Origin of the sequence: Lentibacter sp. XHP0401 (assembly GCF_025751535.1) — a bacterium.
Classification (GTDB): domain Bacteria; phylum Pseudomonadota; class Alphaproteobacteria; order Rhodobacterales; family Rhodobacteraceae; genus Lentibacter.
Map to the genome: position 1 here is coordinate 332,749 of NZ_JAOWLC010000001.1, position 54,591 is coordinate 387,339.

Genomic DNA, 54,591 nt, shown 5'->3' on the forward strand with positions numbered 1-54,591 from the left:
TCGGGCGAGGCACATAGCACGCGGGGACAATCGGCAATCTTGCGAATGCGCAGGTTACTGTCCTCAGGCACACCTAAGAAAAACGCAGCATCAAGGCCCTCAGCAGCCAAATCAAGTTTTCGGTCTGACAGGCGCAACCTGATATTGATTAGCGGAAAAAGTGCATGAAACTTGGGAACAGCAGGGGCGATGAACTTCTGCCCCACCCCTAAGGGGGCTGCCACGTAAAGCGTCCCCCGCGGAGAACGGGTGATATCGTTGATGTCTGCTTCAGCCTCTTCGACGGCCTCGATGATCTTCAGGGCACCTTTGTAAAATGTGTTGCCTTGCTCTGTAGGGTTGAGCAAACGCGTCGTGCGTTGAAACAGCCTTACACCAAGATGATCTTCGAGTTGTGAGATACGGGAAGAGGCGACAGCCGCCGAAATTCTTAGATCTCGTGCCGCAGCTGACATATTGCCAAGCTCAAAAACCCTTACAAAGGTCTGAATATTGTCCAGATAGGCCATCTATTGTTCGACTTTTTTTGAAGCTGCTTGGAAGTTTTCTAGAATACACGTTAAGTGGCTTGTAAGCTAGCTTCCAGTGGAAAAGCCTAAGGAAACAAAATGCACGAATTTGCTATCATGTGGGAATGGATTTCGTTTGCGGTCCGTTGGCTACATGTCATCACGGCAATCGCTTGGATTGGTTCGTCTTTTTATTTTATCGCGCTTGATTTGGGATTGCGAAAGGGGCTGCATTTGCCCGTAGGCGCGCATGGCGAAGAGTGGCAGGTGCATGGCGGTGGCTTTTATCACATCCAGAAATACCTCGTAGCACCAGAAAATATGCCTGATCATTTGACGTGGTTCAAATGGGAAAGCTATGCGACATGGCTCTCGGGAGCTGCTCTTTTGATGATCGTCTATTGGGTCGGTGGCGAGCTTTATCTGATAGATGCATCCAAAGCAGATTTGAGCCTCTTACAAGGCATCCTGATTTCTGCTGGCTCGCTCACAATCGGTTGGGTGGTTTACGATTTCCTCTGCAAATCGAGACTTGGAGAAAAACCGACGATCCTGATGCTTCTTCTCTTCACTCTGCTTGTTGTGATGGGCTGGGGATATGATCAGATATTCACAGGTCGCGCGACGCTTTTGCATCTCGGTGCGTTCACGGCAACAATTATGACAGCCAATGTTTTCGCCATCATCATGCCTAACCAGCGCATCGTCGTGAAAGATTTGCAAGAAGGCCGAGTGCCTGATGCAAAGTACGGCAAGATCGCAAAGCTGCGTTCAACGCATAACAACTACCTGACACTACCTGTTATCTTTCTTATGCTCTCCAATCATTACCCGCTGGCCTTTGCGTCCGAGTATAATTGGATTATTGCCGCTTTGGTCTTTTTGATGGGAGTGACTATCCGTCACTATTTCAACAGCTTACATGCCCGTGCAGGCAATCCGATCTGGACATGGCTTGTCACGGCGCTCCTCTTTCTGGCAATTATCTGGCTCTCAACAGCACCGCTGAAATACAACACCGTTGAAGATGCCGAAGTGCGTGGGTTGACCAAAACGGAACAGGTATTCGCAAGTGCCGAGGGTTTTGATGAAATTCAGGATATCGTTTTGGGGCGATGCTCTATGTGCCATGCGCGTGAAACCTTTTATGAAGGCGTGCGCATCGCTCCCAAAGGCATTCACCTTGAAACCACGGCGGATATTGTTAGTCATGCCCGCGAGATCTATTTACAAGCAGGCATGACACGGGCAATGCCGCCCGCAAATGTCACCTTCATTGAGCCCGAGGAACGTGCTCTGATCGTGAAATGGTATCGCAACGCCGCAAGGAACGTTCCATTTTTCCTCGCTTCAAACTAAAGTTCCACAGCCGAGTTCATAACCCCATCAAAGCCTGATCAAAGGGATAGGTTGTGAGGTTTTCATAACCATCTTCAGTGATTAAGACCTGATCTTCAAGTTTGATCGAGAAATCTCCGCCAACCGCGCCAACAGCTGCTTCGACACATAACACCATACCCGGCTCCAGAGCGTAATCAAAAGCGCCCGGAACAGCTTTATCCGGGTAAGCAACGAGCGGCCATTCATCACACAAGCCAACACCGTGCATCAGGCAGCCGTATTTTTGCGCCTGAAACTGGTCATCAAGACGATGACTGTTGGCCGAAAGCTCAGGGATCGTGATGCCCGGTTTCAGCATCTCCATATTGGTCATGATGTGCTCATGTGCGTGCTGCATTGCATAGATCATATCTGGCCGGGGTTTTTTATCACCGATCCACCATGTCCTGCTGATATCAATGCAAATTCCGTAAGAGCCGATAAGGTCAGTATCAAAAGCCACAATCTCGTTGTTCTGTACAATACGCGGTCCGCACTCCTGAAACCAGGGGTTGGTGCGCGGCCCCGAGGCTAATAGGCGGGTTTCGATCCATTCGCCACCGCGTTTAATGTTTTCGGCATGTAGTACGGCCCAGATATCATCTTCCGATACAGTTCCACTGGCAACATTATCGCGCGCAAAGTCTTCCATCGCTTTTACAGCTGTCTCGCAAGCATGGTTGGCACAGCGCATCGCCAGTATCTCGTCTGGCCCCTTTACAGAGCGCGTTTTCTCGGTGACTTCTTCACCTTCCATAATTTCAAAGCCCTGTGCCTCAAGCGCGCGATAGCCATGCAGCATGGCCTTATCAACCGCGAGTCGCTTGTTCGTGCCCGCATGCTCCTCCATCAATATGCGCACCTCATTGGCAAAAATATCTGCTGCTACATCCAGTTTGTCGCCACGGTCGAAATAAAACAAATCGGCGCCCGAGCGTTGCTCGCGTACCAGCGGATTGAACTCCGACAGAAAGGGGGAGTTCTTATAATCCCAAATCACCATATAGCCATCGGCACAGAGCAAAACGGCTCGAAACGGATTGTGCGTGTTCCAAAGCTGCATGTTGGTGCTGTCCGTGGCGTAGCGGATATTGAGCGGATCAAACATCAGAAGCCCGCCATATCCTCTCTGAACGATGGCTTGTGTGAGCCGCTTCCAACGAAAATCCCGCATCACTTCAAGGTTGGGTGGTGTTAGGCCGGCGGCCTCCCATTCCCGAAATGCCAATTGTGTTGGCCCGATCTCGACACGGTTGTTGTCGTTTGGTGTGCCGTCAGCCAGAACCACGCCTTTTGTCGGATCGATTTTACGAGTGTCCCGATAGTTTTTGTTCATCGTAGAGCCTCCATTTAGACAACTCTGCGAAGTATACGTTTTTCAAGCCAGCTTGTTTGCGCCCCGCATGCGTCGTTTTTGTATAGTAGGGGCGCGCTGATTAGCACCGGACTCTGCCTTTATGCGCAAGTGCCAACGATGAAGAAGCGTCAGCCAAGGACAAACACCAAGGCTCTGGAAAGTCGTCATATAAACCGACAGTCGCGGGTCTCAACCGTCGATTCTTGCCCCCATGATCGCAAGCGATTGCTGGTAAACAGTCGCCGCGTTCCATTCCTTTAACACGGCGTAGTTTGGCTGTCCTTGTTGGTAGCCTTGTCCAGGTTTCCAGCCTTTTTGGCGTAAAAAATTAGCTGTCGAGGCGAGCGCATCTGATTGATTGTAGAAGTCGACGACTCCATCACCGTTACCATCAATACCATATCTCAAAGCATTCCCTGGTAAAAACTGGGTATGACCGAGCTCTCCGTGCTTTGCGCCCTTTGTGCTTGAACTGATCGAGCCTTGATCAACCAACCTCAGTGCTCCAATCGCATGGGGTTCAAAAAAAGCCGAGCGGCGGCAATCATAGGTCAACGTAACGATCGCGGAAACGACCTCGGTATCCCCCATAAAACCGCCAAAGGCAGTTTCCATTCCGTGAATGGCAATAATTACGCCCGCAGGCACGCCGAAGTGTTTCTCAAGGCTGGCATAGAAACTGGCATTTTGCGCCTTACGCTTGCGGCCTTGTGCGATAATTGTGTCGGTCCCGCGCACTTGCATGAACTTTTCCAAGCTATACTTAAAGCTCTTCTGATTGCGGTCAGCTGCTATCGTTCTGTTGGCATATGTTGAATTAGCAAGCGCTTGCAGCCCTCGCGCCTGGACTCCCGCGTTCTGTGCCGTTTTAGAGAAATCAGCTTTCCAGGCATCGAAGCCCGAAGATGTGTTTCCACAGGGAGCAGCGAAGGAGGGAGAAGCAAAAAAAACACTGATAATGAGAGATTTGACAGAAGCACGCATATGACAATCCAGTTTGTGAATATTCTTATAGATAACGTAGCGCATTGCCCCGTTATTTCCAGAAATTTAACGCGCGGAAGCCAGTGCAAGGCCGCTAGCAACGGCTGTGAGAGCGTTTTGAGCGTCAAGCCGCGCATTGGGGCAGAGCGTGGATAGCTCGGATTGAAGCAGGTTCATGAGCGAACTGCCGCCAACCAACACGACACGGGTGATGTCGTATGTTGGAACATCGGCGAGCTTCAGTGCCGCATGTGCACTTTGCCTTATGTCTGAGACGAGTGGTGTGAGCGCAGAATTCAGAACGCCCAAGGGGATGGTTACATTCAGGCCGGTTTCAACCATCGACAGGTTGATCTTGGCGTTCGCAATCTCGTCATTGCCAGCTATTTTTCCGCGTTCGACTGCGAAGGCAACATCGTGCCCTAGTTCATACTCCAGCACGCTAACAAGACGTGCGAGCTTGTCTGGCTCTTTAGCAAACTGGGCTAAGTCAGCCGCCAACTTGCGTGTTTCGGGCGCATAGACAAAGGGGATGAGTTGCCATGTGGCCAGCTCATTAAATATTCGCCTAGGGGCAGTGTGCGTTTCGGGGCCAAAGCTGTTGCGAATCTCGCTGCCTGCGCCAAACATGGGCATGACGGTTTCAATGCTGATCTGTCGGTCGAAGTCCGTACCCCCGAGGCGTAGGCCGTGTGACACGAGTATGTTGGTTTCACCTGCGGCATCTTGATGGAAAACGGTAAAGTCAGATGTGCCGCCGCCGATATCTGCTATCAGTCCGTAACCCTCCACATTGGAGGCGGCGCGTAAAGCGGCCACGGGTTCATGCATGAAGCGGACACTTTTGAAGCCTGCCTCAAGGTAACATGTACGTAAATCGTTCTCTGCTTGCGCATCACGGGCCATATCTGCCGAGTGAAAATAAACTGGGCGGCCAGAGAGAACCTCTGAGAATGTATACCCTGTGGCTGCTTCAGCCCGTTGTTTTATCTGCGCGATAAAGCGTGTGATGACCGAGGCAAAAGTGAGCCGCTCTCCACCCAGTCTACGCGACTCGTGCAAGAGAGGTGTTCCCAGCAGACTCTTGAGCGCGCGCAAGAAACGGCCTTCCTGACCATTGATCAGTGCGCGCACGGCGCGATGTCCGATTTGCATATTTTTAGTGTAAGGATCGAAGAAAACAGCCGTAGGCAGGGTGCTCTCGCCGGGCTCCAATTCGATCAGCCACGGTGCGCCGTTGACGCTGACGCCAGCGGCTGAGTTCGATGTTCCGAAGTCGATCCCGAGGGTGTGCATTTGCGTGGCTTTCAAGTGTGGAAAGTTGCGAAACATAGCCTAGATGGCCAATGCGTCAAGCCAATAGAAAAAGGCGCCCCGAGTGGAGCGCCTTTGACTTAAGTTTCAATTGCTTAGCAGCTATAATACATGCCAAACTCTACAGGGTGAGGCGTGTGCTCATAGTGCTGCACTTCTTCCATCTTCAAATCGATATATCCTTCGATTTGATCCTTAGTGAACACGTCACCCGCAAGCAGGAAGTCATGGTCAGCTTTAAGGCAATCGAGCGCTTCGCGAAGTGAACCGCAAACTGTTGGAATGCCTTCGAGTTCTTCCGCAGGAAGATCATAGAGGTTTTTATCCATCGCTTCACCCGGGTCGATCTTGTTTTTGATCCCGTCCAGGCCAGCCATAAGCAGGGCTGCGAAGCACAGATATGGGTTGGCTGAAGGGTCAGGGAAGCGAGCCTCAACACGCTTGGCTTTGGGCGATTCAGTCCATGGAATGCGAACACAGCCCGAACGGTTGCGCGCAGAGTAGGCGCGCAGAACCGGTGCTTCAAACCCTGGGATCAAACGCTTGTAGCTGTTTGTTGATGGGTTGGTGAAGGCGTTGAGCGTTTTCGCGTGTTTCAGGATGCCGCCAATAAAATAGAGCGCTTCTTGGCTCAAGTCTGCATATTTGTCGCCCGCAAACAAGGGTTTGCCATCTTTCCATATAGACATGTTCACGTGCATGCCTGTTCCATTGTCACCGTAAATTGGCTTAGGCATAAAGGTGGCTGATTTGCCGTAAGCATGCGCCACGTTATGGATTACATACTTATATTTCTGGATTTCATCGGCTTGTTTTGTCAGCGTGCCGAAAATCAGACCAAGCTCATGCTGACAGCTGGCAACTTCGTGGTGATGCTTGTCAACTTTCATACCGAGGCTCTTCATCGTTGAGAGCATCTCCGAACGCAGGTCTTGCGCATCGTCAATCGGGTTTACAGGGAAGTAACCGCCCTTGAGCCCGGGGCGGTGGCCTGTGTTGCCCATCTCGTACTCGGTGTCAGTGTTCCACGAACCATCGATCGCATCAACTTCGTATGATACTTTGTTGATCTTGTTTTCAAAGCGCACGTCATCAAAGATGAAAAACTCGGCCTCAGGGCCCATGTAGGCAACGTCACCAATTCCAGATTCGATCAAGTATGACTCGGCTTTTTGTGCCGTTCCACGCGGGTCGCGACCATAGGACTCGCCTGTGTCTGGCTCAACAATTGAGCAGTGAAGGCAGAGCGTTTTCTCGGCATAAAATGGGTCGATATATGCGCTGTCAGTAGCCGCGATCAATTTCATGTCGGAGTTTTCAATGGACTTCCAGCCAGCGATAGAAGATCCGTCAAACATAAAGCCTTCTTCAAGGAAGTCTTCGTCAACCAGATCGACATCGACAGTTACGTGCTGAAGTTTGCCTCGGATATCTGTAAAGCGGATGTCGACGTAAGCGACTTCTTCATCTTTTAGCGTCTTGAGAACGTCTTTAATACTCATTCGCTTGGTCCTTCTCGTTTTGGAAATGTTTGGATTACAGTGCTTCTGGACCAGTCTCGCCCGTCCGGATACGGACGGCTTGCTCGACTGGGGAGACGAAGATCTTGCCATCGCCGATCTTGTCGGTTTTGGCAGCGTCAACAATGGCTTCAATGGCTTGGTCAACCAAATCATCGTCGATAACTATTTCAAGTTTTACCTTAGGGAGAAAATCGACAACATATTCTGCGCCACGGTAAAGTTCAGTATGGCCTTTTTGACGGCCAAAGCCCTTAACTTCGATCACAGAAAGCCCCTGCACGCCGACGTCTTGCAGCGCCTCTTTGACTTCATCGAGCTTGAATGGCTTGATAATCGCTTCGATCTTTTTCATCGTAAGAGCCCCTTGGATATTGGTCACAGACTTGAGACCACTTTTCAGCCAGAGGCTCAAACGAATAGGGTGTTCTTAAGGCGGGACATGCTTGCCACATTGATGTATGCCTATTTTTTAGTCGATAGGCATAAAATTATGGCAACCATGAATCGGAGGGTGCGATGCATGACAGACATACTCACAGCGGCCCTGATACGAGCGAGAGAGCCGGCCGTGATTGAGTCGGGGCAGGGCACTGGTTTGGAGTAGATGGAGTGCGCAGGTGCAGAATAGGCCGATCGGCTTTGCCTGTATGGTATAATCATGACATATCATGCCTCTCAGCCAATTCACATCGTGCCGCATCTATCGGATGCTAAGTTGGACATCGTTGATACTGGACTTTAGGGGGCAAAGATGAGCCGAGCACCAAAGCAAATCAATCAAAGCGTAGTTCGCATGGCAGGATTGCGCAAAGATAAGGATCACAAATTCGATTATGGTCATGCGCTCCTTTTGTCAGGCGGAGCGGGGAAAACCGGCGCAGCGCGTCTTGCTGCAAGAGGTGCGTTGCGGATCGGCGCGGGGATAGTGACGCTTGGCGTGCCCGGATCGGCGCAGATGGAGGTGGCGTCGCATGTGACTTCGATTATGCTGACGCGTGCTGGAACGGGTGAGGAGTTGTTGGGGGTTTTGCGAGATAAACGGATCAATGCGCTTTGCCTCGGGCCTGGGCTTGGGCTTGAACGGGCGCGCGAACTTGTGCCTTTAGCGCTTGGTTTCAAGCGGGCAACAGTGCTCGATGCAGATGCGTTGAGTGCCTTCAAGAGTGATCCGACTGAACTGTTTTGTATGCTACATGACAAGTGCGTTCTCACGCCTCACAGCGGAGAGTTTGAGCGGCTGTTTCCCGATATTGCGAAAAAATTGAGCCTCGTAACTGACGAGGGATCTACCTGCTCAAAGGCTGATGCCGCGAGGGAGGCCGCGGCTCGTGCGGGTTGTGTTGTGCTATATAAAGGGGCTGACACTATTATCGCCGCACCGGACGGAGCGTGCAGCCTTAATGAGGCCCGTTGTGAACGAGCAGTTCCGTGGATGGCCACGGCGGGAGCAGGGGATGTGTTGGCAGGCTTTATCACAGGGCTACTCGCACGCGGGTTCAGCCCGATGCAAGCCGCAGAAACGGGGGCGTGGCTGCATGTGGAATGCGCACGTAGTTTTGGTGCCGGCCTTATCGCCGAGGACCTGCCCGAAGAACTACCACAAGTTTTCAAACAGTTGGGTTTTTAAGCTGCGGCTCGCAGTGCGCCCTGTGTGAGCTCGCAAGCCAACTCAAGCCCGTCTGCATAAATGACATGTGTGGCGTCAAACACGAGTTGGAACAGTTTTGTGTTTTGAATGCCTGCGGTGCGGACAAACTCGCCATCAACTAGATCCTCGGCCGCGACAAGAGCCTGCTTTTGCCCCGTTAATGCCACTGACCGCCAGTCTCGCAGTAGCAGTTTTTGCTCTGCGGCGATCTTTGTGTCTTCGTCGGGTTTGTTATGGCCGAGCGAGCCGCCCATAATCCAGACCATTGCGCATTCAACTTCAAAAACATGAATCTCTCGCAAAACGGCCATGCCAGTATCTCGCGTGATTACACGGTCTCCCACGCTGAGAAACTCGACTGGCAATTCGCCATCCAAAGTTAGTATTTTACTGCCAATCACAAAGCCGGAGTGTCTGGATAGACTCCGAGTCTGCGCAGAGTCTTCTGCTGAAAAGGGCTTCATTTTGCACCCGTATGTTTTTACTGCCTCAGTTTTTTAGCTAGGATAAGGCAACAAACGGTAAATGTCGCGGCTTTTTTCTCTTGGTGCTTACAGTTTTCTCTCGCAAGCACCAAAGGGCTTTGTTAAAGACACTTTGATGCGGGTGTGGCGGAATTGGTAGACGCACCAGATTTAGGTTCTGGCGCCTTTGGCGTGGGGGTTCGAGTCCCTTCACCCGCACCAATTTGATTTTTGATCGTAGATGATACAAAGCAAAACGCCGCCCCGAAAGGAGCGGCGTTTGTTGTTTCAGAATGCAGCAGCTGCTCAGAAGCCGAGGCCTTCGTATTTCTTTTTGAACTTCGATACGCGTCCGCCAGCGTCGAGCAGGCGCGAGTTGCCGCCTGTCCAAGCAGGGTGCACCGTCGGGTCGATATCAAGTGAAAGCGTGTCGCCTTCTTTGCCCCATGTTGAGCGCACCTTGAATGTCGAGCCATCGGTCATTTTGACTTCGATGAAGTGGTAATCGGGGTGAATTTCTTTTTTCATGGTCTCTCTCCCGCTTACGCTTCTGCGCGTGGCTTGTAGTTGGTGACTTCTGCGATACGTGCAGATTTGCCGCGACGTGCGCGAAGATAGTAAAGTTTGGCGCGACGAACGCGACCGCGGCGCACAACTGTGATCTCGTCGATGTTTGTCGAGTGGAGCGGGAAAACCCGTTCTACACCTTCGCCGAAGCTGATTTTGCGCACGGTAAACGAGCCGTCGATGCCTTTGCCGTTTTTACGGCTGATGCAAACGCCTTCGTAGTTTTGCACACGTGTGCGCGCGCCTTCGGTTACTTTGAAGCCGACGCGGATTGTGTCGCCAGCTTTGAAGTCGGGGATGTTTTTCCCCAGCTCAGCAATCTGCTCAGCTTCAATTTCTCTCAGAAGGTCCATTGACCATCTCCTAATATTGCTCGTGGTTTTCCCACGAAGTTTTCTCGCGTCCTGTCGCTCCGTGTCTTCTCTCGGGTCCGCAATTTGCGCCCGCCGGAGTCAGTCCGACATTGCTTGTCATCGCTTTTGTGCAAAGAGATGCGCCGAAGAAAGCGCACAGCACAAATTGCCCAGAGCCACAAAAGTGATTCCGAACTTGCGCGTTCTAGGCGTGATAGAGCTTTAGATCAAGGCTTATCGGAGGCTTTTCTGTCCAAATGCGCCTGCCACATATCTGGTCGGCGGGCTTTGGTGATCTCTTCAGACATGTGTTTGCGCCATTTGGCGATTTCGCCATGATGGCCTGACATGAGCACATCGGGAATGTCGCGGCCGTTCCATTCGGCCGGTTTGGTATATTGCGGATACTCCAGCAGGCCGTTCGAGTGGCTTTCTTCCTCGGCGCTTTCAGCATTGCCGAGCACTCCGGGGATCAGGCGCACAGAGGCATCGAGCAGCGCTTGCGCGGCGATTTCACCACCTGTCAGGACATAATCGCCCATAGATACCTCAACCACGCCATACTGCTCCAGAACCCGCTCATCTACCCCTTCAAAGCGTCCGCAAAGAAGTGTAACGCCTTGGCCTGCCGCGAGGCTTTTGGCCATGGCTTGCGTGAAGGGCTTTCCTCGGGGGCTCATATAAATAAGGGGGAGAGGCGCTTGCGCGCGCTTTCGGGCCGCTTCAATCGCGGCACTCACAACATCGGCGCGAAGCACCATGCCCGCACCGCCGCCTGCGGGGGTGTCATCGACATTGCGGTGTTTGCCGATCCCGAAGGGGCGCAGATCAATCGCATCAAGCTGCCACAGCCCGTCTTTAAGCGCCTTGCCTGTGAGGCTTTGGCCCAGCACGCCCGGGAAGGCATCGGGGAACAGGGTGATCACTTGTGCAGTCCAGACATTGGCAAGTTGCTCGTCTTCCATCAATGCACGAGGCTTGAAAGAGGGGCGGATCGCCTTGCGACCGTGCGATTTATTCTGGGTTTTTTCGGGCGTATCACTCATGAGGCAGGCTTAGCGCTCAAGGCGAAGCATGTCACGGGTGATAATGATCTTCTCGTAACGCCGAAGGTAGCTCATTCCGAGAAGGGAGCCTGAAAGCTCACCTTCGTTAACATAGGCCCGCACATTCTCGTCGGTGATGCCATCGACATCAAAACTAGCGAGGACGACAGGGGCAATTCGCACCGTGCCGTTGGCCGTATTGGCTGTGTGTATATAGGCCAACCGATCGGCATCGAGTCCTGCGCGGGCAGCATCTTCCTGACTGAGCACGATGCCCGACGCTCCGGTATCGACAACAAATTGAACTTCAGTGCCATTGATCTGTGCGGTGAGGTAGTAGTGCCCGTTTGCTTCACGCGGCAGTTCAATGACGCCTTGAGATAGGTTTACGCTCTGAGTGTTACGAAAAGGTGAAACCAGCGTGTCGCCGAAGTTGAAGATGGCAAGGGCAACAGTCAGAACCATAATCCAGCGCATTATTTCCCGTCCCAAGGGGGTCATCCCCTCGCGTTGGGGCCAGAGCCGCCAGAGCGCCAGCGCGGAAACAACCAACGCCAGAACAAAGAGGCCGCCCCAAAGCCCCATGGCTTAAACGCTAACGAAGCTGAAGTCGCGCAAGCCGTCGAGCACGAACTGCACCGCAAGAGCGGCGAGCAACATCCCGAGAAGGCGCGTGGCCACGTTGATGCCGGTCTTTCCTAGGGCCCGCTCAAGCAGGGCCGAGGCCTGCAATGAAATGAAAACAACAAGGAGCACAACCGCTGTCATGCCGATTACGGTGAAAGTGCCAGTAATACCTGGCACTTGGCCGGCCAGCAGGATCACCGTGGCAATCGCTCCCGGGCCAGCCAGCAAAGGCACGGCAAGCGGAAATACCGACGGATCATGGCTTGGGTCGGGTTCGTCACCGGCCTGATCTTCGCGGCGCTTGGTGCGGCGCTCAAACAGCATTTCAAGGGCGGTGAGGAACAAGAGAATACCACCTGCCACGCGAAATGCGGGCATAGAGATACCTATGAAATGCATGAGGGCTTCGCCAAAGACAGTGAACGCCGCGAGGATGAAGAATGCTACGAGGCATGCTCTGAGCGCGATCCGGCGGCGCTGTTGCGCTGGCGTGCCTTGGGTCATGGTCGCGAAAATGGGAGTTAGGGCGATCGGGTCAATGATTACAAAAAGCGTGGCGAAGGCTGAAATAATGAAGGCTGTGGTGATCATGCTTCGGCCTCCTCAAGTTTTGCCAGGGCGCTTTCCCAGAGCGATTCTGCACGTTTAAGGGCTGTTTTCAACTCGCTGTCTTTGCGCTGAAGCTCGGGAACGGCGTGTTTGCGCTCTGAATAGAGCGTTGGATCGGCCAGCATTTCGTCCATGCGGGCGCGCATTCTTTCAAGTTTTTCAACGCGCTCTTCACATTTTCTGACCTCGGAGCGCAGTTCCAGAACAGATTGGCGCGGCGCGCGTTTGGGCTTGGCCGGCTTTTGCGCCTCAATCTTTTTTTCAGATTTTTTTTCAGGCGCTCCAAGCAGCATGCCGCGGTAGGTTTCGAGATCGCCCTGATAAGGATTGACCGCGCCGTCTTTGACCAGCCAGAGGCGGTCGGCGACAAGGCTTAGGAGGTGCATATCGTGGCTGACAAGAATGACCGCGCCTGTGTAGGCGGTGAGGGCCTCAACCAGCGCTTCGCGGCTTTCGATATCAAGGTGGTTTGTCGGCTCATCGAGGATGAGCAGATGCGGAGCATCAATTGTGGCGAGCATGAGCGAAAGCCGCGCCTTTTGGCCGCCCGAAAGCTTACCCACCAGTGTTTCGGCCTGTTCCGAGCCGATCCCGAAGCCGCCAAGGCGGGCACGCAGGCGCGGGGGTGTTTCCGTGGGGCGCAAGCGGCGGATGTGGTCAATCGGGGTTTCATCAATGTGCAGCTCGTCTACCTGATGCTGGGCGAAGAAGCCGACACGCAGCTTGGAAGAGGTCACCATCTGGCCGCGCATAAGCTCAAGCCGCCCGGAAAGCAGCTTGGAGAGCGTTGACTTGCCCTCACCGTTACGGCCCAGAAGCGCGATGCGGTCATCCTGGTCAATGCGCAGATCAAGGTTTGAGAGGATCGCCTTGCCGTCATAACCTACAGCGCCGCCTTCGATGCGGATGATCGGCGGCGAAAGCTCTTCGGGCGAGGGGAAGGTGAAGCGCTTGAGCGCAGCTTCCTGCGGGGTTGTGATTGGCTTGAGCTTGGCGATGGCCTTGATGCGGGACTGGGCCTGAACGGCCTTGGAGGCTTTCGCACGGAAGCGATCAACGAAGCTCTGGAGATGAGCCTTGCGGGCTTCGATCTTTTTGTTCTCGGAGGCCGCCACAGCGAGCCGCGCGGCACGGGTTTCTGCGAAGGTGTCGTAGGGGCCTTGGTAGAGCGTCAGTTTTTTGTCTTCCAAGTGCAGGATCGCGCCGACTGCGCGGTTCAGCAACTCGCGGTCGTGGCTGACGATCAGCACGGTATGGGGGTATTTCGCCAGATAGCTTTCAAGCCAAAGCGCACCTTCTAGGTCGAGATAGTTTGTCGGCTCATCGAGCAGCAGGAGATCGGGTTCGGAGAAGAGCACCGCCGCCAGCGCGACGCGCATCCGCCAGCCACCCGAGAAGGCCGAGCAGGGCTCGTGCATTTCATCGGCGGTAAAGCCAAGGCCGCGCAGGATGGTTGACGCGCGGGCCTCGGCGCTCCAGGCGTCGATATCGGCAAGGCGGGTCTGCACTTCGGCAATGCGGGCGGGGTCTGTGCTGGTGTCAGCCAGAAGCGCTGCGCGCTCGGTATCAGCGGCCAGAACCGTGTTGAGCAGCGAGACTTCGTTGCCGGGCACTTCCTGAGCCACGCCGCCGATGCGGGCACGCGAGGGTAGGGTGAAGGAGCCCGTATCAAGCGGCATTTCACCACGGATCACGCGGAACAGCGTGGTCTTGCCCGTGCCGTTGCGCCCGACGAGGCCAACTTTGTGACCTGTCGGTATGGTGACCGAGGCATCTTCGATGAGTGTGCGGCCTGCGACCGAGTATGATATGTTTTCAAGCTTGAGCATCCGCGCGACTTAGCAGAGCCTTGCGTGCCTTGCTAGAGGCGAAGCGCAAGGGCATGAAAGCATCCACACGAATACTTGTGAGGCGGAGGAAAGAGGCGTAACCCTCTACAAGTCAAACACAGGTTAACAAAAATGCAGCCGCGCCAGCCAAAACTGATTACGCTCATACTGCTGACAGCGATTTCTGTGCTGTCGCTCAATATGTTCTTGCCCTCGCTGGCGCAGATGGCGGGCAGTTTAGAGGTGAGCTACGCCGTGATATCGGTTGCGGTGGGCGGATATATGGTTGTCTCCTCCGTGTTGCAGCTGATTATCGGGCCGCTTTCGGATATGTACGGGCGCAGGCCTGTGATCCTTGCGGGGATGGCTATTTTTACGCTCGCCTCCCTTGGCTGCTATCTGTCGAGCAATGTCTGGCTGTTTCTGGCGTTCCGGATGACACAGGGCGCGGTAATCTCGGGGATGGTTCTCAGCCGTGCTGTGGTGCGCGATATTGCTCCGCCTCAGGAGGCTGCAAGGCTTTTGGGTGTGATCGGAACGGCGATGGCGCTGGCTCCGCTGATGGGGCCTGTTTTGGGCGGCTTTCTGGGGGAGACTTTTGGCTGGCGCTCCAACTTTATCGCCTATGCGCTTATGGGCGCCGTTATGCTGGCTCTGTCCTGGCGCGACCTGGCGGAGACAAATCTCACCCCTTCGGACAGCTTTACCGCACAGTTCCGCTCCTACCCCGAGCTTGTGAAAAACAAGGTTTTCTGGGCCTATTGCCTGTGCCTGATTGGCTCTGTGGGCGGATTTTACGCCTTTCTCGGCGGAGCGGCTCTTGTTGGAGAAGGGCTCTTTGGTCTTACGCCCTCGCAGCTTGGCATTGGTATCGGTTCGATCTCGGCGGGCTTTATGCTTGGCAACTTTCTGACAGGTGCGCTTTCAGGTAAAGTAAGTATGCTGGAGCTCATGCTTTGGGGGCGCTTGTCAGCCACCTTCGGGCCACTTGCGATTATCTGCATCATGGCGCTTGGCGCGATGAACTTCTGGGTGATGTTTGTAGGGGCGATCTTTGTCGGCCTTGGCAACGGGCTCACGCTGCCTGCGGCCAACGCGGGGGTGATGTCGGTTAACCCGAGGCTGGCGGGAAGCGCTTCGGGGCTTTCCGGCGCGATTACTATCATGGGTGGGGCAGGGGCCACGGCGCTCACAGGTGCTCTTGCGGGCGGACCTCTCGGGGCCTTTGTGCTCCTTGGGTTGATGGCGGCAAGTTCGGGCATCGGGCTGTTGGCAGTGCTCTGGATCGGACAGCTGGAGCGCGCTTAACTAGCGCTTTTCAAACGCTATGCCGCGTGATAGCAGAGCGCCAAATCAACCTTCATCAAAGCAACAGGAGCCTTAGCACATGGCCATTCAACGCACATTCTCGATCATCAAACCAGACGCAACAAAGCGTAACCTCACAGGCAAGATTGCCGCGAAATTCGAAGAAGCGGGTCTACGCATCGTCGCGTCAAAGCGCATCCAGCTGACATTGGCACAAGCCCAGCAGTTTTACGGTGTTCACAAAGACCGCCCCTTCTTTGGCGAGCTTTGCGAATTCATGATCTCCGAGCCTATCGTTGTTCAGGTTCTGGAAGGTGAAGACGCGATTGCAAAAAACCGTGAAGTTATGGGCGCAACAAATCCGGCTGACGCGGCTGACGGCACAATCCGCAAAGAGTTCGCTCTTTCAATCGGTGAAAACTCGGTTCACGGTTCGGACGCGCCTGAGACAGCGGCAGAAGAAATTGCCTTCTTCTTCTCGGGTCTTGAGCTTGTAGGCTAAGCCTTCTTTTCGACCACACCGATCGCATCAAGGGCCGCCTCAAGCTGAGAGCGGCCCTTATCATGCTTGCTGGCTTTCAAAGCATCAAAAGCCATGCGAAGTTCTTGTTTTTCCTTACCTTTACAGTCATTCCACGGGCGGCCCTGAAGGGCCATATGCAAGACGTAGTAACCGATGAAGTGGGGGCGTGTGCCTGTCGCAAGCAGCCGAGCGTAGGCCGCGTCTGCGCCAAGCGTGCGCAGTTCTTCGGCCGAGGAAATGCCTGCCTTGAGAAAAGCGGCTTCCATGGCAGGGCCGAGATTGCGGATGCTGGATATGGGCGTGCTCATGGTGCGAGTTTAAGACGCGGCACGCGGGCTGTCACCTTAAAGCGAGGCGTAGTCGGTGATGACAGGCTTTTTTGGGTTCGGGCGCGGTGTGGGGCGCTCGCGGGCCTCTTTGGGGGCAGGGGTCTGTGGCTGTGAAGTTGGCATGGTGGCCTCCTCATGGCATTTGCTAGATTGGTTAAAATTCGTGTCTAAATGTGCCGAGCAGGGGGCTGGAATGTGGCAAAATTGTGAAACGCCATGAGGCGTGACCTGTGAGGCACAATTTTTGCACAAACAACAGGTTTACGCGCTTGACGCGGGCAGGGGCTGCGCATATGACCTCCCTCACGCTTTGGAGCATCCGAAGTGTGCAGTGAGCGGTTGTAGCTCAGTTGGTTAGAGTACCGGCCTGTCACGCCGGGGGTCGCGGGTTCGAGCCCCGTCAACCGCGCCACACTGCACTTGAGGATGCCTTGAAGCCGATGCGCGGTTGTAGCTCAGCTGGTTAGAGTACCGGCCTGTCACGCCGGGGGTCGCGGGTTCGAGCCCCGTCAACCGCGCCACTTTTCTTTTCTAAGAGGTCTGAAATGCGAGACGCTTTGAAAAATATTTCATGGCTCGTCGTATTTATTTTGATGCTGACTTTGGGCCTCGCGCCGTTTGTTCCCGAACCGCATATCTGGGAAAAGTTGAAAATGTTATCTGCGGGCGAGTTGCGCGCGGGGATTGATGTTTTTGACCTCTTTATGCATGGCGCGCCGTTTCTTTTGGCGGGGGCGAAGCTGGTTGAGCAATTCACCCGCCCAACAAATTGATTCTCATTTTGCTGCTTAGGGGTTAAAGCTGTCTGAAACGCCCGAACAACAGAGCGAGCAGAGACATGGCCAATCCTTCAAAATACAAGATTGCAGCTGTCACCATGCTGCGCGACGACCTTTTTTTTCTGAAGATCTGGCTCGATTATTACGGCGAGATGCTGGGGCGGGAGAACTGCTACATCGTCAACCACGGGCATACCCCCGAGGTGGCCGAGATGGCCAAGGGGTGCAATATCATCGGTATTCCGGGCGACCATCATAAGAACTTCGATATGAAGCGCTGGCGACTTCTCAACAACATTGTCCAAGGGCTGAACGCTTACCATGACCATGTAATCGTGGGCGATGTGGACGAGCTTGTGGTGCTTGATCCCGAGCTTGGGAGCCTGCCTGACTTCCTTACAAAGCAAAAGCAGCGGCAGGTCATTACGCCTTTGGGGCTGGAAGTTATCCACAGGATAGACATTGAGGAAAAGCCGATTGAAAACAAGGTTCTCGGGCCGAGAACTCATGTAAGAATTGCGCCGCATTATTCCAAACCTTGTATCATTTCGGCGGGGGTCAAGATTGCCCGTGGGGGGCATTTTACCCAGTATGAGAAGATCAACGCGCCTGAGGGGCTTTATCTCTTTCACCTCAAGTTCTGCGACTTTGGCGAATACAGCCGCGCGATGGACCGTCGCAATGCGATTACCGAGGAAATCGGTGCAACCAAAAAGGAGGCGGCGATTGGCGGTCACTGGTTTGCCGATGCGCGCGGGGAAGATCGTGAAGTCTTTGAAACCATAGGAAAATTCCAGATGGAAGCGGGGTTTGACGTGAGCCCTTACCGTCAGGCCATGATCGACAGTTTCGAGCCGCGCGGGGACACGGGGTTTTATCACTTCGAGCGGCCTGATTATGAGGTGCAGTTCCAGCTTCCAGAGCGGTTTTCCGGGGTTTTCTGAACTGCGTTAACGAATGACCTGTAGGCGCTGATTCCAGGGGGGTGATATGCGTGCACAGGGCGTGCACCATGCGTGCACCGCCAAAACAGGGCTTTTCGACACCCCCCAAACGTAAACGCCGCGCACGGGCGGTTAGCTTCATGCGCGACGTTTGGTAAGGTTTGAGCCGTGTAAGCTTAAGCGAGCATCGCCATCGGGTTTTCGAGGTTGTCGACGATGTGCTTGAGCAACTCGGCCCCAAGCGCGCCGTCAATGACGCGGTGATCGACCGACATCGTGACCGACATGACGGTGGCCACGACCACTTCGCCCTCAGCATTTACCACCGGCTTTTTGATGCCTGCGCCCACGGCGAGGATGCCTGCGTGGGGCGGATTGACGATGGCATCGAAGTTGTCGATTCCCATCATACCGAGATTTGAAATGGCGAAGCTGCCGCCCTGATACTCGTGCGGCGCAAGTTTGCGGTCGCGCGCGCGGGCGGCGAGGTCTTTCATCTCGGTTGAAAGCGCGGAGAGTGATTTCATCTCGGCGTTCTGCAAGACGGGAGTGAAGAGGCCACCCTCGATCGCCACGGCCACGGCCACGTCGGAGGCTTTCATTTGGAGCACGCGATCACCTGCCCAGACGGCATTGGCCGAAGGCACGGCCTGAAGCGCGAGGGCTGTGGCCTTGATGATGAAGTCGTTGACCGACAGCTTCACGCCACGGCCCTCAAGCTGCTTGTTGAGCTGGGCGCGGAAAGCCATGAGCTCGTCAAGCTTGATATCGCGGCGCAGGTAGAAGTGCGGCACGGTCTGCTTGGCCTCGGTAAGGCGTGCGGCGATGGTTTTGCGCATTCCGTCGAGTTTGACTTCTTCGTAGTCGCGGCCCTCGTAGGCGCGGGCGACCTGATTGGCGCTCGGGCTTGTGGGCATGGCGGGTTTGTCTGCGGCAGGGGCTGTTGCGGCCTTTGGCGCTTCTGCGGCACCTGGCTTGGCGTCTTGCACGTCGGCTTTGACAATCCGGCCTTTGGGGCCCGAGCCTGTGACATTGGCCAGATCAAGGCCTTTGTCGGCGGCGATGCGGCGTGCGAGGGGCGAGGCGAAGATGCGCTCGCCGTCTTTTCTGGGCGCGGCGGGAGCAGCGGATGCAGTCCCGGATTTTGGCGCGGGGGCGGCCTCCGCTTTTTCTTCGTTGGCTGTTGGTGCGGCGTCTTTCTTGGGGGCTGCGCTTTTGCCGATGTCATCGGCGCTTTCGCCTTCTTCAAGCAGAACGGCGATGGCGGTGTTTACCTTCACGCCTTCGGTGCCTTCAGAAATAAGGATTTTGCCGATGACGCCTTCATCAACAGCTTCAAACTCCATTGTCGCTTTGTCGGTTTCGATCTCGCACATGATATCTCCGGAGGAGACGGTATCGCCTTCCTTGACGAGCCATTTTGCGAGTGTGCCTTCTTCCATCGTGGGCGAAAGGGCGGGCATGAGGATTTCTGTTGGCATGACGCGCTCCCTTAGCGGTAGGTGACTTGTTTGACGGCTTCGACAACTTCGTCGGTTGTGACCAGCGCGTGTTTTTCAAGGTTGGCCGCGTAGGGCATGGGCACATCCTTGCCTGCGCAGTTGATCACGGGGGCGTCGAGATAGTCAAACGCGCGTTGCATGATCGTGGCGGAGATATGGTTGCCTATGGAGCCGACGGGGAAGCCTTCTTCCACGGTGACGCAGCGGTTGGTTTTCATGACCGAAGCCAGCACCGTGTCGTAATCAATCGGGCGCAGGGTGCGCAGATCAATCACCTCGGCTTCTATTCCATCTTCTGCAAGCTTTTCAGCGGCTTCGAGCGCATAGCTCATGCCGATGCCGAAGCTGACGATGGTGACATCAGAGCCTTCGCGCCAGATGCGGGCCTTGCCGAAGGGAACGGTGTAATCATCCATGACAGGCACATCGAAGCTCTTGCCATAGAGGATCTCGTTTTCGAGGAAAATCACGGGGTTGGGATCGCGGATCGCGGTTTTCATGAGGCCTTTATAATCAGAGGCCGAGTAGGGCATGACAACCTTGAGGCCCGGGATTTGGGCATACCATGCGGCGTAGTCTTGCGAGTGCTGCGCACCGACGCGGGCGGCGGCACCGTTGGGGCCACGGAAGACCATGGGAGCGCCCATCTGGCCGCCGGACATGTAGAGCGTCTTGGCGGCAGAGTTGATAATATGATCAATGGCTTGCATGGCGAAGTTGAAAGTCATGAACTCCACGATCGGCTTGAGGCCACCGAAGGCCGCGCCTGTGGCGATGCCTGCAAAGCCATGCTCGGTGATGGGCGTGTCGATGACGCGCTTTGAACCAAACTCGTCGAGCATCCCTTGGGAGATTTTGTAAGCGCCTTGGTATTCGGCGACTTCCTCACCCATGAGAAACACGCTGTCGTCGCGGCGCATTTCTTCGGACATGGCATCGCGCAGGGCTTCGCGCACGGTTTGTTGCTTAAGCTCTGTGCCTTCGGGCCAGTCCGGTGTCTGGTCGCCCTTGGGAGCCTCGGCGGCGGGCTGGGCGGCCACGGGGGCATCGGCCTTCTGGGCTTTGGGCGCGTCCTGTTTTTCCTCTTTGGGGGCTTCGCTTGCGCTCATGTCTTCGCCTTCTTCGCCGATGATGGCGATGGCGGTGTTGACTTTCACACCCTCGGTGCCTTCGGCAATGAGGATTTTGCCGATGACGCCTTCATCGACGGCTTCAAACTCCATCGTGGCTTTGTCGGTTTCGATCTCGGCGAGGATATCGCCGGATTTTACAGTATCGCCTTCTTTGACCATCCATTTGGCCAGCGTGCCTTCTTCCATGGTGGGCGAGAGGGCGGGCATGAGAATTTCGGTTGCCATTGTGTGTGTCTCCCTCAGGCTTCTTGCGGAATTTCGTCGGCGTAAATGTCTGTCCAGAGTTCGCTCAGGTCAGGCTCGGGGCTGTCTTTGGCGAATTCGGCGGAGGCGTTGACGATCTCTTTGATGTCTTTGTCGATGGCTTTGAGTTCGTCCTCTGTGGCGTGTTTGCCTTGCAGAAGCATCGCGCGGATGTTTTCGATCGGGTCACGCTCCTCGCGCATTTTCTGGACTTCTTCGCGGGTGCGGTATTTGGCCGGATCGGACATGGAGTGCCCACGGTAGCGGTAGGTTTTGACTTCGAGGATATAGGGGCCATCGCCAGCGCGGCAGTGGGCTGTGGCTTTTTCCGAGGCGGCCTTGACGGCCAGAACATCCATACCATCAACAATCTCGCCGGGGATTCCGAAGGCCTCGCCGCGGGTGTGCAGATCCGGGGTGGAAGTGGAGCGGGCCTGAGCTGTGCCCATGGCGTATTGGTTGTTCTCGATTACGAAAATGACCGGCAGCTTCCAGAGTGCGGCCATGTTGAAGGTTTCGTAAATCTGGCCCTGATTGGCCGCGCCATCACCGAAATAAGTAAAGGTGACGTTGTCATTGCCTTTATACTTGTCGGAAAACGCGAGGCCCGCGCCAAGCGGCACTTGCGCGCCGACGATGCCATGGCCGCCGTAAAAATGCTTCTCTTTGGAGAACATGTGCATAGAGCCGCCCTTGCCTTTGGAATAGCCGCCTTCACGGCCTGTCAGCTCGGCCATCACGCCGTTCGGGTCCATTCCGCAGGCGAGCATGTGACCATGATCGCGGTAGGAGGTGATGCGCTTGTCACCTTCTTTGGCCGCGGCCTCAAGGCCGACAACGACAGCTTCCTGACCGATGTAGAGGTGACAGAAACCACCGATGAGCCCCATGCCGTAGAGCTGTCCGGCCTTCTCCTCGAATCGCCGGATGAGCAGCATATCGTGGTAGTAGGTTTTAAGCTCTTCAGCAGAAGTATTTGATTTTGCTTTTGTTTTACGGGCGGCCATGCGCTGCGTCCCCCTTCGGTCACAATTAGTTTAGCGTTAAACCAATAATAACACGAAATTATCTTGCGTGGCGAGGGTTTATTTGAGGGAGGCAGGAGGGCGCTTGCGCTATAACGGGCTGCGGACGCGGCAAGTACGGCCCGTGCGCTTTGCGAGAAAGGGATTGCCCGCCGGTCGCCCCGGATGCGCGCAGGGTGGTTTCTCTTGAAAATGCTTGCGACAAGTGTCATGTATTTGGCGACATATGACGAAAGGAGAGCCGAGATGGTTATGACAGCTGCGGTCAGCGGGGCCGTTGCGCCGCGCGCTTCGGGTCAACCCGAGAATGACACGATCCGCGCCTATCGTTTGCTCGGCGGGGGCAAAACCATGAAGCAGCCTGTGCGCACGGCACTTGAGGCGCATGATTTGATTGTGAAGGGCATTCCCTCGAAATCCTTGTTGCACCTTGTCGAGGGGGTGCATGTTCTGGCGACGGGAGATGTGCTGAACAAGGCGATCGGTATCAGCATTCGCACGTTGCAACGCCACAAGGCGAGTGCGAAGCAAAAGCCGCTATCGACAGAGCAGAGCAGCCGCGCGTGGCGCTTTGCAGAGATTATTGCGCAGGCCACGGATGTTATGGGCACACAGGAGGCGGCGGAGGCGTGGCTTCTGGAGCCTGCGATGGGCCTCGGGAATCGCAGGCCGATTGATCTTCTGTCCTCAACTGCGGGAACAGAAGCTGTTGAAAACCACCTGACGCGCCTGGAATACGGGGTTTATGTGTGACGCCGCTTCCACCGCCTCTTGGCACGGGCGAACTGCGGCTCTGGCGGCTGGATGCCGAGCGCCATGCGAGCGGGTGGAGCACAGGCGAGGGGGCTTACCGCGTGGGCGGGCGCTGGAACTCAAAGGGGGTTCGGGCTGTCTATGCGGCGGTTGATCCTGCCTGTGCGATTTTGGAAGTGGCTGTGCATAAGGGCTTCAAGGCGCTCGACACGGCGCCGCATGTGCTGACCTCGGCAATGGTATGTGACTTGAGCGAGGTTCATGTGCTGGGATTTGAGGATATTCCAAACCCCAACTGGTGCGTGCCCGGCGCACACGGCCCCGGACAGCAGGCCTTTGGCGACGCGCTTTTGGCGACACATCTGTTTACGCTCGTGCCTTCGACAGTTTCGCGGCACAGTTGGAACCTGATTTTCGATGCGAACCGTGTTGAGGGGCAGTTTGACGATGTGCAGCAGGAGCGCTTTGCGCTTGATCCGCGGCTGCACCGGTAAATCGGTAAGCACCGGTAAATCGGTAAAAGGTGTCGGGTTTTAACGAATAACGATTTCGTCGGCGCGCACGTAGCCGAGCATGTCGCGGGCGCGCTCGGAGAGCAGGTCAAGATCAAGGAAATCATCGGAGAGGCGCGTGGTAAGATTTTCCATGCGCGCGACACGAGCTTCAAGGGCTGCCAGTTCGACGGCAAGTTTCTTTTGCTCGGCTTCGATCTCGGCGCGGCGGAAGAGGCCGTAATCGCCCTGAATGGCGGCGAAGGTAAAGTAGAGCGTAAGGCTGAACGCCACGGCAAAGAACACAAGAGATCCAACGGCGGGTGGATTGCGTGTGCTGGAAATGCTCATCTTGCTGCTTGCCTCATGCGCGCTTTTAGCGGGCTTTGTTTTGTCTGCCTCTGACGGGCTTTGAACACTTTGCCAAAAGTGGCGAGGATTTGGAAGCTGTGACGCAAGGTTGGGGTTGGCTTTGATTGCGTGGCGAGTCCTAAATGCCACAATAGCGCAAGGGAGAGGGACGCATGAAAACTTATGGGGATTATGAGGCGCGGGTGCGCGAGAGCTTTGCGCGCCAGAAGATGATGGGGCAGCTGAAGGTTGTGCTTTTGGAGGTGCGCGCCGGCGAAGTTGTGTTCGAGATGCCGTTTCAGGATGCGTTCACCCAGCAGCACGGGTTTATGCACGCGGGCGCGATGACAACGGCGCTCGATACGGCGGCGGGGTTTGCGGCCTATTCGGTGATGCCTGCAGATGCGGGGGTGTTGACGATCGAACTTAAAGTCTCGCTGATGCGCCCTGCACGAGCGCCGCGCTTTCGCATTGTCGGGCGGGTTTTGAAGCCCGGGCGGAGCGTGACGTTTACCGAGGCGGTGGCCTACGGGCTGGACAATGACGCGGAAGTTGAAGTGGCGCGGCTGACGGCGAGTATGATGGTTGTGAGCGGGCGTGACGAGGTGACGGGGTGAGCTGATTTCGAATTTTCGCTGCGCGAAAATCCGACCGGCCGGGGGCTCTGCCCCCTAGATTCAAAAGCTGTAGGGCTTTTGAATCCTGCCCCCGAGGTATTTTTGAACAGAAGAAGATTAAGTGCGGTTCGGCGGGTTTGACGAGCCGCCCGGTTCAGCCGCCGAGGGCTGCCACGCCGGGGAGGGTTTTGCCTTCCATCCATTCAAGGAAGGCTCCGCCGGCTGTCGAGATATAGCTGAAATCATCGGCGGCGTCTGCGGCGTTGAGCGCGGCCACGGTATCGCCTCCGCCTGCAACGGTGACGAGCGCGCCCTGTCGGGTGAGGGCTGCGGCTTTGCGGGCGGCGGCCATTGTGGCTCTGTCAAAAGGTTCGATTTCGAATGCGCCGAGCGGGCCGTTCCAGATCAGCGTTTTCAAACCTTCGAAAGCGGTGAGGATGGCTGCAGTGCTGGCTGTGCCTGCGTCGAGGACCATTTGATCACCCTCAAGCGCGGTGTCGGCGGCGAGGGGGAGGTTTTCGTAATCTGCGCCAGCCTTGAAGGCGCGGGCCACGGCACCGTCTGAGGGCAACAGAATTTGACAGCCTGTGGATTTGGCTTTTTCCATGATCTCGCGGGCGGTGGGCAGCATTTCATTCTCGACCAGCGATGCGCCGAGGTCGGCGCCTTCGGCCATGAGGAAGGTGTTGGCCATGCCGCCGCCGATGATGAGCACATCAAGTTTTTCAACGAGGTTTGAGAGCAGGTCGAGCTTGGTGCTGACTTTTGCGCCGCCCACAACCGCGCCGACGGGGCGCTTGGGCTTGGCGAGGGCGCTTTCGAGCGCTTCAAGCTCGGCTTGCATGAGGCGGCCCGCGCAGGAGGGGAGGTGATGGGCCACACCTTCGGTGGAGGCATGGGCGCGATGCGCGGCTGAGAAAGCATCGTTGCAGTAGACATCGGCGAGGCCTGCGAGGCGCTTGGCGAATTCGGGGTCGTTGGCCTCTTCTCCGGGGTGAAAACGGATGTTCTCGATCAGGATCACCTCGGCGGCGCGGGCCTCTTCTGTGAGGTTTTCCGCGCCTTCGAGGGTTTCGATAAAGGAGACCGTGTGGCCCAGGGCTTTTTCGAGCGCGGGAAGCACGACACGCAGGCTCATATCCAGCACGACCTTGCCTTTCGGGCGGCCGAAATGGGCGATGAGCAGCGGTGTGCCACCTTTGGCGAGGATTGCTTCGACTGTGGGCACGATGCGCTCGATGCGGGTGGCATCGGAGACCACGCCGTTTTGCACAGGCACGTTGATATCGACGCGGGTGAGCACGCGCTTGCCCTTAAGGTCTAAGTCATCCAGCGTCTTCCAGCCCATCGGGGTGCTCCTCTTGATCTCGTTTGCGGTGGGGTTTGGCGGGATTGTGCGCAATCGTCAAGCACTGGAAGCACCGAGGTTGGCACTCGGGCTTGCCGAGCGGGGCTTTGGCGCTTAGGTAATCACAATCAATTTGACCAGAGCACCGAGGAGCGCCCGATGGCCGACTATAAAGACCCCGAAAACACGATCCTGATTGAACTCAAGGACGGCACAGTTGTTGTTGAACTGATGCCCGATATCGCGCCCGGGCATTGCGAGCGGATGAAAGAGCTCGCGCGTGCCGGAAAATACGACAACGTGGCCTTTCACCGTGTGATTGACGGCTTTATGGCCCAGACAGGCGATGTGCAACATGCCAACATGGAAGTGGATTATAACCCGAGCCGCGCCGGCACGGGGGGCTCTGATTTGCCCGACCTGAAAGCCGAGTTTGGCCGTATTCCACATGCGCGCGGCAGCATTGGTGCGGCGCGTTCGGCCAACCCGAACTCGGCAAACAGCCAGTTTTTCATCAATTTCAAGGACAATGATTTCCTTAACGGGCAATACACCGTTTACGGGCAGGTCACCTCCGGTATGGAGCATGTGGACAAGATCGCCAGAGGCGAGCCACCTGTGAATCCTGACCGTATGATCAGCGTGAAGGTGGCCGCCGATGCGTAAGCTTGCATATGTCGCCGCCTTGCTTGCGGCCAGTCCGGCGCTTGCCACGGGCCTCAAGATCGAGGTTGCGGGCGAAGGTGCGAACGGTGTGATCATGATTGATCTGCTGGAAGAGGTTGCGCCCAAACATGTCGAGCAGATTGCATCGCTTGCGGCAGAGGGCCAGTATGACGGCGTGGCTTTTCACCGCGTGATTGAAGGCTTTATGGCACAGACCGGTGATGTTGTGAACGGCAAGGTCGAAGGCGGCAATATGGCGATGGCCGGCACGGGCGGCTCCGACCGCGGTGATCTTGTGGCGGAGTTTTCCGAAATTCCTTACGAGCGCGGAATTGTCGGTATGGCGCGCAGTGCTGACCCGAACAGCGCCAACAGCCAGTTTTTCATCATGTTCACCGAGTATCCTTCGCTGAACGGGCAATACACTGTTGTGGGCCGCGTGACCGAGGGGCTTGATGTGCTCGATAAGATCAAGCTGGGCAAGGGGCGCAACGGCGCTGTGATTGGCGCGCCTGATTATATGAAGAGCGTGACAGTCACCGAGTGACGCGGTTTTAACCGGAATTTAAGGGGCGGTTCCGGTGGAGCCGCCCTTTTTGTTTGTGTGCGGAACGGGGCGAATAGGCAAAAGGCGCGCCTTGCGGCGCACAGGTTTTGCGGTGCGCTCCGCGAACTTCGTTCTGCGGAACGCGCCGCTTTGAGCGAGGGGGTTTCACCCCCTCGCGCTCCCCCAGGATATTTTTGCAATAAGAAAGGTTTATGTGTTGAGGTGGATGGCGAAACGCGCGCGGATGGCGGCATCGGTGGCGGGATCGAAAGCCGAGGGCGCACGGCGCGAGAGGATATCGAGTTTGCGTGCGGTGGCTTTCTCGACGAGGTCGGGTTTGTCTTTCTCGACCCATTCCTTTGGAGAGGTCCTGTCGCCCAGTGTCGGGTAGACATGATCGGTTTGCATGCGGCTCAGGGTGCACTCTGTGCCGAGGTAGTGGCCCGGGCCGCCGAGGCAGACTTCGCGCATCTGGTCGAGGGCCAATGTGGTATCATCAACCTCGATGCCGCGCACACAGCGTTGGGCCTGACCGATGATATCATCCGCAAGAATGAGGCTTTCGTGGCAGAAGCCGAGCAGGGAAGCGTGCATACCTGCGGCCTCATAGACCATGTTGCAGCCTGCGAGACCTGCCATGACATTGGAGCACATTTGCTCCCAACCTGCTTGCATATCAGGGAGTTTACTATCGCTTGCGCCACCAGCAGCTCCGCCGGGGAGGCCGTAGAACTTGTGCATTTGCGCGCAGCCTGCGGAGAGCAGAGCCTGCTCGCCCGAGCCGACTGTCATCGCGCCTGTGCGCAGATCGAGGCCGAAGGGCCATGTGCCGAAGATGGCGGGGTGGCCGGGTGCGATGGCGTTGACATAGACAATGCCTGCGAGGCACTCGGCTGTGGCTTGAACGATGGCGCCTGCGATGGTGCTGGGGGCGGTGGCACCGGCCATGCCGGCGGACAGCAGGAGCACGGGCATGCCGCCCTTGATGCAGGCTTCCATGACTTCGCAGGCTTCTGTCGCGAATTTCATAGGCGGGACGACGAAGCAGTTTGAATTGCTCACGAAGGGTCGCGCGCGCCAGTTGCTTTCACCGCCTGCGATAAGGTGAAGCATCTCGAAAGCATCAGGCACAAAGGCGGGCTCGGTGAACGAGGTTCCGACGTGTTTGCTTGTGCCCGAGCAGCAGGCGTAGATTGTGTTGAGGTCCATCTCGCGGTTGTCTGTTATATCGCGGCAGACCATGGGGCGCTGCACGAAATGCACGTTATCAAGTGCGTGCGCGATGCGGGCGGCATCGTGCAGGTCTTGCACGGTGCTGTGACGGTAACTGCGCCCGTCGGGCTCGACCATGTTGACGGCCGCGCCTGCTGTGCCGTAGTGCACGCGCGCGCCCTCAAGCTGCATGTCATATTGCGGCTCGCGGCCAAAGAGGGTGATGGTTTTCGCGGCTTTGGCGAGCATATCCTCCACCAGCGGGCGAGGGAAGCGGATGCGGCCGTCATCGCCCAGAATGGCCCCTGCGCCTGTGAGGATTTCGACGCCTGAGGCGGGCGCATCGGCGAGGCCGATGGTTTCGAGCGCTTCGAGGGCGGCCTCGTGGATTTTGAGCACATCGGCCCCGGTGAGCGGCTTGTAGCGGCCGCCTTCCATCCCGGCGCGGATCGGGCGGGTGGCGGCATCAAGCGGCGCGGCGCGGGCGGCACGGCGGGCATTGCGGCCACCTGAGCGGGCGGAGGTCTTCATTGGGGTTTGGTCGGTCATGGCGGGCGTCCTTGTGGGGGTGTTACGGGTTTGACTTTGAGTTCAAACGCGCAACGGGCCACCACGGGCCGCGCGGCCACGCTCTGCACCGATGGTGCGGATCACCAGAGTAATAGTGCAAAACGGAGCCTGCATGGCGCGCCTTTCAAGGACTGTGCCTTGATTAGGGCGCGTTAAGAGGGCCGATTCTGTCTTAAGTGCGACATTCTGTCGTTTTTGGGAGGGGTTAAGTGAGGCTTGCTGTGAAGGCGGCGATCTCTTTGATGGCGGCTTCAAAGGGCGCATCGGGGATTGTCATAGCGATACGGACATGGCCGGCGGCGGCAGGGCCGAAACTTTCACCCGGCATGACGGCGATGCCGCGCGCCATAAGGAGCTTGTCTGCAAAGTCATCGCCCGAGAGGCCTGTCGCGCGGATATCGAGCATGAGATACATGGCGCCCGAGGGGGGCGAGAGGCGGATTGCGTTCTGACCTGCGAGGGCTTTTTGGGCGAGAAGGCGGCGGCGCTGGAAGGGCGCGGCGATCTCTTCTTCAAAAGATTCGCCAAGGCCGAGCGCGAAGAGGGCGGCTTGTTGTGTGAAACCTGCGACGCCGTAGTTTGTATTGGTCAGCAAGTTCAGCACATGGGGCATGGCACTGTCTGGCCCGACGAGCCATCCGACGCGGCTGCCTGTCATTGCGTGACTTTTGGACATGGAGCCGACGACAAATGTGCGTTCTTCCATGCCTTCAAGAGAGCGGATGCTGATATGCTCGCCCTCCCAGACCTGGGTGTCGTAGACTTCATCGGAAATCACGATGAGGTCGTGCTTTTTGGCGACAGCGGCGATGGCTTCCAGCGTGTCGCGGCCATAGACCGCGCCTGTGGGGTTGTTGGGGGAGTTGATGAGCAGGGCTTTGGCGCCTGACTCTGCGGCGGCGGCATCGAGCGCTTCGAATGTGGGCAGAAAGCCGTTGTCGGCCTCGGCTGTCACGCTTTTTGGGATACCGCCGACCGAGCGGATGGTGCCGGGGTAGGTGGCATAGTAGGGGGTGATATAGAGCGCGATATCGCCCGCATCGAGGCAGGCACGGAAGGCGGCGAAGAGCGCGGCCTGGCCGCCTGCGGTGATCAGCACATTGTCTGTTGTGGTTGGCACGCCTGTGCGGGTGGCAAGGCGTTTGGCCACGGTTTCGCGCAACGTGTCGATCCCCGGGACCATGGCGTAGCCTGTGGCCCCGCCGAGCGCGGCGGCGTGCATTGCCTCGATGATGCGGGTGTCTGTCTTGATGTCATGCTCGCCGATGGTGAGCTCGGTTATATCATGGCCCTGTGCAATCATCTTGCGGGCCTTGATGAAGAGATCCCAGCCGTCGGAGCCGCCGCCTGTTATTGTGGTGATTGTTTTTGACAAGCGCATGGGGGCCTCGCGGGATTAGGTGAGTCTCAAGTTGGCCCATGGGCCTGAATTAGGCGGGCAATGTCAACTCAAGCCGCGCGGTTTTTCTTGGCAGGGGCGTATGGATGGGGTATCGCTTTGTGCATGAGAACGATGATTTGCATTATTTGCTGCATTATTACCTGCTGAGACATCAGGCGGGCCGTTCTTCTTATTCCATCTCAATGTGTAAGTTGTTAAGTCCGCCGCGAAGGCGCTTTGGCGCGCATGAGGGCCGACCATGACCGAGACAAACAAGACTGCGATCAAGCTATACAACACCAAGACCCGCAAGAAAGAGGCCTTCGAGCCGATTGATGCGGAGAATGTGCGAATGTATGTCTGCGGGCCGACGGTGTATGACCGTGCGCATATCGGTAATGCGCGGCCTGTGATTGTGTTTGATACGCTCTACCGGCTGCTGCGCCATGTGTATGGCGAAGAGCATGTAACCTATGTGCGCAATTTCACAGATGTCGATGACAAGATCAACGCCAAGGCGGCAGAGAGCGGGCGCACGATTGGAGAGATCACGGAAGAGACGATTGCGTGGTATCTGGAAGACATGGCGGCTGTGGGCGCATTGGAGCCGACAAAGATGCCGCGGGCGACGAACTACATCGCGCAGATGATCGAGATGATCGAGGCGCTGATTGCCAAGGGGCATGCCTATGCCGCCGAGGGCCACGCGCTGTTTCGGGTGCGCTCTTATGAGAAGTATGGTGTGCTCTCGGGGAGAGACGTGGACGATATGATCGCGGGGGCGCGTGTTGAGGTTGCGCCCTATAAGGAAGACCCGATGGATTTCGTTTTGTGGAAGCCATCGAGCGACGACCAGCCCGGATGGGAAAGCCCGTGGGGCCGTGGCCGCCCCGGCTGGCACATAGAATGCTCGGCCATGGCCAAGGCGCTGCTTGGCGATGTCTTTGATATTCATGGCGGCGGGCTAGACCTACAGTTCCCCCACCACGAAGACGAGATCGCCCAGAGCTGCTGTGCCAACGGGACAGACGAGATGGCGAAAGTCTGGATGCACAACGAGATGCTGCAGGTCGAGGGCAAGAAGATGTCCAAGTCTTTGGGCAACTTCTTCACTGTGCGCGATTTGCTGGAGCAGGGCGTGCCGGGGGAGGTGATCAGGTTTGTGTTTTTGAGCACGCATTATCGGAAGCCGATGGACTGGACGGAGAAGAAGCGGGAAGAGGCGGAGAAGACTCTAACGAAATGGAAGGCGTTAACAAGCGCCTTGTATGATGGAGCAGCAAGATCAGTTGCCAAGACGCCTGTTCCCACCGTAATCATCGAGGCATTGGCTGATGATTTGAATACTGCGCTTGCGCTTGCCGAGATGCACAAACTGGCCAAGGACGCTAAACATAGTGAAGAAGCATGTATTCAACTCGCTGTTTCCATGGCATTTCTCGAAATAGAATGGAGCAGTCCGTGGCAATCCAATTTTGGTTCTTCTTTGGAGAAAATACTCGGTGATCCTGCTCAGCTTGAACCCTATGAACGGCTCCTTTCAGATGAACGTGAGAAAGCTATGACTACAAAAGACTTTTCAAAGGTGGATCAAATTAAGTCCGCTTTGTTGAGTTCTGGTCTGGAAGTAAGAATGTCTAAGGCAGGGGTGGAGCTTGATGTTACGCCTGATTTCGACCCATCTAAACTGGAGGGCCTGCTATGACCTCCCCAACCACCCCAAACCACCCAGCTTGTCTGGGCAGCGCCCGAACCGCCCCCCACGGGGCGGGTGCTTTTTGCGAGCGGCCTGCCGAGCTTGAAACGCATGTGGCTTGGCGATGTAGGCATCAGACTGAAAATCGCCCCCTGCGGTTCGGGTGCTGCCCGGACGGGAGCGTATCATGAGCCGCGAACGCCTCTATCTCTACGACACTACCCTGCGGGACGGGCAGCAAACGCAAGGTGTGCAATTCTCTACGCCTGAAAAGCACAAGATCGCGGCGATGCTTGATGCGCTGGGGGTGGACTATATCGAAGGTGGCTGGCCCGGGGCGAACCCGACGGACAGCGAGTTCTTCGAGACGGCCCCCAAGACGCGCGCCAGGTTCACCGCCTTTGGCATGACCAAACGCGCGGGGCGCTCGGCTGAAAATGATGATGTGCTCGCCGAGGTGATGAACGCGGGTACAGCGCATGTGTGCCTTGTCGGTAAGACCCATGACTTTCACGTGAAAACGGCGCTGGGCATAAGCCTTGAAGAGAATGTCGAGAACATCCGTGCAAGCATGGCCTATATCGTCAGCCAAGGGCGCGAGGCGCTGTTTGATGCGGAGCATTTCTTTGACGGCTACAAGGCCAACGCAGATTATGCTCTGGAGTGCCTCAAGGCGGCCGAGCAAGCCGGTGCGCGCTGGATTGTGCTCTGCGATACCAACGGCGGGACGCTGCCGCATGAGGTCTACGCGATCACCAAGGCGGTGACACAAGCGGGCATTGCGGGCGACAAGCTTGGTATCCACACGCACAATGATACGGAAAACGCCGTGGCTTGCAGCCTTGCGGCGGTTGATGCCGGGGCAAGGCAGGTGCAAGGCACGCTGAACGGACTTGGCGAGCGCTGCGGCAACGCCAACCTCACCGCGCTCATTCCGACGCTGCTGTTGAAAGAGCCTTATGCCGGCCAGTTCGAGACAGGCGTGAGCCGTGAGGCGCTGGAAGGCCTCACGCAGGTGAGCCGCAAGCTGGACGAGATACTCAACCGCGTGCCCATGCGGCAATCGGCCTATGTGGGCGCGAGTGCCTTTGCCCATAAGGCAGGGCTTCATGCCAGCGCGATTTTGAAAGACCCGAGCACCTATGAGCATATAGCGCCTGAAATGGTGGGCAACGCGCGGATCATCCCGATGTCCAATCAGGCGGGGCAGAGCAACTTGAGGAGGCGCTTGGAAGAGGCGGGAATCACTGTGAAAAAGGATGATCCCGCGCTGGGGCTGATCCTTGACCAGATCAAGCTGCGCGAGGCCGAGGGCTATACCTATGACAGCGCGCAGGCAAGTTTCGAACTTCTGGCGCGACGGGCTTTGGGGCAGATGCCGGAGTTTTTCGAGGTGAAGCGTTACCGCGTGAGCATCGAGCGGCGCAAGAACAAGTATAACAAATCGGTTTCGCTGTCCGAGGCGGTTGTGGTTGTGAAGGTTGATGGTGAAAAGCGCTTGTCTGTCAGCGAAAGCATGGATGAGACAGGCTCTGACCGCGGGCCGGTCAATGCACTTTCCAAAGCGCTGGCCAAGGATCTGGGGCGTTATGGCGAGGCCATTGCCGATATGCGGCTTGTCGATTTCAAGGTGCGTATCACCCAAGGCGGCACAGAAGCTGTGACACGGGTGATCATCGACAGCGAAGATGATGCGGGCCGGCGCTGGAGCACTGTGGGAGTGTCTGCCAACATCGTTGATGCGAGCTTTGATGCGCTCTTGGATGCGATCAACTGGAAGCTTTTGCATACCTCATGACAGAGCCTGTGAATGATCATATAGCCGCCTGCGCCGAGATCGTCTTCAAGGGCGATCCTGCGCGCTTTCGCGCCGCTATGGCCGCGCCTTTGGGGCTGCGTGAGAAGCTGCTGGTGCTATATGCCTTTAATGTCGAGGTGGCGCGCGCGCCTTGGGTGACTTCCGAGGCAATGATCGCCGAGATGCGCTTGCAATGGTGGCATGATGCCTTGGGCGAAATCGCCGCGGGCGGGCAGGTGCGCCGCCATGAGGTTGTCACACCGCTGGCTGATACTCTTTCGCCAGATCAGGCGCTTGGCTTGCAAAGCCTCGTTGAGGCGCGCCGCTGGGATATCTACCCGGAGCCCTTTGCAGACGAGGCTGCGCTCTGGCAGCACTTGGGCAACACAACCGGTGCCTTGATGCGCACGGGCCTCGGGCTCGCAGGCGGACAAAGCAACGCGGATCTTGAAGGCGGTTTTCAAGCGATGGGTCTCGCCGGCTGGCTCACAGCTGTGCCCGCTCTTATGGCGCAAAATCGTCACCCTTTGCCTGATACGTCTGAACCCGCGATTGCACGGCTTGCTCGAGAGGGCCTGTCCAAGCTCAATACCGCGCGCAATCAGGCTATGCCCAAGTTGGCCCGTCGCGCGCTTCTGGCGGGGTGGCAAACCGAGCCGCTGCTCAAGCTGGCTATGAAAGAGCCTGCTCGTGTTGCGAACGGCACACTTGAACTTGCCCCGTTCCGCGCCCAGATGCGGCTTGCGCGCTTTGCTTTCACAAATCGCTGGTAGCTTTTTTCTTGCTGGAAATATCCCGGGGGTCTGGGGGCAGCGCCCCCAGCTGGTCGGATTGCGCAAAGCGCAATTCGAAGCCTAGTCCTGCGGACGCAGCACCAGCCAGATCAGCGCTCCACCTGCCAGCATGAGGAAAGGTGCCATCGCGAGGTTTACCGAGACCCAGCCTGCTTGCGCAGACGTTCCCGAGCAGTTCATCAATCCGCCCGAAGCCAGCGACGCCACGAAAACGCCGCCAAAGACGATCAGGTCGTTCATGCCCTGAACACGTCCGCGCTCATGCGGCTCATGGCTTCCGGCCAGCATTGTGGTTGCGCCGATAAATCCGAAATTCCAGCCAACCCCGAGCAGAATGAGCGCAACAAAGAAATGCTCGAGATTGACCCCCATCAGCGCCACGGCGCCTGCACCGGCAAGGATCAGGAGGCCGAGGGCCACGATCTTTTCAGCGCCGAAGCGCGCAATGAGGTGCCCTGTGAAAAAGCTCGGAACATACATTGCCAGCACATGAGCTGTCACGACATAGCCCGCGATAAACTGGAAGCGGTCACGCATACTGCCCTCAGGTACAACGCCGGAGATCCAGCCCGGAATTTCCGTTTCACCGCCGACACCACAGCCGACAACGGCAAGCGGTGTGGAGGTCATCACGAGGTTCATCAGCGCGTAAGACACCATGGCCGAAATGATTGCGACGGCAACAACCGGCGTTTTGAGGAGTTCCATGCGCGAGCGGCCGCGTGGGGCATCAACATGAGGGACGGGCGGCTTTGGAATGTCGAGGAACAAAAACAGCAACGAGCCGACGATATTGATTGTCATCACCGTGAGATAGGTGCCCATAAACGGGATCGCACCGAAGGCCATCGAGGAATAGTTGCCCAGTTGCGGTCCGATGATCGCGGCGAGGAGACCACCTGCCATGACATAGGAAATCGCTTTGGGGCGGAACGCATCCGAGGCGGTATCGGCGGCGGCGAAGCGGTAAAACCCCTGCGCCGACATATAGATACCCGTGATCAGACTGCCGACGAGATAGATGCTGAACGAAGCATGATAAAGTCCGTAGGCACAAACGGCAGCACCTGTTGCACCCGCGCTGGCACCAAGGATAAAGCCTGCCCGCCGCCCGTAGGCCTGCATAAACCAGCTGAGCGGCGTGGCTGCCAGCATCGAGCCGAGCACGATCATCGAAATCGGCAAGGTGGCGAAGCAGAGATTTGTGGTGAGCATTTGCCCAGCAAGGCCACCGATTGTGAAGATCATCGGCATTTGCGAGCCGAGCAGTGCCTGAGCCAACACCAGAATCCAGACGTTGCGTTTGGCGCGTCTGTGGTTTTCCGGGGTGCTCTGCGGGTCGTTAACGGGTGAAACTGTCTCTGTCATACCAGATTGGCTAGCCCCTTTCCTGCGCCCTCGCAAGCGCGATGTTGCGCTCTGTCTGCCGCAACTTGCGCATTTTTCAGTGTGCAAAGCTCTATTGCGTCTTTTCACTTGGGTGCAGAGCGCTTAGATAGGGTCTGCAAAGTTTTCGGCATGGTGCAGCACCAGCCGACCAAGGGAGACATATCATGCTCAACAATATCGGCCTTCCCGGCCTTCTTCTTATTGCCGTTGTCGTGCTCGTCCTGTTCGGGCGTGGCAAGATTTCTTCGCTCATGGGCGAAGTCGGCAAAGGCATTACCGCCTTCAAACGCGGTGTCAAAGACGGCACGGAAGAGCTTGAAGACCAGATGGCGGACGAGGCCAAAGATGTCACGCCTGCTGAAGAAAAAGACAAGGCGTAACGCTACATGTTTGATCTTGGCTGGACCGAGCTTCTGGTCATTGGCATCGTCGCGTTGATTGTCGTTGGCCCTAAGGACTTGCCCGTTCTCTTCCGCAAGGCGGGGGAGTTTGTCGGCAAGATGAAGGGCATGGCACGCGAATTTTCCAAGGCCATGAACGATGCCGCCGACGAAAGCGGCATGCGTGAAACAGCCAAGACTCTGCGCGATGTGACGAACCCCTCGAAGCTGGGCCTTGATTCTGTCAAGGATGCCGTTAAGGACGCCGCCAAGTGGGATCCTGAAAGCGAGACAGGCAAGCTGGCCGCAGAGCGACAGGCAAAGCGTGACCGCATGGTGGAAGAGGCCAACGCTTCGGCTGCCGAGACAGCCAGAAAAGTGCGCGAAGCCCACGCTGCCCGCCTTGAGGCTGAAAACGGCACCGCCGAGGCCAAGCCTGCGAAAAAGCCGGCCGCCAAAAAAACGGCTACCAAAAAAGCACCGGCGAAAGCCGCATCAAAGCCGACAGCAGCCAAGGCGCCCGCCGCAAAGACATCACCGGCCAAAAAGCCTGCTGCCAAGAAGGCCGCCGCGTCAAAGACAGCCGCCAAGAAACCCGCAGCCAAGAAAAAGCCTGCGGCAGATAAAGCATGAGTGACATATGAGCCAGTCTGATACGCCAGATGAAATGGATGCTTCCAGCGCTCCGCTGATCGAGCATCTGGCCGAGTTGCGCACGCGGCTCATCCGGTCTGTTCTGGCGTTTATCGTCGGCATCGTGCTGGCCTTTATGGTGGCCGAGCCGATTCTGCAGTTTTTGCTTGAACCGATTGAAGCCACGCTGCGCACCTTGGGTGATCCTGACCCGACGCTGCAATATACGTCGCCGCAGGAGTATCTGTTTACGCTTTTCCGTATCTCGATGGTCTTCGGATTTGCGCTGGCCTTCCCTGTGATTGCCTTTCAGATGTGGCGCTTTGTGGCACCCGGCCTTTACAAAAACGAGCAGGGGGCTTTCCTGCCGTTTATTCTGGCGTCGCCTGTCATGTTCCTGTTGGGGGCTTCTTTTGCCCAGTTTGTCGTAACCCCTTTGGCGATGCAGTTTTTCCTCGGCTTTGCCGATGTGAGCTCGATTTTTGCCAACCTGATGTCACGCACGGTCGAAAACCTTCCCGATGCCAACGCGGTTGTGCCGGAAAGCTCGGAAGGCTTGAAAATCACTTTCTTCGGTAAGGTTAACGAGAGCCTTGATATCACGCTCAAGTTCATCATTGCCTTTGGCATGTGCTTCCAGCTTCCTGTGCTCCTTACGCTGATGGGCAAAGCCGGGCTTGTGAGCGCCGAAGGCCTTGGCGCTGTGCGTAAATACGCAATGGTCGGTATTCTTCTGCTTGCCGCATTGGTTACGCCGCCGGATGTGATCACCCAGCTTATTCTTTTTACGGTTGTTTATGGTCTCTATGAAATCTCGATTTTGCTGGTTGCCCGCGTTGAGAAGAAACGCGACGACAAGCTGCGTGAAGAGGGCTATTTCGATGATGAGGACGAGTTTGACGACCCGCTGATGCGCGAGTTTGACGAGGACTTGGCTGAAGATGAGGATGAGGACGGCAAGGCGGACAAAAGCTGATGAGTGACGAACTCGCCCGCATAGCTTCCGCACTGGAACGGATGAGCCCGCCGCCACTGCCTGCACCTGATTTTGCCGCGGCCGATGCTTTCGTTTGGCATGTGGAGCCCGACCGCCTCAGCCCTGTGAAAAAGGTGAGCAAGGTTGATCTGTCGCTGCTTATCGGCGTAGAGCGTTCGCGCGATACGCTTTTGGAAAACACCCGTCAGTTTGCCCGTGGCCTGCCAGCCAACAACGCGCTGCTCTGGGGCGCGCGCGGGATGGGCAAAAGCTCTCTCGTCAAGGCGGTTCATGCGCAGGTGCTCAGCGAGAAGCTGCCCCTTAAAGTGGTCGAACTTCAGCGCGAAGATTTGCCAAGTGTCACACGGCTGTTGAGCCTTTTGCGCAGCACAAGAGACCGTTTCGTGCTGTTTTGTGATGATCTGAGCTTCAGTCATGATGACCAGCATTACAAATCGTTGAAAGCGGTTCTGGATGGCGGGATTGAGGGACGGCCCGAGAATGTGGTGTTCTACGCGACGTCCAACCGTCGCCACCTGATGCCGCGCGACATGATCGAAAACGAACGCTCAAGTGCCATCAACCCGAGTGAAGCCGTTGAAGAAAAAGTCTCTTTGAGTGATCGTTTCGGCCTCTGGCTTGGCTTTCATCCTTGCTCGCAAGACGAGTATCTTGCGATGATACACGGCTACTGCGCGCATTTCGGCATCGAGTATGAGCCTGAAAGCCTGCGCGCCGAAGCGATCGAGTGGCAAGCCACCCGTGGCGCGCGCTCGGGGCGTGTGGCATGGCAATACGTCACCGACCTTGCAGGGCGCAAAGGTGTTGCCTTAAGCTGATCCGGCTCTTTCTTATTGCTTGAAATATCTTGGGCCGTCTCCGCGCAGCAAGTGCGCGCTGTGCGAGCTGCATAGGGGAGTTTGAGGGGAGCTGGTCCCCCTCAAACGGATCGGATTTGCGAAGCAAATTCGAAGTTTTATTGCAAATAAGGCATGGGATCGACGCTCTCAAAGCCTTTGCGGACTTCAAAGTGCAGATAGGCCGATTCTCCGGAGCGCACTGTGGCAAGCTTCTGTCCACGGTTCACGCTATCGCCTTTTTTCACAGCGATATTGCCGACATTGGCATAGACCGAGAGCAGATTGTCAGGGTGTTTCACCACAATGATCGGAACCTGATCGGCGTCTGACGTGATCGCGGCCACTGTGCCGGCGCCTGCTGCGCCGATTGGTGTGCCCGAGGGGGCTGCAATGTCGATGCCATCGTTTTTGCCCTTGGCGTATTCGCGGATGATTTTACCCCTGACCGGATAGGAAAACTTACCCGAGCCCGCAGATTGAGTCTGGGTTTTGCCAAGGTCGGGCGTGGCCGTTGCGGCGGCTGTCGCCGTGGGTTTTGTGGTCTCTGCGGGCAGAGGTTTCACCGCGCTTGGCGGTACGGGCGTGGGAGAGCCAACGCCCGGCTTTGTGGAGGTGACCTCGGTTTTTCTGGCGGGGGCTTCGCCCAAGGCAGTCGGGATCAGCAGGTATTGGCCTTCACGGATGCCGAAGTCGCTGCCCAAGCCGTTCCAATCGGCCAGAGAGCGCACTGAAACATTATAAAGTCGTGCAACCGTATAGGCCGACTCGCCGCGCGTGACTTTGTGGCGCACGGGCTCTACGCCACGCTGTGCTGTGGCGGCGGGTGTTGCTGTTGGCTGGGCGCGGTCGATCGCGCCTTCGGCAAGCTCGGTGATATCTACATTCGGGGGCTGGATCGGGCCTGTTGTAATCGCTCCTGTGGCGGGGGAGGGCTCGGCCACGCGGTTGGGCAGGGCGACAACTTCGCCTTGGCGCAGGCTGTCGCCAGTCTGGATGCCGTTGTAGCGTGCCAGTTCGTTTGCGTCTGCGCCGATGCGCGCTGCAAGCGTTGCCAGCGTGTCACCACGTTTGGCGACAGCGACCTGATAGTTGGGATACGAGATGATCCCGCGGTCATCGGGGCGGGGGCGTGATGTGGTTGCTCCTCGCGCCGCGGCAGACGTATCAGCGCCCGAGCCGAGCTTGCCGCGCAAATCCAGATCGAGCGGGCGGTCACAGCCGGCGATCAGGGCGATGGCCGCAGTTGCCGCCAGCAGTCTCAGGGTTAAACCTCTGTTCATCTCGATATCCTCACAGCTGCTCTTTGTTGCCAGAGCTTTGTTACTTGTCTGTTTTGGCCCTCAGGCCTCCTTACCAAGCCCCTCCAGAAGCGGCACAAACCGCACGGGGCGTAATTCTTCATAGTCAAATCCGTCTTCGAGACGCGTCACCTTGATCAGGCTTTGCACCGCATCCGACTGGCCGACCGGCACAATCATGATACCCCCGATTTTGAGTTGAGCCAAGAGCGGTCCGGGCGGGTCCTCGGCTGCGGCTGTCACGATGATGCGATCAAAGGGCGCCTGCTCGGGCAGGCCGTGGCTTCCATCGCCTGTGAGGGCGGTCACATTTGTCAGATCAAGCCGCTCGAACAGCGCCTGGGTTTCGCGCACGAGCCGCCTGTGCCGCTCGACGGTGTAAACACGGCGCGCCAGCTGGCTGAGGATTGCGGCCTGATAGCCCGAGCCTGTGCCGACTTCGAGCACCTTGTCGCGCGGTCCGACTTGCAGCGCCTGTGTCATCAACCCTACGACGGAGGGCTGCGAAATGGTTTGCCCGCACGCGATTGGCAGGGGGGTGTCCTCATAGGCGCGGCCCTCGAATGTGCCGCGCACAAAGAGGCCACGGTCGATCTTCTCCATCGCGCCAAGCACCTGTGGATCGGTTACACCTTTGGAGCGCAGTGTATAGAGAAACTGCATTTTCTGCTCTTGAGGTTCCAGCGCAGGGTCATTCATGTTTCGATGCTCTTGAATGCAGACAGCATGTCGTGGGCTGTCAGATCGGCCCGCATGGGAGTGACGGAGATGTAACCGGCAAGGTTTACATCGGCGTCCGAGCCGGGAGTGGCGGGGACGCGTTGATCATGGCCTTTGATCCAGAGAAAGCGGCGGCCCGAGGGGGAGGAATGCGGCTCGACCCCGAAGGTGACACCTTGGCGAAAGCCTTGAACAACTGCGCGTGTGCCTTTGACGGCAGCGGCCGGAACCGGCGGGAAATTGACGTTGTAAAACAGGCGGTAGTCTTGCTGGCCTTTCGGCTCGGCGGCTAGAATTTTGGCCAAAAGCGCTGCACCGTGTTCTTCTGCGGCTTCAAACGGGTTGTCGATTTCATAGTTCTCAGGGCCGAGATACTGCGAAAGGGCGATTGCGGGCAGACCTTGCAGGGCCGCTTCCATCGCGCCGCCGAGCGTGCCGGAGTAGAGCGCATTTTCGGCAGAGTTGTTGCCACGGTTGACGCCTGAAAGCACGAGATCGGGGCGCTCCGGCATGATATCGTGCAGCGCAGCAAGCACACAATCGGCGGGAGAGCCTTCCGCCGCGAAGCGGTGCTTGCCCATTTTCTGGACCATCATCGGGTGCGTGTAGCTGATACAATGGCCAACGCCCGACTGCTCGAACGCGGGAGCGACGACCCAGACTTCCCCATCGGCGCCTGCCAGATCCCATGCGATCTTTTCGAGCGACTTGAGCCCGGGAGCATTGATGCCGTCGTCATTGGTGAGAAGTATGCGCATGTGCCCGCCTGCCTGCTGTTTTCCCGTTGAATAAAGGAGGGGCGTGCACAGGGCAAGGCGGTGTGACAGAGCGGCTTCGAGATAGAGTCGTTTATGCGACAGTTTTTCACGGCATCGAATTGCGCTTCGCGCAATCCGACCGGTGTGGGGGACCAGTCCCCCACACCCTCTGAGGTATTTTCGAACAGAAGAAGCAGGGGCAGAAAGTAGTGGGAAGGTTTTGTGGAGCCGGGTTAGGAGCGCAGTTCGGCGACGAGGCGGGCGGCCTCGGCGGCGGGGGGCGCCAGCGGGGCGCGGTCTTCACCAGGGTAGAAACGGGCGCGCAGGGCCGTGGCCAGAGGTTTGGGCTTCAGGATGCGGACTTTTGGGCCGGTATTGACCTTTTCGGCTGCCCAGCTTCTGGCCAGCGCAATTTGAGCTGATTTGGTTGTGCCATAGGCGCCAAAGAATTTCTCGCCGCTGTGATTATCCTCAAAGAAAAGCGCCTGACTTTCCGGTTTGAGCAAGGGAGACACGAAGCTGATGAGGCGACCCGTGGCAGTGAGGTTGATGCTGACGGATTTGTCCCAGTCTTTCATATCCATATGATCTGCCGGGGCGAGCGGTGCGGCGTGAATGGCCGTGTGCGCCCATATATCGACAGCTCCCCAGCGGTCATAGATCGAGCGGCAAAGTTGCGCCATCGCATCAGGGTTGGAGATGTCCATCGGGGCAAGCGTAGCCTCGCCGCCTCTGGCTTTGATACGGTCGTCGAGTTCTTCGAGCGCGCCTGTGGTGCGGCCGACTGCGACGATATGATGTGTGTCACAGAGCACTTCGGCGAGAGCTGCGCCAAGGCCGCGGGAGGCACCGGTTATGAGGGCGATTTTATCTGTCATGAGGCTGGTTTAGATCAGGTTTTCGACCTTGTCCATGGGCGCTTTAGCCCAGAAGCTCAAACCTTTGGGGACGTGATCTTCCGCCGAGAATCACAGAGGTGTCATCGAGTGCTATCACTTTGCCATAGGGGGTCTGGCTGCCTGATTTAACCCAGAATGTCTCGCCCTCGGGAGTGCGGAACAAGGCCTCGGATGTTGTCGGGCGGATGACAATCCCCAGAAGCTGAAGTTTCCCGAGCGGGAGCGACGAAGGCTCGGTTGCGGCCTTGGCTGTGGCCGGGTTGACGGGTTTGATAGCGGTCGTGTCCATAGTGCCTCCTTGGCGCGATGTGCGCGCGAAGCAGGCAGATAAACATGACCAAAGGGAGAAGGAAGGTCTACGCTGCAATGCAGCGAAAACCTGCCGGAAGCGCTGTTTTACTCGGCGGCTTTCATCTCAAAGCCTTTTTGCACCATATCCGCCGGGGTGACAGGGTATTCACCGGAGAAGCAGGCATCACAATATTGCGGGCAGCTTTTGTTACGCCCTTCGGCCTCGCCCACTGCGCGGTAGAGACCATCGAGTGAGATGAACTTGAGGCTGTCAACGGCGAGAAACTCGCGCATTTCGTCTTCGGACATCGTTGCGGCGAGAAGTTTCTCGCGCTGCGGAGTATCCACCCCGTAAAAACAGGGCCAGGCCGTGGGCGGGGAGGCGATGCGGAAGTGAACTTCGGCTGCGCCTGCATCCAGGATCATCTCTTTGATTTTGCGTGAAGTTGTGCCGCGCACCACGCTGTCATCGACAAGGATCACCCGTTTGCCGCGAATGAGGGCTCGGTTGACGTTGAGCTTGAGGCGGACACCCATGTTGCGGATTTGCTCTGTCGGTTCAATGAAGGTGCGGCCCATATATTGGTTGCGGATGATGCCCATCGCATAGGGGATGCCGCTTTCTTGCGAAAACCCGATGGCGGCTGGTGTGCCGGAATCAGGCACGGGGCAGACGAGATCGGCCTCGACAGGCGCTTCACGGGCCAGTTCCACACCGATCTGGCGGCGGGTTTCATAGACCGAGCGACCGCCGATGATGCTGTCGGGGCGGGAGAAATAGACATGCTCGAAAATACAGAAGCGCGGCTTCTGGCGTCGGAAAGGGAAGACGCTTTCGACTTTATCACCTGTGATAACGACCATTTCGCCGGGTTCGATTTCGCGCACAAAAGTTGCGCCGATGATATCAAGCGCACAGGTTTCCGAGGACAGCGCCCAGCCATCGCCGATCTGGCCGAGCACAAGCGGGCGCACACCGAGCGGGTCACGCACGCCGATCAGCTTTGTGCGGGTCATGGCAACGATTGAAAAAGCCCCCTCGACGCGACGCAAGGCATCTTCCATCCGCTCGGGGATGTTGCGTTGCAGGCTGCGGGCCATCAGGTGAATGATACATTCGGAATCAGAGCTGGACTGAAAGATGCTGCCACGCTCGATCAACTCGCGGCGCAGGGCCTCGGCGTTGGTGATGTTGCCGTTGTGGGCAATGGCTGCGCCGCCCATCGAAAACTCGCCAAAGAAGGGCTGCACATCGCGCATCGCTGCGCCTTTGGACCCTGCTGTCGAGTAACGCACATGGCCGATTGCCAGTGCACCGGGCAGGGTTTCCATCAGGCTTTGTTTGGTGAAATTGTCGCGCACATAGCCGAAGCGGCGCACCGAGTTGAAATCGTGGTCCGGGTGGTAGGAGACGATCCCGCCAGCCTCCTGACCGCGATGCTGGAGCGCATGCAGGCCGAGGGCGACGAAGTTTGCGGCATCGGTCACGCCGGTGACGCCAAATACGCCGCATTCCTCCTTGAGTTTGTCATCGTCAAAGGGGTGGGCATAATGTTTGGTCACGGGAGCAGCTCCGAATCCGAGGGTGTCGTGAAACCTTCATAGTGAGCCTCGCGGGATATGTCACCCAGCGAAGCGGCCTGATTATGTGTCAGGGGCAGGTTTATTCGCCGCAGCCTGAAACGAGCTGTTCATATTGCTGTGTGATCCAGCCGAGTGCTTGCTCCGGGTCTCGTTCTTCGATGGAGCCGGTCATCTTGCCAAAGACGCGCGCGGAGCGGCTGTCATCAATCGCGGTGATATTTTGCGATGTCACAACGGTTTCATATACAAAAAACGCAATCGCGATGAGCAGGATGCCTCGGGCCACGCCAAAGAGAAAGCCAAGCCCCTGATCAAGGCCGCCGAGGGCCGAGCGCTGGATAAGCGAGGAAAACAAGGGCGTAAACAGCGCTGCGATGACAAGCACTACGGCGAAAATAGCGGCGGCACCGGCGATCATGGAGAGCTCGCAGCTGTCGGAGATGAGGCTGCCGACAACGGGCACTTCCTTGACCAGAGGTTGCACTTGCGGGGCAAAGATGAAGGCCAAAAAGGCGGCAAGGATCCATCCGGCGATGGCAAGGCCTTCGCGCACGAGGCCGCGTGAATAGGCCAGTAGGGCGGAAACAACAATGATCAGGGCGACGACGCCATCAACGATTGTAAAACCTTCCATGATCACTCTCTTTTTTTTGTTCTGTTCTTTATTTGGCGAAGGCTTAGCCGGCGCCGAAAATGTCGCCCACAAAGGCGGTTAGATCGTCATAGCGTTTGGCGGTCAGGCCTGCGGTTGCAGGAGCCTTATCACCCTTTGGCATGATTGCAGTGGAGAAACCAAGTTTTTGCGCTTCTTTCAACCTGTTTTCTGTTTGTGACACGGATCGGAGTGCACCCGATAGGCTTATTTCGCCGAAAACAACGGTGTCTTTGGGCAGGGCTGCATCTTCCCGCGCAGAGAGGAGAGCGGCGGCCACGGCGAGGTCTGCCGCCGGCTCGGAGACCTTCATGCCGCCTGCCACGTTGAGGTATACATCGAGACCTGCAAAGGGAATGCCGACGCGTGCCTCGAGCACGGCGAGGATCATGGCGAGGCGGGAGCTGTCCCATCCGACAACAGTGCGGCGCGGTTGGGAGTGTGGGCTTGGGGCCACAAGTGCTTGAAATTCCACAAGAACAGGGCGTGTGCCCTCGATACCCGAGAATACAACAGAACCGGGAGAAGGTTCGCCACGTTCGGAGAGAAACAGGGCCGAGGGGTTCTTGACCTCTTGTAAACCTGCACCTGTCATCTCGAACACGCCTATTTCATCGGCGGGGCCGAAGCGGTTTTTCACGGCGCGCAGGATACGGAACTGATGGCCGCGCTCGCCTTCGAAATAAAGCACAGTATCGACCATATGCTCGACCACACGGGGACCGGCGATCTGGCCGTCTTTTGTGACGTGGCCGACGAGGATCACGGAGACGCCTTTGCGCTTGGCAAAACTCGTGAGTTCGTGCGCGGCGGCGCGCACCTGCGAGACGGAGCCGGGGGCTGAATCGACCGTATCAACCCACATGGTCTGGATAGAATCAATGATAGCGAGCTGGGGCTTTTCAGCCTCTAGCGTGGTGAGGATATCGCGCAGGTTTGTCTCGGCTCCGAGCTTCACGGGCGCGTCTTTCAGCCCCAGACGCTGGGCGCGCATGCGCACTTGGGCGGAGGCCTCTTCGCCTGAAATGTATATTGTTTTCAGTCCATTAGAGGCGAATTGTGCAGCGGCTTGCAAGAGCACTGTGGATTTTCCGATGCCCGGATCACCGCCAACGAGAATGGCGGACGAGGGCACAAGACCGCCGCCGAGAACGCGGTCGAGTTCGTCCATGCCGCTCATGGTGCGGGGCGGTGGAGCCTCGTCTGTCGAGAGGTCGGTAAGGTCAACGTGACCGCCGCGTTTTGCTCCGATGGATTTGGAGCTGGAGCCCTCGGAGAGGGGTTTTTCTTCGGTGATGGAGTTCCACTCGCCGCACGAATCGCATTGGCCGGCCCATTTTGAGGCGCTCGCACCGCAGGCGTTGCAGACATACTGAAGTTTTTTTGCCATCTATTTTGTATGTCCGAGCGCTGGCATGCCGTCAACTCGCCAGTCGGGGATAAACCCAAAAGAGTTAATATTACTCACTCCGCCGCGCGGGGCAGGTGGGTGACGGTGTCACGTTCGACCTCAACCTCGACCATAGCGATTTTGCCAAGTTCGGGCAGAACCTCGTGCAACTCGTCGCGCAGGCGTTCAAGCTGGCTTGCGGCCACGCTTTCTTCCAGCTCGACCTCGTGCAGCCAGTGCTTGAGCTCGGTTGCGACCAGCTTGGCGTTGCCAAGGCGGGCGTTGAAATTCTCGACCTCTGTCTGACGCTGGCGCAGGAAGTCGCGTGCGCGCGCGAGGGCGTCATCGGAATAGATGTTGGAAAGCTCTTTGGAAATATGGCTCATCTGCGCGGCGGCTTCGAGCACATCGGGCTCAAGCGACCCGAGATCGGGGTGATTGCGCAGGTAAACAAGGCGTTCGCGCACGGAATCAAACTCGCTGCTGAGCTTGAAGTTGCCTGAACGATCAGCGGCATGAGCGTGATGATAGGCGCGGGCGACATCATGCATACCAAGCTGAAAGGAGCGGTGCGAGTTTTCCAGTGTGAGAATACGCTTTGTCGACGGGAGGAAAAACGCCAGCATCACAACGAAGGCCGTGAGGCCGGACTGAACCCATACGCCTGCATTTTCAACGGTTGCACCACCGAACGACAGCTGCATTTCGAGCCACGGCATGAGACCGAAAGCGCAAAGCGCTGTATAGCCCAAGGCGCTGAGTGCGCCGAGAATCACAAGAAAAAACGCAAGCCGATGCAGCAGATAAGTGATGACGCGCAAGCCATGCATAAAGGTGTTCATGAATCCCCCCCGGAACTCTGTTTTGGCAGCTATAAAACTTGGCAGCTATGAGCGAAAATATGCCTATAGCTTTCATTAAAATAGGGGGAAAAACAAGGAGCTTGCCTTTTTTTCGACCAAATTGACTGTTTTCGCTCTATTTATCACGGGTTTGTGGAAACGATCTTTTCGCTTTGAAGGGATTGTTTCGTAAACATGCCGATGACCAAAGACGCAATGATGCAGGCGGTGAAAAGGTAAAGGCCCCATGCGGTTTCAAGCCGGCCTACGCCGATTCCTTTGGCGAGGGTGATGTAGAGCGCGATGAGAAAGATATCGGCCATGGCGAGCTTGCCCAGTATGTTGAGCGCGGGCAGGGCCACAGGCTTGAGCAAGCCGAACTGCACGAGCGCGAGGCCCAGCGTTTTGAGGTAGGGCGCAAACAGCGCGAAAACTGTGACAACCAGCGCGAGAAAAACATCCGTGCCCCAGAGCGACTGAAGCCCCGAGATGACCGAGATTTCGCTGAGTTTGAAGAGGGGCAGAAGGCCCGCCTTCATCAGCGGGGCAAACCATGCAATCGGGAAAAGCACGAGAAGCGACAGATTGGCAAGGCGTAGCAGCATGGGGAGGCTCCTTTGGGCTGTTTTTAGCAGGTAGGGGCGCTTTGGACAGGTGGCTATGGGGAGAAAAGCGTAGATTTTCCCGCTGTTGTTAAGATTTGGTGCATTTGGGCAAAAGGGAGGGGGTGAAAAGCGTGCACAAGGCGTGCACACCCCGTGCACCGCCTGAAACGGTTTTTGGGGAGCGGTGCGTTTGTTATGGCGGCGTGCGGTTTGTTTGATTGGTGTTAGGGATTGGTTGCGCTGCGGCTGCGCCGCATCGCGGCGGTGAGGGGGCTTTGCCCCCTCACACTCCCCCAGGATATTTATGGCAATAAAAAAGGGAGTTTTCGGCGGTGCCTTTGGCGGGCGTCTGTCAGGCGAAGATATAGAGAAGAGCCAGCAGGAAGAGCGCAGATACGGCTATGCCGAGCTTGGGGTTGCCGTGTTTGAGTTCGCCGAAGAAGAAGGCGATGGCAGGGAGTGCTGCGACGAGGGCGACGACAGCGAGTGTTACAGTGTTGAAAGGCGCGGTGCTGGAGGCGGCGAGGCGCGCGGCTGCGAAAAAGAGTAGAAATGCCGCTATGGCGCCGCGCAACACCCAGCGGCGGCGCGGGGCGGCGGGTGTGTAGAAGAAGTGGATGAGGCCTTCGAGCAGGGTTTACATGACGAAATCGGCTAGAAACTCTAGCATTCAGGGCCTCACATGACGGCTAGCAAGAGTGCCCCGGCAAAGCTGAGAGCGAAGCCGAGTGATGCCGCACATGTCAGCGCACCGCTTCGATGGGCCCTTCGGCGCGGCCGTGGATGAACTGGTCGAGGTAAGGGTCACCCGAAGTGTCGAGCTTGGCCACGGGGCCGCTCCATTTGATCACGCCGTCATGCAACATGGCGATGTTGTCGGCGATGGCGCGCACGGAGCTCATATCGTGGGTGATGGTCATGGCCGTGGCGCCCATTTCGGTGACGATCTCGCGGATCAGTTCGTTGATGACGCCTGCCATGATCGGGTCGAGGCCTGTGGTGGGCTCGTCAAAGAAGATGATCTCGGGTTCGGCTGCGATGGCGCGGGCGAGGCCGACGCGCTTTTGCATCCCGCCTGAAAGCTCGGAGGGGAACAGATCGGCGGTTTCGGGCTTGAGGCCCACGCGGCGGAGCTTTTCAATGGCGATTTCGCGGGCCTCGGCTTTGGGGCGCTTCAATGCCCCGCGCAGAAGGCGGAAGGCGACGTTTTGCCAGACGGGGAGGCTATCAAACAGCGCGCCGCCCTGAAACAGCATACCGAAGCGGGCCAGAAAAGCGTCACGGTCGCCTGTTTGGACATTGTTGCCATCAACCGTAATGGTGCCGCTGTCGGGCACAACGAGGCCGAGGATGGATTTGAGCATCACGGATTTGCCTGTGCCCGAGCCGCCGATGATGACCATGGAGGTGCCTTTTTCGATGGTCAGGTTGACGCCTTGCAGAACGTGCTTGGGGCCGAAGGCTTTATGAACGTCTGTGAGGGTGATCATGATGTGAAGAACGCTTCTGTGAGAAGGTAGTTGGCGGCGAGGATAAGGACGCTGGCGGCCACCACCGCGGCTTTGGTGGCGCGGCCGACGCCCTGGGCGCCGCGGCCCGAGTTCATGCCGTAGTAGCAGCCCATGGTGGCGATGATGAAGCCGAAGACCGCGCCTTTGATGAGGCCCGAGGTGACATCCCACAGCTCAAGGAAATCAACGGTGTTTTTGAGATAGGCCGCCTCGTTGAAGCCCAGCCGCGTGACGCCGACAATATAGCCGCCCATGATGCCGATGGCATCGCCCACGGCGACGAGCACAGGCACGGCAAGCGTTGCGGCCAGCACGCGGGGGAGTGTGAGGTATTTCATCGGATTGGTGGAGAGGGTTGTCAGGGCGTCGATCTGCTCGGTGACTTTCATCGTGCCGATTTCGGCGGCGATCGAGCTTGCCACACGGGCGGCAACCATGAGGCCGCCGAGGACGGGGCCAAGCTCGCGGACCATGCCGATTGCGACGATCGAGGGGACGACCTCTTCGGCGTTGAAGCGCGCGCCGCCTGAATAGATCTGCAAGGCCAGTGCGCCGCCTGTGAAGAGCGCTGTAAGGCCGACGACGGGCAGCGAGAGCCAGCCGATTTGCACGAGGGCCGAGAGGAACTCACGGCCATAGAACGGTGGGCGGAAGAGGTGTGTGACGGTTTCGAACGCATAGAGTGCCACGCGGCCCATAGCGGCGAGGGCGGCGAGAACGGTTGCACCGAGGGCGGCGAGGGGGGAGAGAATGAGGCTCATGCTTAACCGCCCGAATAGCGGCGCGTATAGCGTGCGCCGAGGGATGTGAGAATTTCATAGCCGATCGTGCCTGCGGCTGCGGCCAGTGTATCAACGCTTTGCTGGCGGCCCAGAAGGGTAAGCGAGGCGGGTGTTTCCGTAAGATGTGTGATGTCGACGGTGATCAGGTCCATCGAGACGCGGCCCAGCAAGGCGCATTCGCGTTGGCCGTAGAACAGCTTGGCTTTGGAAGACATGGCGCGGATGAGGCCATCAGCGTAGCCTGCAGCCAGAGTGGCGACGCGGCGTGGCTGGCGGGCGACGTAGCCCATGTTGTAGCCGACGCTTTCGCCGGCTTCGACATCGCGGATCTGGATGACGGGCAGTTCGAGATAGGCTACGGGGAGCGCATCGGTATAGGGCGCGCCGCCATACATACCGATACCTGGGCGGGTGAGGTCAAAGTGATACTCGGAGCCGAGCAGCGTGCCGCCTGTGGCGGCGAGGGAGCGGGGAACATCGAGGCCGGCCGTCATCTCTTTGAAGACGCGCAACTGCAAAATGTTCATTGCGGATTGCGGCTCATCTGCAGATGAGAGGTGTGACATGATGAGAGCGGGGCTTTTGGCCATGGCAATCTCGCCGAGGGCGGCCCATTCGGCGGGCTCCATGCCGAGGCGGTTCATGCCGGTGTCAAGCTGGATGCCGAAGGGCGCTTTGGGCAAGGCTTCCATATGGCGCTGGAGCTGGTCTATCGAATTGAGCATCGGCGTGAGGGACAGATCGGCGATCATGTCACTGTCGCCCGCCATGTGACCCGAGAAAACAAAAACTTCAGGGCCATCACCAAGGGCGCGGCGCAGGGTTGCGCCTTCCTCCGAGGTGGCGACAAAGAATTTACGCGCGCCTGCTTTGGCCAGCGCACGGGCCACAGGGCCAACGCCGAGACCGTAGGCATCGGCTTTGACAACGGCGCCTGCTTCGGGGCCGAATGCGCCCAGATTCTGCCAGTTTTGCACCAGCGCATCAAGATCAACTGTGAGGGTTCCGCTTGCCATGGGGTCTTGTTGCCAGAGGGGCGTGTAAGGTCAAGGGGAAATGGTGTTTTCGCGGGTGATCCAAGGGGGTGCCTGTGGCATACAGGTTTGTTTGTTGGGGGCCAGCCCCCCAGATTCAAAAGCCAATGGCTTTTGAATCACCCCCCGGGATATTTAGGGCAAAAAGAAAGACATGAGTGTTTTGCGGGGTGCAGGGGGCTGTTTGCTTTAGCCCGAGTTCGCGGCGAGTTCGACGAGCTTGAGGGCCATTTGGGTGGAGGTTTCCATGTCTTGCACAGAAATCCACTCCAGCGGGCCGTGCAGCTCTTGCATGCCTGTGAAAATGTTGGGGCAGGGCATGCCCAATTCGGTGAGGCGGGACCCGTCGGTTCCGCCGCGGATGGGCTCGGAGGAAGGCGTGAGACCAATGGCCTGTGCGGCGGCGTGGGCGAGATTGACGGGGGTCATATCCTCTTCCAGCCAGTAGCGCATATTGCGATACTGCGGCCTGATTTCGCAGGTGATTTGCGCGCGCGGTTCGGTGAGCTGCACGGCGTTGACCACGCTTTCAAGCAGCGCGCCTTTGGCGGCGAGGCCGTCCAACTCGAAATCACGCAGGATGAAGGTGAGCGTGGCCTCGGCGGCGTTGCCTGTGAGGTCTGTCGCCATGAGGAAGCCTTCACGGCCTTCGGAGGTGTCCGGAGTCATGGTGGCATGAGGCAGGGTCATGAGGACTTTGGCTGCGAGATGCAGCGCGTTGACCATTGTGTCTTTGGCTGTGCCCGGATGGATGGAAACGCCCGTGATGTGGACTTTGGCCCCATCGGCAGAGAAACTCTCGTATTCGATATTGCCGATCTCGCCACCATCAAAGGTATAGGCGAAATCTGCGGCCAGATCGCGGGGCAGATCGGGGTGTACGCCGCGGCCTATCTCTTCGTCAGGGGTAAAGGCGAGGCGGATTTTACCGTGTTTTATCTGTGGATTGGCAAGGAGGTGACGGGCGGTCGTCATCAGGATTGCGACGCCAGCCTTGTCATCGGCGCCAAGCAGGGTTGTGCCCGAGGCGGTGATGATGTCGTGGCCCTGTTTTGTGCCGAGGTAGGGCGAATTTTCGGGCGATAGCGTGAGCTCGGGCGCATCGGGGAAGGAAATATCGCCGCCGTTGTAGCTTTTGTGAACCACAGGTTTGACGCCGGATGCGGCGAATTGCGGGGCGGTGTCGACATGAGCGAGCAGGCCGATTGTGGGCGCGGCTTCGTCTGCTGTGCCTGGAAGGGTGGCGAGCAGTGTGCCGTAGTCTGTGAGCGTGATGTCTTCGGCGCCGATGTCTTCAAGTTCGGCCATGAGCAGGCGCTGCATGTCGAGCTGGATGGCCGTGCTTGGGCTTGTGAGGCTGTCTGCGTCGCTTTGGCTGTCGATTTTGCAGTAGCGGATGAGGCGGTCGGTGAGTTCGTCGTGGAAATCTGCGGTCATGGGGGGATCCGGTTTTGGGATTCGGGGGCATGGTCTGCTGCAAGGCGAAGATGTTCAAGAGGGTTTCGACTTTGCTTCGCAAAGCCGACCGACCGGGGGCTTTGCCCCCGGACCCCCAGGATATTTAGGGCAAAAAGAAAGGGTGCGAGCCTAGAACTGCTCGCCGCCGCCGTTTTGCTGCCAGGGCTTCACGAGGTTGCCAAAGCGGGTGAACTGCGCCTCGAAGCTGAGCTCGACCGTGCCGATGGGGCCGTGGCGCTGCTTGCCGATAATGACTTCGGCTTTGCCGTGCAGGCGCGACATGCGCTCTTGCCACTCGGCCATTTTATCAAGCTCGTGATCGGAAGGCTTTTCGCGCTCGGCGTAATACTCTTCACGGAACACGAACATGACCACGTCGGCGTCTTGCTCGATGGAGCCCGATTCACGAAGGTCGGAGAGTTGCGGTCGTTTGTCTTCGCGGCTTTCGACCTGTCGGGAAAGCTGGGAGAGGGCGATCACCGGGATCTGGAGCTCTTTGGCGATGGCTTTGAGGCCCATCGAGATTTCGCCGATTTCCTGCACGCGGTTTTCCGATGTGCCGCGCACGAGCTGCAAGTAGTCGATGATAAGCAAATCAAGGCCATGGGTGCGCTTGAGGCGGCGGGCGCGTGCGGCGAGCTGGGCGATTGGGATTGCCGCGGTGTCATCGATGAAGAGCGGGCAGGCTTCGAGTTCTTTGGCGGCGTCAACGAAGCGGCGGAATTCGCTTTCGTCCATGTCGCCCTGGCGGATTTTGTGACTGCTGATTTCGGAGGCTTCGGCGAGGATACGGCCAGCGAGCTGCTCGGCGCTCATCTCGAGACTGAAAAAGCCGACGACGCCGCCATCGACCGCGCCTTCGGAGCCGTCTTGCAGCTTGCCGCGCTTGTAGGCTTTGGCGACGTTATAGGCGATGTTGGTGGCGAGAGAGGTTTTGCCCATGGAGGGGCGGCCCGCGAGGATGAGCAAGTCGGACTTGTGCAAGCCGCCAAGCATCTTGTCCATATCCATGAGGTCTGTGGCGATGCCTGCGAGGCCGCCTTCACGCTGATAGGCGGCGTTGGCAACATTAACAGCATCGGTTACTGCCTTGAGAAAGCTTTGAAAACCGCTTTCTGTTTGGCCCTGTTCGGCGAGTTTGTAGAGCTGTTGCTCGGCCTCGACGATCTGTTCTTTCGGCTCTGACGCGACATCGACCCGCGCGGCCTTGGCGCTGATTTCCTGCCCCAGAGCGATAAGATCGCGGCGGATCGCCAGATCATAAATCAGCTGGGCATAATCGCGCACAGCGAAGGCGGAGATGGCCGCGCCGGCAAGGCGGGCGAGATAGGCGGGGCCGCCGAGCTCTTTGAGGCCTTCGTCATCCTCGAAAAAGGCTTTGAGCGTGACGGGAGAGGCGAGGTTGTTTTTGGCGATGCGGGCGGCGGCTGTCTCGAAGATGCGTGCGTGCACCGGATCGTAGAAATGTTTGGGGGTGATGATGCTGGCGATCTTGTCGTAGACATCATTGTTGGTGAGGAGCGCGCCGAGGAGCTGCTGCTCGGCCTCGATGGAATGGGGAATGGTTTCGGGCGAGGAAACTTCGGCTGGCAGATTTTGACCAGTGGCGTTGAATGCTGCGACTTCGTTCATGCCTGATTGATTCCTGTTTTGCCCGTGTGTGGGGGAGTTGTATGTGATGGGCGCGGAAAACGCATTCGGGAAATCTCTGTGGAGAGCCTGCGGGATAACCCTGTGAATAAGTTGGACTGCGCTGTGTGCTTATAGATACTGTAGCACAGGGGTACCCACCTACCAAATGTAGGGCCGATAAGTGATTCCGTGACGCGAACGAAAGTCCTGTCTGTGGATAAGTATTTGTTTTCGTTTGGTTCGGCAGGGTTACGGCCGCTGTGTGGTAAAAATCGCGGCTATTTCTTGTTTTCATCCTGCCATTTGCGCGGATCATTCAGGAAGCGCTCGACTTCAGCCAATGTCTCGGCGGAGAAGGCTTCTTGTGCGCGGGCCTCGGCGAGAACGTCCCACCATGTGCAGAGGTGATGCAGGGTGACACCGTGATCTCCAAGCGTTTTGACCGTTTCAGGGAAAATGTCATAGTAGAAGATGACAGCCGTATGGGCGCAGGTTGCGCCTGTGTCGCGGATGGCATCCACGAAGGAAAGCTTGGAGCCGCCGTCTGTTGTGAGATCTTCGACCAGCAACACGCGCTCGCCCTCGGACATTGCGCCTTCTATGCGGGCGTTTTTGCCGTAGCCCTTTGGCTTTTTGCGCACATATGTCATCGGCAGGGCCATGCGTTCGGCGACGAG

At 57.4% G+C, this 54,591-nt stretch carries 57 protein-coding genes and 3 tRNA genes (2 of these 60 cut by a window edge); 22 read left to right on the forward strand and 38 right to left on the reverse strand.

The genetic code is table 11. The features are described from left to right. Nucleotides 1–509, reverse strand: the 5' portion of a protein-coding gene (locus tag OE750_RS01725; protein ID WP_263760710.1) for a LysR family transcriptional regulator. It extends 397 nt beyond the left edge of the window; only the first 509 of its 906 coding nucleotides appear in the window; it begins with the start codon at nucleotides 507–509; the stop codon falls past the left edge of the window. 99 nt (nucleotides 510–608) lie between these two features. Between OE750_RS01725 and OE750_RS01730 the strand changes: the two genes are divergently transcribed. Continuing rightward, on the forward strand, nucleotides 609–1,868 hold the full coding sequence (locus OE750_RS01730; protein WP_263760712.1) for a urate hydroxylase PuuD: 1,260 nt from the start codon (nucleotides 609–611) through the stop codon (nucleotides 1,866–1,868). A 16-nt stretch (nucleotides 1,869–1,884) separates the two neighbouring features. Here the strand turns inward: OE750_RS01730 and dddP are convergent, their stop codons facing one another. The 5 genes from dddP to OE750_RS01755 form a co-directional block, all read right to left on the reverse strand. After that, on the reverse strand, nucleotides 1,885–3,225 hold the full coding sequence (gene dddP / locus OE750_RS01735) for a dimethylsulfonioproprionate lyase DddP (RefSeq protein WP_263760714.1): 1,341 nt from the start codon (nucleotides 3,223–3,225) through the stop codon (nucleotides 1,885–1,887). Nucleotides 3,226–3,435: 210 nt separating this feature from the next. After that, entirely contained in the window at nucleotides 3,436–4,230 is a 795-nt protein-coding gene (locus OE750_RS01740) for a lytic transglycosylase domain-containing protein (protein ID WP_263761198.1), read from the reverse strand. A gap of 66 nt (nucleotides 4,231–4,296) precedes the next feature. Continuing rightward, entirely contained in the window at nucleotides 4,297–5,562 is a 1,266-nt protein-coding gene (locus tag OE750_RS01745; protein ID WP_263760716.1) for an Hsp70 family protein, read from the reverse strand. 77 nt (nucleotides 5,563–5,639) lie between these two features. Further along, entirely contained in the window at nucleotides 5,640–7,046 is a 1,407-nt protein-coding gene (glnA, locus tag OE750_RS01750; protein WP_263760718.1) for a type I glutamate--ammonia ligase, read from the reverse strand. A 34-nt stretch (nucleotides 7,047–7,080) separates the two neighbouring features. Further along, complete coding sequence (locus tag OE750_RS01755; RefSeq protein WP_263760720.1) at nucleotides 7,081–7,419, reverse strand: P-II family nitrogen regulator; 339 nt, start codon at nucleotides 7,417–7,419, stop codon at nucleotides 7,081–7,083. A gap of 441 nt (nucleotides 7,420–7,860) precedes the next feature. On the opposite strand from OE750_RS01755, the gene OE750_RS01760 reads away from it, so the two are divergent. Then, nucleotides 7,861–8,694 carry an NAD(P)H-hydrate dehydratase gene (locus tag OE750_RS01760; RefSeq protein ID WP_263760722.1) on the forward strand — a complete coding sequence of 278 codons (834 nt, stop codon included), beginning with the start codon at nucleotides 7,861–7,863 and terminating at the stop codon, nucleotides 8,692–8,694. Here OE750_RS01760 and OE750_RS01765 read toward each other — a convergent pair. Then, on the reverse strand, nucleotides 8,691–9,179 hold the full coding sequence (locus tag OE750_RS01765) for a Hint domain-containing protein (protein ID WP_263760724.1): 489 nt from the start codon (nucleotides 9,177–9,179) through the stop codon (nucleotides 8,691–8,693). The genes OE750_RS01760 and OE750_RS01765 overlap by 4 nt on opposite strands. Before the next feature lie 138 nt (nucleotides 9,180–9,317). Here OE750_RS01765 and OE750_RS01770 point away from each other — a divergent pair. After that, nucleotides 9,318–9,401, forward strand: a tRNA-Leu gene (locus OE750_RS01770). Nucleotides 9,402–9,485: 84 nt separating this feature from the next. On the opposite strand, the gene rpmE is transcribed toward OE750_RS01770, so the two are convergent. The 6 genes from rpmE to OE750_RS01800 all read right to left on the reverse strand — a co-directional run bounded on the left by rpmE (nucleotide 9,486) and on the right by OE750_RS01800 (nucleotide 14,210). Then, complete coding sequence (gene rpmE / locus OE750_RS01775; protein ID WP_263760726.1) at nucleotides 9,486–9,707, reverse strand: 50S ribosomal protein L31; 222 nt, start codon at nucleotides 9,705–9,707, stop codon at nucleotides 9,486–9,488. Between the two features lie 14 nt (nucleotides 9,708–9,721). After that, the gene (rplS, locus tag OE750_RS01780) at nucleotides 9,722–10,099 is read right to left on the reverse strand and encodes a 50S ribosomal protein L19 (RefSeq protein WP_263760728.1); all 378 of its coding nucleotides are present in this window, start codon (nucleotides 10,097–10,099) and stop codon (nucleotides 9,722–9,724) included. Between the two features lie 227 nt (nucleotides 10,100–10,326). Further along, nucleotides 10,327–11,145: a tRNA (guanosine(37)-N1)-methyltransferase TrmD gene (gene trmD, locus OE750_RS01785; protein WP_263760730.1), complete on the reverse strand. Its 819-nt coding sequence runs from the start codon at nucleotides 11,143–11,145 to the stop codon at nucleotides 10,327–10,329. Between the two features lie 9 nt (nucleotides 11,146–11,154). After that, nucleotides 11,155–11,730 (reverse strand): TIGR02281 family clan AA aspartic protease, encoded by a 576-nt coding sequence (locus OE750_RS01790; protein ID WP_263760732.1) that lies wholly within the window; start codon nucleotides 11,728–11,730, stop codon nucleotides 11,155–11,157. Nucleotides 11,731–11,733: 3 nt separating this feature from the next. Continuing rightward, on the reverse strand, nucleotides 11,734–12,363 hold the full coding sequence (locus OE750_RS01795) for a MarC family protein (RefSeq protein WP_263760734.1): 630 nt from the start codon (nucleotides 12,361–12,363) through the stop codon (nucleotides 11,734–11,736). Next, nucleotides 12,360–14,210, reverse strand: a complete 1,851-nt coding sequence (locus tag OE750_RS01800) for an ABC-F family ATP-binding cassette domain-containing protein (protein ID WP_263760736.1) — start codon at nucleotides 14,208–14,210, stop codon at nucleotides 12,360–12,362. Before OE750_RS01800 ends, OE750_RS01795 begins: the two co-directional genes overlap by 4 nt. A gap of 132 nt (nucleotides 14,211–14,342) precedes the next feature. On the opposite strand from OE750_RS01800, the gene OE750_RS01805 reads away from it, so the two are divergent. Continuing rightward, nucleotides 14,343–15,518 (forward strand): multidrug effflux MFS transporter, encoded by a 1,176-nt coding sequence (locus OE750_RS01805; protein WP_263760738.1) that lies wholly within the window; start codon nucleotides 14,343–14,345, stop codon nucleotides 15,516–15,518. Between the two features lie 79 nt (nucleotides 15,519–15,597). Then, complete coding sequence (gene ndk, locus OE750_RS01810) at nucleotides 15,598–16,020, forward strand: nucleoside-diphosphate kinase (RefSeq protein ID WP_263760740.1); 423 nt, start codon at nucleotides 15,598–15,600, stop codon at nucleotides 16,018–16,020. Here the strand turns inward: ndk and OE750_RS01815 are convergent. Then, nucleotides 16,017–16,349, reverse strand: a complete 333-nt coding sequence (locus OE750_RS01815) for a TfoX/Sxy family protein (protein ID WP_263760742.1) — start codon at nucleotides 16,347–16,349, stop codon at nucleotides 16,017–16,019. The two genes, ndk and OE750_RS01815, sit on opposite strands and share 4 nt — an antisense overlap. 356 nt (nucleotides 16,350–16,705) lie before the next feature. Between OE750_RS01815 and OE750_RS01820 the strand changes: the two genes are divergently transcribed. From OE750_RS01820 to OE750_RS01835, 4 genes are all read left to right on the forward strand, one after another. After that, nucleotides 16,706–16,782 (forward strand) — tRNA-Asp (locus OE750_RS01820). Nucleotides 16,783–16,814: 32 nt separating this feature from the next. Continuing rightward, nucleotides 16,815–16,891: transfer RNA gene (locus OE750_RS01825), tRNA-Asp, on the forward strand. A gap of 36 nt (nucleotides 16,892–16,927) precedes the next feature. Then, nucleotides 16,928–17,143: an RND transporter gene (locus OE750_RS01830; RefSeq protein ID WP_263760744.1), complete on the forward strand. Its 216-nt coding sequence runs from the start codon at nucleotides 16,928–16,930 to the stop codon at nucleotides 17,141–17,143. 65 nt (nucleotides 17,144–17,208) lie between these two features. Next, nucleotides 17,209–18,093 (forward strand): glycosyltransferase family 2 protein, encoded by an 885-nt coding sequence (locus tag OE750_RS01835; protein WP_263760746.1) that lies wholly within the window; start codon nucleotides 17,209–17,211, stop codon nucleotides 18,091–18,093. Between the two features lie 176 nt (nucleotides 18,094–18,269). Here OE750_RS01835 and OE750_RS01840 read toward each other — a convergent pair whose 3' ends face one another. From OE750_RS01840 to pdhA, 3 genes are read right to left on the reverse strand one after another with little or no spacing between them, the layout of a single operon-like run. Then, nucleotides 18,270–19,574, reverse strand: a complete 1,305-nt coding sequence (locus OE750_RS01840) for a pyruvate dehydrogenase complex dihydrolipoamide acetyltransferase (protein WP_263760748.1) — start codon at nucleotides 19,572–19,574, stop codon at nucleotides 18,270–18,272. Between the two features lie 11 nt (nucleotides 19,575–19,585). After that, the gene (locus OE750_RS01845; protein WP_263760751.1) at nucleotides 19,586–20,953 is read right to left on the reverse strand and encodes a pyruvate dehydrogenase complex E1 component subunit beta; all 1,368 of its coding nucleotides are present in this window, start codon (nucleotides 20,951–20,953) and stop codon (nucleotides 19,586–19,588) included. Between the two features lie 14 nt (nucleotides 20,954–20,967). Beyond that, the gene (gene pdhA, locus OE750_RS01850; RefSeq protein ID WP_263760753.1) at nucleotides 20,968–21,978 is read right to left on the reverse strand and encodes a pyruvate dehydrogenase (acetyl-transferring) E1 component subunit alpha; all 1,011 of its coding nucleotides are present in this window, start codon (nucleotides 21,976–21,978) and stop codon (nucleotides 20,968–20,970) included. 264 nt (nucleotides 21,979–22,242) lie between these two features. Here pdhA and OE750_RS01855 point away from each other — a divergent pair, with 264 nt between their 5' ends. Continuing rightward, nucleotides 22,243–22,749, forward strand: coding sequence for an antitoxin Xre/MbcA/ParS toxin-binding domain-containing protein (locus OE750_RS01855; RefSeq protein ID WP_263760755.1), 507 nt, complete (start codon nucleotides 22,243–22,245; stop codon nucleotides 22,747–22,749). Next, a complete protein-coding gene (locus OE750_RS01860; RefSeq protein ID WP_263760757.1) occupies nucleotides 22,746–23,243 on the forward strand; it encodes an RES family NAD+ phosphorylase in 498 nt (165 codons plus the stop codon). Before OE750_RS01855 ends, OE750_RS01860 begins: the two co-directional genes overlap by 4 nt. 39 nt (nucleotides 23,244–23,282) lie before the next feature. Here OE750_RS01860 and OE750_RS01865 read toward each other — a convergent pair whose 3' ends face one another. Beyond that, nucleotides 23,283–23,591, reverse strand: coding sequence for an FtsB family cell division protein (locus OE750_RS01865; RefSeq protein WP_263760758.1), 309 nt, complete (start codon nucleotides 23,589–23,591; stop codon nucleotides 23,283–23,285). Nucleotides 23,592–23,764: 173 nt separating this feature from the next. Here OE750_RS01865 and OE750_RS01870 point away from each other — a divergent pair, with 173 nt between their 5' ends. Then, entirely contained in the window at nucleotides 23,765–24,208 is a 444-nt protein-coding gene (locus tag OE750_RS01870) for a PaaI family thioesterase (RefSeq protein ID WP_263760760.1), read from the forward strand. Nucleotides 24,209–24,362: 154 nt separating this feature from the next. Here the strand turns inward: OE750_RS01870 and OE750_RS01875 are convergent, their stop codons facing one another. Further along, nucleotides 24,363–25,556 carry a phosphoglycerate kinase gene (locus OE750_RS01875; RefSeq protein ID WP_263760762.1) on the reverse strand — a complete coding sequence of 398 codons (1,194 nt, stop codon included), beginning with the start codon at nucleotides 25,554–25,556 and terminating at the stop codon, nucleotides 24,363–24,365. A 159-nt stretch (nucleotides 25,557–25,715) separates the two neighbouring features. On the opposite strand from OE750_RS01875, the gene OE750_RS01880 reads away from it, so the two are divergent. Together OE750_RS01880 and OE750_RS01885 are read left to right on the forward strand one after the other, a co-directional pair. Continuing rightward, entirely contained in the window at nucleotides 25,716–26,222 is a 507-nt protein-coding gene (locus OE750_RS01880) for a peptidylprolyl isomerase (RefSeq protein ID WP_263760764.1), read from the forward strand. Then, nucleotides 26,215–26,769, forward strand: coding sequence for a peptidylprolyl isomerase (locus OE750_RS01885; protein WP_263760766.1), 555 nt, complete (start codon nucleotides 26,215–26,217; stop codon nucleotides 26,767–26,769). The genes OE750_RS01880 and OE750_RS01885 overlap by 8 nt, the downstream gene beginning before the upstream one ends. Nucleotides 26,770–26,979: 210 nt before the next feature. Here OE750_RS01885 and OE750_RS01890 read toward each other — a convergent pair whose 3' ends face one another. Further along, entirely contained in the window at nucleotides 26,980–28,530 is a 1,551-nt protein-coding gene (locus tag OE750_RS01890; protein ID WP_263760768.1) for a trimethylamine methyltransferase family protein, read from the reverse strand. Between the two features lie 226 nt (nucleotides 28,531–28,756). Continuing rightward, nucleotides 28,757–29,932, reverse strand: a complete 1,176-nt coding sequence (locus OE750_RS01895; RefSeq protein WP_263760770.1) for a pyridoxal phosphate-dependent aminotransferase — start codon at nucleotides 29,930–29,932, stop codon at nucleotides 28,757–28,759. A 259-nt stretch (nucleotides 29,933–30,191) separates the two neighbouring features. On the opposite strand from OE750_RS01895, the gene cysS reads away from it, so the two are divergent. The 3 genes from cysS to OE750_RS01910 all read left to right on the forward strand — a co-directional run bounded on the left by cysS (nucleotide 30,192) and on the right by OE750_RS01910 (nucleotide 34,199). Beyond that, nucleotides 30,192–31,637: a cysteine--tRNA ligase gene (gene cysS / locus OE750_RS01900; protein WP_263760772.1), complete on the forward strand. Its 1,446-nt coding sequence runs from the start codon at nucleotides 30,192–30,194 to the stop codon at nucleotides 31,635–31,637. A gap of 178 nt (nucleotides 31,638–31,815) precedes the next feature. Beyond that, nucleotides 31,816–33,426, forward strand: a complete 1,611-nt coding sequence (gene cimA / locus OE750_RS01905; protein ID WP_263760774.1) for a citramalate synthase — start codon at nucleotides 31,816–31,818, stop codon at nucleotides 33,424–33,426. Further along, on the forward strand, nucleotides 33,423–34,199 hold the full coding sequence (locus OE750_RS01910; protein WP_263760776.1) for a squalene/phytoene synthase family protein: 777 nt from the start codon (nucleotides 33,423–33,425) through the stop codon (nucleotides 34,197–34,199). Before cimA ends, OE750_RS01910 begins: the two co-directional genes overlap by 4 nt. An 81-nt stretch (nucleotides 34,200–34,280) precedes the next feature. Here the strand turns inward: OE750_RS01910 and OE750_RS01915 are convergent, their stop codons facing one another. Continuing rightward, nucleotides 34,281–35,588, reverse strand: a complete 1,308-nt coding sequence (locus OE750_RS01915) for an MFS transporter (protein ID WP_263760778.1) — start codon at nucleotides 35,586–35,588, stop codon at nucleotides 34,281–34,283. Between the two features lie 185 nt (nucleotides 35,589–35,773). On the opposite strand from OE750_RS01915, the gene OE750_RS01920 reads away from it, so the two are divergent. The 4 genes from OE750_RS01920 to OE750_RS01935 are packed head-to-tail and all read left to right on the forward strand — an operon-like array spanning nucleotide 35,774 to nucleotide 38,437. Next, nucleotides 35,774–35,989, forward strand: coding sequence for a twin-arginine translocase TatA/TatE family subunit (locus OE750_RS01920; protein WP_263760780.1), 216 nt, complete (start codon nucleotides 35,774–35,776; stop codon nucleotides 35,987–35,989). Between the two features lie 6 nt (nucleotides 35,990–35,995). Next, on the forward strand, nucleotides 35,996–36,622 hold the full coding sequence (gene tatB, locus OE750_RS01925; RefSeq protein WP_263760782.1) for a Sec-independent protein translocase protein TatB: 627 nt from the start codon (nucleotides 35,996–35,998) through the stop codon (nucleotides 36,620–36,622). A gap of 7 nt (nucleotides 36,623–36,629) precedes the next feature. Continuing rightward, complete coding sequence (gene tatC, locus OE750_RS01930; RefSeq protein WP_263760784.1) at nucleotides 36,630–37,598, forward strand: twin-arginine translocase subunit TatC; 969 nt, start codon at nucleotides 36,630–36,632, stop codon at nucleotides 37,596–37,598. Further along, the gene (locus OE750_RS01935; RefSeq protein ID WP_263760786.1) at nucleotides 37,598–38,437 is read left to right on the forward strand and encodes an ATP-binding protein; all 840 of its coding nucleotides are present in this window, start codon (nucleotides 37,598–37,600) and stop codon (nucleotides 38,435–38,437) included. Before tatC ends, OE750_RS01935 begins: the two co-directional genes overlap by 1 nt. Before the next feature lie 137 nt (nucleotides 38,438–38,574). On the opposite strand, the gene OE750_RS01940 is transcribed toward OE750_RS01935, so the two are convergent. From OE750_RS01940 to OE750_RS01985, 10 genes are all read right to left on the reverse strand, one after another. After that, a complete protein-coding gene (locus tag OE750_RS01940; protein WP_263760788.1) occupies nucleotides 38,575–39,738 on the reverse strand; it encodes a peptidoglycan DD-metalloendopeptidase family protein in 1,164 nt (387 codons plus the stop codon). 60 nt (nucleotides 39,739–39,798) lie between these two features. Beyond that, complete coding sequence (locus OE750_RS01945; protein ID WP_263760790.1) at nucleotides 39,799–40,455, reverse strand: protein-L-isoaspartate(D-aspartate) O-methyltransferase; 657 nt, start codon at nucleotides 40,453–40,455, stop codon at nucleotides 39,799–39,801. Further along, a complete protein-coding gene (gene surE, locus OE750_RS01950) occupies nucleotides 40,452–41,234 on the reverse strand; it encodes a 5'/3'-nucleotidase SurE (RefSeq protein WP_263760791.1) in 783 nt (260 codons plus the stop codon). Before surE ends, OE750_RS01945 begins: the two co-directional genes overlap by 4 nt. Nucleotides 41,235–41,467: 233 nt before the next feature. After that, complete coding sequence (locus tag OE750_RS01955) at nucleotides 41,468–42,112, reverse strand: SDR family NAD(P)-dependent oxidoreductase (protein WP_263760793.1); 645 nt, start codon at nucleotides 42,110–42,112, stop codon at nucleotides 41,468–41,470. Between the two features lie 43 nt (nucleotides 42,113–42,155). Further along, a complete protein-coding gene (locus OE750_RS01960; RefSeq protein WP_263760795.1) occupies nucleotides 42,156–42,422 on the reverse strand; it encodes a hypothetical protein in 267 nt (88 codons plus the stop codon). Nucleotides 42,423–42,529: 107 nt separating this feature from the next. Next, on the reverse strand, nucleotides 42,530–43,987 hold the full coding sequence (gene purF, locus OE750_RS01965; protein WP_263760797.1) for an amidophosphoribosyltransferase: 1,458 nt from the start codon (nucleotides 43,985–43,987) through the stop codon (nucleotides 42,530–42,532). A gap of 100 nt (nucleotides 43,988–44,087) precedes the next feature. Then, nucleotides 44,088–44,642: a CvpA family protein gene (locus OE750_RS01970; protein ID WP_263760799.1), complete on the reverse strand. Its 555-nt coding sequence runs from the start codon at nucleotides 44,640–44,642 to the stop codon at nucleotides 44,088–44,090. 43 nt (nucleotides 44,643–44,685) lie between these two features. Continuing rightward, nucleotides 44,686–46,050 carry a DNA repair protein RadA gene (radA, locus tag OE750_RS01975; RefSeq protein ID WP_263760801.1) on the reverse strand — a complete coding sequence of 455 codons (1,365 nt, stop codon included), beginning with the start codon at nucleotides 46,048–46,050 and terminating at the stop codon, nucleotides 44,686–44,688. A 74-nt stretch (nucleotides 46,051–46,124) separates the two neighbouring features. Beyond that, nucleotides 46,125–46,892, reverse strand: a complete 768-nt coding sequence (locus OE750_RS01980; RefSeq protein ID WP_263760803.1) for a DNA repair protein — start codon at nucleotides 46,890–46,892, stop codon at nucleotides 46,125–46,127. Nucleotides 46,893–47,035: 143 nt separating this feature from the next. Beyond that, nucleotides 47,036–47,497 carry a paraquat-inducible protein A gene (locus OE750_RS01985; protein WP_263760805.1) on the reverse strand — a complete coding sequence of 154 codons (462 nt, stop codon included), beginning with the start codon at nucleotides 47,495–47,497 and terminating at the stop codon, nucleotides 47,036–47,038. Nucleotides 47,498–47,801: 304 nt separating this feature from the next. Here OE750_RS01985 and OE750_RS01990 point away from each other — a divergent pair, with 304 nt between their 5' ends. Next, nucleotides 47,802–48,047, forward strand: coding sequence for a hypothetical protein (locus OE750_RS01990; RefSeq protein ID WP_263760806.1), 246 nt, complete (start codon nucleotides 47,802–47,804; stop codon nucleotides 48,045–48,047). Nucleotides 48,048–48,240: 193 nt separating this feature from the next. On the opposite strand, the gene OE750_RS01995 is transcribed toward OE750_RS01990, so the two are convergent. The 6 genes from OE750_RS01995 to OE750_RS02020 form a co-directional block, all read right to left on the reverse strand. Continuing rightward, a complete protein-coding gene (locus OE750_RS01995; RefSeq protein ID WP_263760808.1) occupies nucleotides 48,241–48,987 on the reverse strand; it encodes an ABC transporter ATP-binding protein in 747 nt (248 codons plus the stop codon). After that, complete coding sequence (locus OE750_RS02000) at nucleotides 48,984–49,769, reverse strand: MlaE family ABC transporter permease (RefSeq protein ID WP_263760810.1); 786 nt, start codon at nucleotides 49,767–49,769, stop codon at nucleotides 48,984–48,986. Before OE750_RS02000 ends, OE750_RS01995 begins: the two co-directional genes overlap by 4 nt. 2 nt (nucleotides 49,770–49,771) lie before the next feature. Continuing rightward, the gene (gene alr, locus OE750_RS02005) at nucleotides 49,772–50,806 is read right to left on the reverse strand and encodes an alanine racemase (protein WP_263760812.1); all 1,035 of its coding nucleotides are present in this window, start codon (nucleotides 50,804–50,806) and stop codon (nucleotides 49,772–49,774) included. Between the two features lie 207 nt (nucleotides 50,807–51,013). Further along, nucleotides 51,014–52,261, reverse strand: a complete 1,248-nt coding sequence (gene pepT / locus OE750_RS02010) for a peptidase T (RefSeq protein ID WP_263760814.1) — start codon at nucleotides 52,259–52,261, stop codon at nucleotides 51,014–51,016. Nucleotides 52,262–52,411: 150 nt separating this feature from the next. Further along, nucleotides 52,412–53,914: a replicative DNA helicase gene (locus OE750_RS02015; protein ID WP_263760816.1), complete on the reverse strand. Its 1,503-nt coding sequence runs from the start codon at nucleotides 53,912–53,914 to the stop codon at nucleotides 52,412–52,414. 278 nt (nucleotides 53,915–54,192) lie between these two features. Next, nucleotides 54,193–54,591 carry the 3' portion of an orotate phosphoribosyltransferase gene (locus tag OE750_RS02020; RefSeq protein ID WP_263760818.1) on the reverse strand. The gene runs 279 nt beyond the window's last position, so 399 of the gene's 678 nt are visible here — the last part of the coding sequence; its start codon lies beyond the right edge, outside the window; the stop codon is at nucleotides 54,193–54,195.

Bases quoted from the DNA above. Each gene is read 5' to 3' on its own strand.
- OE750_RS01840 (WP_263760748.1), bottom strand. From the start codon at position 19,574: ATGCCAACAGAAATCCTCATGCCCGCCCTTTCGCCCACGATGGAAGAA.
- OE750_RS01845 (WP_263760751.1), bottom strand. From the start codon at position 20,953: ATGGCAACCGAAATTCTCATGCCCGCCCTCTCGCCCACCATGGAAGAA.
- OE750_RS01755 (WP_263760720.1), bottom strand. From the start codon at position 7,419: ATGAAAAAGATCGAAGCGATTATCAAGCCATTCAAGCTCGATGAAGTC.
- OE750_RS01995 (WP_263760808.1), bottom strand. From the start codon at position 48,987: ATGATCACCCTCACAGACGTTCATAAAGCCTTCGGCCCCAAGCACGTT.
- OE750_RS01875 (WP_263760762.1), bottom strand. From the start codon at position 25,556: ATGGGCTGGAAGACGCTGGATGACTTAGACCTTAAGGGCAAGCGCGTG.
- alr (WP_263760812.1), bottom strand. From the start codon at position 50,806: ATGGCAAGCGGAACCCTCACAGTTGATCTTGATGCGCTGGTGCAAAAC.
- tatC (WP_263760784.1), top strand. From the start codon at position 36,630: ATGAGCCAGTCTGATACGCCAGATGAAATGGATGCTTCCAGCGCTCCG.
- OE750_RS01745 (WP_263760716.1), bottom strand. From the start codon at position 5,562: ATGTTTCGCAACTTTCCACACTTGAAAGCCACGCAAATGCACACCCTC.
- OE750_RS01985 (WP_263760805.1), bottom strand. From the start codon at position 47,497: ATGCTGCTACGCCTTGCCAATCTGTCGCTTCTCGTGCTTTTCCCGATT.
- surE (WP_263760791.1), bottom strand. From the start codon at position 41,234: ATGCGCATACTTCTCACCAATGACGACGGCATCAATGCTCCCGGGCTC.
- OE750_RS01890 (WP_263760768.1), bottom strand. From the start codon at position 28,530: ATGACCGACCAAACCCCAATGAAGACCTCCGCCCGCTCAGGTGGCCGC.
- tatB (WP_263760782.1), top strand. From the start codon at position 35,996: ATGTTTGATCTTGGCTGGACCGAGCTTCTGGTCATTGGCATCGTCGCG.
- OE750_RS01970 (WP_263760799.1), bottom strand. From the start codon at position 44,642: ATGGAAGGTTTTACAATCGTTGATGGCGTCGTCGCCCTGATCATTGTT.
- OE750_RS01980 (WP_263760803.1), bottom strand. From the start codon at position 46,892: ATGAACACCTTTATGCATGGCTTGCGCGTCATCACTTATCTGCTGCAT.
- pepT (WP_263760814.1), bottom strand. From the start codon at position 52,261: ATGACCGCAGATTTCCACGACGAACTCACCGACCGCCTCATCCGCTAC.
- OE750_RS01870 (WP_263760760.1), top strand. From the start codon at position 23,765: ATGAAAACTTATGGGGATTATGAGGCGCGGGTGCGCGAGAGCTTTGCG.
- OE750_RS01800 (WP_263760736.1), bottom strand. From the start codon at position 14,210: ATGCTCAAGCTTGAAAACATATCATACTCGGTCGCAGGCCGCACACTC.
- OE750_RS01815 (WP_263760742.1), bottom strand. From the start codon at position 16,349: ATGAGCACGCCCATATCCAGCATCCGCAATCTCGGCCCTGCCATGGAA.
- OE750_RS01740 (WP_263761198.1), bottom strand. From the start codon at position 4,230: ATGCGTGCTTCTGTCAAATCTCTCATTATCAGTGTTTTTTTTGCTTCT.
- OE750_RS01730 (WP_263760712.1), top strand. From the start codon at position 609: ATGCACGAATTTGCTATCATGTGGGAATGGATTTCGTTTGCGGTCCGT.
- OE750_RS01880 (WP_263760764.1), top strand. From the start codon at position 25,716: ATGGCCGACTATAAAGACCCCGAAAACACGATCCTGATTGAACTCAAG.
- OE750_RS02015 (WP_263760816.1), bottom strand. From the start codon at position 53,914: ATGAACGAAGTCGCAGCATTCAACGCCACTGGTCAAAATCTGCCAGCC.
- ndk (WP_263760740.1), top strand. From the start codon at position 15,598: ATGGCCATTCAACGCACATTCTCGATCATCAAACCAGACGCAACAAAG.
- OE750_RS01910 (WP_263760776.1), top strand. From the start codon at position 33,423: ATGACAGAGCCTGTGAATGATCATATAGCCGCCTGCGCCGAGATCGTC.
- OE750_RS01955 (WP_263760793.1), bottom strand. From the start codon at position 42,112: ATGACAGATAAAATCGCCCTCATAACCGGTGCCTCCCGCGGCCTTGGC.
- glnA (WP_263760718.1), bottom strand. From the start codon at position 7,046: ATGAGTATTAAAGACGTTCTCAAGACGCTAAAAGATGAAGAAGTCGCT.
- OE750_RS01940 (WP_263760788.1), bottom strand. From the start codon at position 39,738: ATGAACAGAGGTTTAACCCTGAGACTGCTGGCGGCAACTGCGGCCATC.
- OE750_RS01920 (WP_263760780.1), top strand. From the start codon at position 35,774: ATGCTCAACAATATCGGCCTTCCCGGCCTTCTTCTTATTGCCGTTGTC.
- radA (WP_263760801.1), bottom strand. From the start codon at position 46,050: ATGGCAAAAAAACTTCAGTATGTCTGCAACGCCTGCGGTGCGAGCGCC.
- cimA (WP_263760774.1), top strand. From the start codon at position 31,816: ATGAGCCGCGAACGCCTCTATCTCTACGACACTACCCTGCGGGACGGG.
- OE750_RS01935 (WP_263760786.1), top strand. From the start codon at position 37,598: ATGAGTGACGAACTCGCCCGCATAGCTTCCGCACTGGAACGGATGAGC.
- OE750_RS01990 (WP_263760806.1), top strand. From the start codon at position 47,802: ATGGCAATAAAAAAGGGAGTTTTCGGCGGTGCCTTTGGCGGGCGTCTG.
- OE750_RS01865 (WP_263760758.1), bottom strand. From the start codon at position 23,591: ATGAGCATTTCCAGCACACGCAATCCACCCGCCGTTGGATCTCTTGTG.
- OE750_RS01765 (WP_263760724.1), bottom strand. From the start codon at position 9,179: ATGAAGCCCTTTTCAGCAGAAGACTCTGCGCAGACTCGGAGTCTATCC.
- OE750_RS01760 (WP_263760722.1), top strand. From the start codon at position 7,861: ATGGCAGGATTGCGCAAAGATAAGGATCACAAATTCGATTATGGTCAT.
- OE750_RS01805 (WP_263760738.1), top strand. From the start codon at position 14,343: ATGCAGCCGCGCCAGCCAAAACTGATTACGCTCATACTGCTGACAGCG.
- rpmE (WP_263760726.1), bottom strand. From the start codon at position 9,707: ATGAAAAAAGAAATTCACCCCGATTACCACTTCATCGAAGTCAAAATG.
- OE750_RS01795 (WP_263760734.1), bottom strand. From the start codon at position 12,363: ATGATCACCACAGCCTTCATTATTTCAGCCTTCGCCACGCTTTTTGTA.
- OE750_RS01945 (WP_263760790.1), bottom strand. From the start codon at position 40,455: ATGAATGACCCTGCGCTGGAACCTCAAGAGCAGAAAATGCAGTTTCTC.
- rplS (WP_263760728.1), bottom strand. From the start codon at position 10,099: ATGGACCTTCTGAGAGAAATTGAAGCTGAGCAGATTGCTGAGCTGGGG.
- OE750_RS01790 (WP_263760732.1), bottom strand. From the start codon at position 11,730: ATGGGGCTTTGGGGCGGCCTCTTTGTTCTGGCGTTGGTTGTTTCCGCG.
- OE750_RS01895 (WP_263760770.1), bottom strand. From the start codon at position 29,932: ATGCGCTTGTCAAAAACAATCACCACAATAACAGGCGGCGGCTCCGAC.
- trmD (WP_263760730.1), bottom strand. From the start codon at position 11,145: ATGAGTGATACGCCCGAAAAAACCCAGAATAAATCGCACGGTCGCAAG.
- OE750_RS01915 (WP_263760778.1), bottom strand. From the start codon at position 35,588: ATGACAGAGACAGTTTCACCCGTTAACGACCCGCAGAGCACCCCGGAA.
- OE750_RS01835 (WP_263760746.1), top strand. From the start codon at position 17,209: ATGGCCAATCCTTCAAAATACAAGATTGCAGCTGTCACCATGCTGCGC.
- cysS (WP_263760772.1), top strand. From the start codon at position 30,192: ATGACCGAGACAAACAAGACTGCGATCAAGCTATACAACACCAAGACC.
- OE750_RS01885 (WP_263760766.1), top strand. From the start codon at position 26,215: ATGCGTAAGCTTGCATATGTCGCCGCCTTGCTTGCGGCCAGTCCGGCG.
- OE750_RS01960 (WP_263760795.1), bottom strand. From the start codon at position 42,422: ATGGACACGACCGCTATCAAACCCGTCAACCCGGCCACAGCCAAGGCC.
- dddP (WP_263760714.1), bottom strand. From the start codon at position 3,225: ATGAACAAAAACTATCGGGACACTCGTAAAATCGATCCGACAAAAGGC.
- OE750_RS01855 (WP_263760755.1), top strand. From the start codon at position 22,243: ATGGTTATGACAGCTGCGGTCAGCGGGGCCGTTGCGCCGCGCGCTTCG.
- OE750_RS02000 (WP_263760810.1), bottom strand. From the start codon at position 49,769: ATGAGCCTCATTCTCTCCCCCCTCGCCGCCCTCGGTGCAACCGTTCTC.
- pdhA (WP_263760753.1), bottom strand. From the start codon at position 21,978: ATGGCCGCCCGTAAAACAAAAGCAAAATCAAATACTTCTGCTGAAGAG.